Source organism: Mesorhizobium kowhaii (assembly GCF_003253745.1).
Taxonomy (GTDB): Bacteria; Pseudomonadota; Alphaproteobacteria; order Rhizobiales; family Rhizobiaceae; genus Mesorhizobium; species Mesorhizobium kowhaii.
This window is the reverse complement of record NZ_MZXV01000072.1, coordinates 1-56,887: the sequence shown is the minus strand read 5'-3', so window position 1 is coordinate 56,887 and position 56,887 is coordinate 1. Positions and strand designations below refer to the sequence as shown.

Genomic DNA, 56,887 nt, shown 5'->3' with positions numbered 1-56,887 from the left:
CGAACGCAGCGCAGAAGTCGGCAACGTCTCTTCGCACGCGGGCATGGACATCCGGATCATTGGGCTGGCGGCAGACCAGGTCGATGAAGGCGGAAATCTGCGCCATTTCCGCCTCGCGCATGCCCATTGACGTCACTGCTGGCGACCCCAGGCGAATTCCGCTTGTGACCGCCGGATGGCGCGGGTCGCCCGGCACCATGTTAAAATTCGCAATAATGCCGGCCTTTGCCAATCGCTCGGCATAGGCTTTGCCAGACAGTGGCCGATCGCGCAGATCAAGGATCAGCATGTGATTGTCAGTCCCACCGGTGACCAGATCATACCCTCTCTCCAGGAGCGCCTGAGCCAGCGCCTTGGCATTCTTGACGATCTGCTTACCGTAGGTCCGGAAGGACGGATTCGCGGCTTCCTGCAAAGTGACAGCTAGAGCGGCGATGATATTCATATGCGGTCCGCCCTGCAGGAGAGGGAACACCGCACGGTCTATACGTTTGGCCAGATTGTGTTTGCTTTTCGGATGATAGAGCTCCTGATAGCGATCTTCATTCCTTGACAAAATGAAGCCCCCGCGGGGACCGCGGATTGACTTGTGAGACGTGCTGCTGACGACGTCGCAATGGCCGACGGGGTTCGGGTGCGCTCCCGCGACAATGAGGCCGCTTATGTGCGCGATGTCGGCCACGAGATAGGAGTTCACCTCCGAAGCGATTTCCGCCATTGCCGCATAGTCAAAAACGCGGGGATAAGCAGTTCCGCCGACCCAAACAAGTTTCGGCCGTTCCCGCTTGGCCGTCTCGCGCAAGCGGTGATAGTCAATCTGCTGCGTCTTTTCGTGCAGCCCATAGGGGATGCGTTTGTAATCAGTGCCTGAGAAGTTGACGGTCCATCCATGTGTCAGATGACCCCCACCCGGGAGGGACAAGCCCATCACCTTGTCTCCCGGGCTCAAAAGCGCGCGATAGACAGCCTGATTGGCCGGCGAGCCGGAATAAGGCTGGACGTTGGCGTGTTCGCTGCCAAATAATGATTTCAAGCGCTCAATGGCGAGGTTCTCAAGTTCATCGACGATCTCGTTTCCCGCGTAGTAGCGCGCACCGGGGTACCCCTCGGCGTACTTGTTCGTAAAAATCGAGCCGGTCGCTTCCAGCACTGCCGAGGAGGCAAAGTTCTCAGAAGCGATTAGTTTGAGCGTCGTCCGCTCCTGCTGCTCCTGTCTTAGAAGCAGTTCGTGAACGCGGTAATCGACCGCGGCCAAGGTAGACCGTCCGGGGGTGTCGCGCAGCACGATCGCGCGGTCGGAGGAGTTGTCCATTGTAGTCTCGCGCTCCAACTGGATTGATCTGTTCACGAGCAAGCAGGCGGTCCCCTTCGACCGCGCGTCTTGTGTCGCTTCGAGCCGTTGTAGGTCTCGTTTATGATAGCCATCGCCGTGGGGCAGGAGATCGACCAACAATTGAACCAGACCGCCGTCCTTGCCTCCTGCTTTGAGATGGTACGAAGACCACGGAGTTGTTCGTTGCACCAAAGAAGGTCGGCTCTGACGAGCAGCCGGACGTGTCGCACAACCTGCTCGCGACGCAGACCCAGAATCTCCGCTAGCTGGCAGACAGTTAGGTCCGCATGGGCGCAAAGGCCCAGGATCCGAAGGCGATCAAGATGCGCTGCCGTGCGTAGGCGACTGACCAGTGTCATCATTGGTCAGCATCAAGCCATATGGAAAAATTGGGCGCTCGTCCTACTGACTTTGTCACTTGGCGTTCTCCGTCGATGCTACAGCTTTCGAAAAAATCTTGTTTTTGCCTCCAAATGCCCAGACAATCGCTGGTCGCGAGGGAACACGCCTGTTTTGCAAGCATGTACTTGTCTTGAGAAGACGGTGGCGGTGTTCGAACGACCAAGATGAGAGATGATATTCTTGCCATTGCCGCTAAACAGAGATTGAATGCTGTTCGGTGGTCGCGTCACCTCGGTTTTGACCCGCTAACCTCAGATGTTGCGATGAGAGTAACATTCACAGCGGTTTTGAGTTGCTAAGAGTCTATGAATTTCTTTGAAGGATCTGTTGCAACGCTGCACGCGAATGGCGAGGTGTTGATCAGGTGGCGAGCAGCGGTAAGACGGCGGCCAAATCGACAAGCGCTTAATATACCGGCCATCTGATCGCGGCGACCACCGGCTCGCATCGGACCGGCTTCGACAATTTTGGTCGGACGTGGATCTCGCTTGTTACAGCGCGCATGAACCTTCGCGATCCCTCCTGCGGACGAGAGTTCAACCTTCAGTGACGAGAGGTCGTCGACGCAAGGAACCCCGTCCGAAGGCCGTCCATGAGTGTCAGCGCTTGGAGTCTATACTGGCGGTATGACCAAACGGACCGCAAAGTGGCGCACATGAAGCGGTCGCTGTCACGCGGCCGCATTCTCCTTCAGCGTCTCGAAAACAAACAGCTTGCCTTCGCGCACGCTGTCTTCGAGTGAGCTCGCTTTCGCCATATGCGCCGCAATCGCACTGGCCAGCATGCATCCCGTCCCGCGGATCGACGTAGCCAGACGCGGTGTGTCGAAGCGGACTGGTTCGTGATCGGAGCGCAACAGAATATCGGTTGATCGAGGTCCCGATGCATGGCCGCCCTTGATCAGCAGGGCCTGCGCTCCGGTGTTCAGCAATTCCTGGCCTTGCCACTTCGCGCTGTCTTCATCCACTGCCAGTTCCGAGCCAACCAAGAGCGCCAACTCGACCAGGTTGGGCGTGACGAGACGGCAAAGCGGCATCAGATTGCGCTTCATGACGGCGATGGCACCTGCTTCCAGCAGCGCCCGGCCTGAGGTCGAGGCGAGCACGGGGTCGAGGATTGCCGGCACCTGCGGATTTTCGCGCAGCACGCCGGCAACGGCAACGATGATCTCGGCAGTTGCGAGCATGCCGATCTTGATGGCCGCCACCTCGTTGGCCTGCAGCGCGGCGCGCATCTGATCGGCCACCAGACTGGGTTGCGAATGATGGATTTCCATGACGGCTTCGTGCGTCTGCACCGTTAGCGCGGTGACAGCTAGGCAGGTTCGCACGCCTATGGAAGCGATCGTCTCGATATCGCGCGCAATTCCGGCACCCCCGCTGGAGTCCGAGCCACCGACGACAAGCACATAAGGGTCTCGCCTCAGCGCCATCGGTCTGTCTTTTTGATCCATTCTCTCGTGCGCGCTTGGGGATCGGCATTCAATGTGATGTCGGTGACCACCGCCGCGCTGTCCGCACCGGCCGCAAAGGCGCCGTCGAGCCTGTCCGGGTTGAGGCCACCAATGGCGACCAGAGGAACCGGTGCTACCCGACGCTTCCACTCGTTGATCCGTTCGACGCCTTGCGGGGCCCATTTCATCTTCTTCAGGATGGTCGGGTAGATGGGGCCGAGCGCGATGTAGTCGGGCTCGGCGGCCATCGCCGTTTCCAGTTCGATATGATCATGCGTGCTCAGTCCGAGCCTCACGCCGGCTACCCGAATCCGCGAACGATCGGCGGTCTGCAAATCCTCCTGGCCAAGGTGGACGAAGTCGCAGCCTTCCTCGATTGCCAGGCGCCAGTGGTCGTTGACGATGAGCTGGCAGCGGTGCTGGGCGCACAAGGCCTTTGCCTTGCGGATCTCCGCGCGCAACCCGGCCTCATCCATGGTCTTGATGCGAAGCTGAACCAGCTTGACGCCGAGTGGGACCAGCCGTTCGATCCAGGCAGCGCTGTCGACGATCAGGTAGAAGGGATCGAGCTTCATGAAAAGACGGCCCTGCCAATTGTCGGCGTCGATGGCACAGCGACGTCGCGCGGTTCGAGCATTCCCGAGCTGTAAGCTTCACGGCCGGCCTCGACAGCCTTGCCGAACGCACGCGCCATGCCGACCGGATCAGCCGCCCTGGCGACCGCCGTGTTCAGGAGCACGGCGTCAAAGCCGAGTTCCATAACGGTTGCCGCGTGCGACGGCCGTCCGAGCCCCGCATCCACAATCAGCGGGACATCCGGGAAGTGTCCGCGCATCGAACGCAGTGCCATGATGTTGACCGGCCCGAGGGCGGAACCGATCGGTGCGCACCACGGCATCAGGACCTTGCAGCCCGCCTCCAGCAGCCGCTCGGCGACAACAAGGTCGTCGGTGGTATAGGGAAATACCGCAAAACCGTCCTCGCACAGGATGCGGGCGGCTTCGACCAGGCCGAACACGTCCGGCTGTAGCGTATCGTGGTTGCCGATCACTTCGAGCTTGATCCAGTTGGTGCCGAAGACCTCGCGCGCCATTTTGGCGGTCGTGACCGCTTCCTTGACGGAGTGACAGCCAGCAGTGTTGGGCAGGATTCTGACGCCGAGCGAGCGGACCAACGACCAGAATTGTTCGCCGGCCCTACCGCCCGCCATTTCACGGCGCAAAGAGACGGTCACCACCGACGTGCCCGACGCCTTGACTGCATCGGCAAGGATGGCCGGCGAAGGATATTGAGCGGTACCGAGAAGCAGGCGGGAAGGGAGCGTCGTTCCAAGGAGATCGAACATGGTCTAACCGCCCTGCATGGGTGAGAGGATTTCGATCCGGTCGCCGTCGCTCAACTGGAATTCCGCGCGGTTGGCTTTGTCCACGAGATCGTTGTTGACGGCCGTTGCCAGCCAATCGCCCTCATAGTCGAGCGCGGCAAGCAGCTCCGCCAGCGTGGTGGCGGCAACCTCATGCGCTTCGCCGTTGACCATCAGTTTCATGAGCAAGTTCCTTAGTTCCTTCTTGATTGAAAACCAGGTCGGCAGCCTGGCGCGCCATGGCGGGGGCGAGGAGAAAACCGTGGCGATAGAGCCCATTGATCGCGACGGTGTCTCCGCTCGTTTCGACGCGCGGCAGGTTGTCGGGAAAGGCCGGGCGAACGCCGACACCGGTTTCAACGATCTCGGCCTCGCCAAAGGCCGGATGGAGGGCATAGGCGGCACCCAGCAGCTCCATCATGGAACGCGCCGTGACCGGACCGGCGGACTGGCTTTCAATCATCGTCGCGCCGATCATGAACTGCGTGTCGGCACGCGGTACCGCATAAAGCGGGAAGCGCGGATGCAGCAGCCTGACCGGGCGCGACAGCGAGATGTCAGGCGTGCGCAGGATCAGCATTTCGCCGCGAATGCCGCGCAGCCTGTCATCGACGGCGGCCATGGCCGTGCAGTCGATCCGGCGATCGAAACCGGCACCCTGCCGGGCGTGGGCGCCGAACCGGAACTCGACACCCATGGCCGCGAGCCTGTCATGAAGTGCTGCCATCGCCCGGCGCGGGTCGAGATGAGCCTCGTCGGGAAACAGCAACCCGCGCCGGAAGCGACCGGCGAGGTCGGGCTCCAGGATCGCAATTTCATCTTCATCGACACGCCGATGCCCTGACGTGCGGCTGGCGAACCGGTCAAGCTCACCAGTGTCACGCGGCATAGCCATGACCAGTGTTCCGGCCCGTGTCACCTGGCCCGGCAGTACCGCATCCCACCAGTCGGCGGCGTCGCGTCCGAGATCCAGCACCGGCTGCTCGGCGCTTTCACGCTCGCACCATGGCGCCAGCATGCCGCCGGCGAACCACGACGCATTGCCACCAAGGCCGTGCCGGATCTCGGCGACTGTGACCATCGCGCCGCGGGCGGCAAGTTCGAAGGCTGCGGTGAGGCCGGCGACGCCGGCCCCTTTGACCAGCACCCTCATGACGGTTCGGGCGCCTCTGCCGTCAGCGGCACGCCGCTCGCGTCAGCTGGCATGTAGAGATCGCCGCCCTCGCGGTATTTCGCCGCCATCGCCGCCATGCCCTCCTTCTGCGCCTCGGCGCGAATGTCGTGGGAGATACGCATGGAGCAGAATTTCGGCCCGCACATCGAGCAGAAATGTGCCAGCTTGTGCGCCTCCTTGGGCAAGGTCTGGTCGTGGAAGGACCGCGCGGTTTCCGGATCGAGCGACAGGTTGAACTGGTCCTCCCAGCGGAACTCGAAGCGCGCGCGGGAAAGGGCATCATCCCTGACTTTCGCTGCCGGATGCCCCTTCGCCAGGTCAGCCGCATGGGCGGCGATCTTGTAGGTGATCACGCCGATCTTGACGTCGTTGCGATCAGGAAGGCCGAGATGCTCCTTGGGCGTGACATAGCAGAGCATGGCCGTACCGAACCAGCCGATCATTGCCGCACCGATGCCTGAGGTGATGTGATCATAGCCCGGCGCAATGTCGGTCGTCAGCGGTCCAAGCGTATAGAACGGCGCCTCGCCGCACACGGCAAGCTGCTTGTCCATGTTCTCCTTGATCTTGTGCATCGGCACGTGGCCGGGCCCCTCGACCATCACCTGGCAATCCTTCGCCCAGGCGATCTGCGTCAGCTCGCCGAGCGTTTCCAGCTCGGCAAATTGCGCCGCATCGTTGGCATCGGCGATCGAGCCGGGACGAAGGCCGTCGCCGAGCGAGAAGGACACATCATAGGCGCGGCAGATGTCGCAGATCTCCGCGAAATGCTCGTAGAGGAAGCTTTCGCGATGATGGTGCAGGCACCATTTGGCCATGATCGAACCGCCGCGGGAGACGATACCGGTGACCCGGTTAACGGTCAGCGGGATGTAGTGCAGCCGCACGCCGGCGTGGATGGTGAAATAGTCGACGCCCTGTTCGGCCTGTTCGATCAGCGTGTCGCGGTACACCTCCCAGGTCAGGTCCTCGGCTATGCCGCCGACCTTCTCGAGCGCCTGGTAGAGCGGCACTGTGCCAATCGGCACCGGTGAATTGCGCACGATCCAGTCGCGGATGTTGTGGATGTTGCGGCCGGTCGACAGATCCATCACCGTATCGGCGCCCCAGCGGATCGCCCAGACCATTTTTTCGACTTCTTCCGCCATCGAGGAGGTGACCGCCGAGTTACCGATATTGGCATTGATCTTCACCAGGAAATTGCGACCGATGATCATCGGTTCGCTCTCCGGGTGGTTGATGTTGGCGGGAATGATTGCCCGCCCGCGCGCCACTTCGTCGCGCACGAATTCCGGCGTGACGAAGTCGGGGATCTCGGCGCCGAAGGCCTCGCCGTCGCGTTGCAGCTTGCCGCGCAGGGCCTCGCGGCCGAGGTTCTCGCGGATGGCGACGAACTCCATCTCAGGAGTAATGATGCCGGCGCGCGCATAGGCAAGCTGAGTCACCGCCTTGCCGGCCTTTGCCCTGAGCGGTCGGTTGCGAACGGGAAATTCCGGTGTCAGGCGCTCGCCAGCGGCGAATCCATTGTCTTCCGGCCGGACATGACGGCCGTCATAGGCTTCGACATCGCCGCGCGCCGTAATCCATTCATGGCGAAGCCGGGCGAGGCCTTTTTCGATGCTGGTTTCGACAGTCGAGTCGGTATAGGGGCCGGACGGATCGTAGACCGTCACAGGCGGTTCGCCCGCCGTCGGATGGACGGAGATTTCGCGGATCGGCACCCTGATCTGCGGGTGGATGGTTCCGGGCTTGTGGATCTTGCGTGAGGCGGGCAGCGGTCCCGTCGAGACGGCGGGGGTGAGGGCATTCATCTTGAGGCTCCTTTGCTCATGCATTGGAGACCCAGTTCTGTGGCGGAAGGATGAAAAGACGCTTTGGTCTACCTGCTCGGAAACAGGGCGTCGGGCGTAAACTCCCGCAAAGCGCTTGCACCGTCCCTACGCCAGTATGAACTGGATCAGGTTCAACGGATCACTGCGCCGCGAAAGCCAGCAGTATCTCAGCCCCTTGCCGGGACTCCCCTGGTGAATGCGTCGAATTGAATGGGCCGGCGCTACTTTGTCAAGCGACTTCGGCCCGAGGTGTTGATCGGCGGCACCGGGCAGAAAGCTCGCGCATGCGTCGGCGACAATCACGCCCCGGAAACCTGGGCAGGGATACCGGGATCGCCAAACCTTCGGGGCTTAAAGATCGATCCTTATGATGGTCTCGCCTTCAATCGGCACTAAACGTTCGCGCGTAGATCGCCTCGATCCGACCCGCCGTCGTCATTGGTCAGCGGCGAATTCCTTTTCGTGGGCGCGATTGACAGATGACCACCAGTGAAGGGAAACGGAAAGGCAGACTGGCCAGCCGCGGCATGTCGATAAAGACAGCCACCTGTTGCCGAATCGAGCTGCAGAAAGGCGGTTTCTTCGGGAGGATCCCGTTCGAAAGGATTGCGACCACCACGCTGCCACGGAACGGTCGTCGAGAACATCGCCAAGCTGCCCAAGGCTTTTGCTGTGACTTACTGGAGCGTGCCGTTAGCGACGAGGGTAATCCCTTTGGCCTTCGCTCCTGCCGATTTGCTGTGCTTACGGGGCAACCCGGTCGAGAAATGCATCGAATGCGGCAGCAACAGCGCGAATCACAAAGCGATGCTCCTGCCGCACGCGAATGAAACCCTTTTCGATGTCCACTATCCCGTCCTCGGCCAGCATCGCCAAGCCTTCAGCTGAATCGAGAAAACGGATCGGGTCAGATCCGTAGGCGGCACAGATTGCCGGCACATCCGCCTCGAGATCGCACATCAATCGCTCGATGATTGCGGCTCGCACGCGGTCTTCGTCGGTGAGACGGTAGCCCTTTGACGTCGCCAGACGGCCAGCTGCGATGTGCCGGGTGTAAGAATCCCGTGTAACTCGTTCTGGACGTACCCTTCGCCGACGCGGCCGATAGCCGACGCGCCGAAACCGATCAGGGTTTTGCAGGTGTCGGCCGAGTAACCCCGCGAGTTGCGCCGCAGGCGACCGGTTTTCTGCGCCAGTGTAAGCTCATCGTCCGGCAGGGCGAAATGGTCGAGCCCGATCTCTCGGTAGCCGGCGGCAACCAGCGTCTCGGCCACGGCCGCAGCCTGTTCTGCGCGGGCAGCGCTGTCCGGCAGTGCTGTCTCCTCGATTTGGCGCTGATTATTTATGAGCGACGGAACGTGCGAATAGCCGAACACCGCAAGCCGGTTGGGGCGCATGGCGACCGCCGCCGTCGCGGTCTGGACGCAGGACTGCACCGTCTGATGCGGGAGACCGAAGATCAGGTCGAAATTGATGCGGCTTACTCCATGCCGGCGCAGCCCTTCGACGGCAGTCGCCGTTTGCGTCTCACTCTGCACCCGGTTGACCGCTTTTTGAACAACGGGATCGAAGCTCTGCACGCCGAGGCTTGCGCGGTTCACGCCGGCTGCTCCCAAGGCTTCGGCCATCTCGGCCGTGAAGGTGCATGGATCAATCTCGACCGCAACCGCAGCCGTTTCCCTGAGCGCGAAGCGGTCGCGCAGGAAGTCCATCAGAGCGAGGAACTCAGCTGGCCCGATGAGGGTCGGCGTTCCGCCGCCGAAATGCACGTCGCTCACGGGCAGTGCCCGCGGCGCTTGCTCCGAGACCAAACGGATCTCGTCACGTAGCACCGCCAGATAATTCAGGATCGGCGCATCCCGGCGGGTGATGGTGGTAGGGAAGCCGCAATACCAGCACATCGACCGGCAGAACGGAACGTGGAGATAGAGCGACACCGGATCGTCGGCCGGCAGGCCCCTGAGCCATCCCTCATAAGCGTCGGCACCGACCGCCGCGGAGACCTCCGGCACAGTCGGATAGATAGTGTACCAAGGCAGGCGGGCCTCGCGATATTTTGTCAGGATTGAGGTCTGCAACAGTTACCTTCCCATTGTGACAACTACCATCCATACCGCCGCGCTCACCTGTGTCTCTGCGCTATGTCAGTCCGTTCTGCTTCGGGCGAAATTTGTATTTCGCCAACGCCACGCGGGCGATGTCGCGTTAACCGCCGGTCAGTCTTGGCTGGTGGCAATGGGGTGAACAGTTGGCCGGTTAGCTACAGCGCCATCGCTTTCCCGCCGATCATCGCCCACACCGTTTGATTCTACTGTCGCTTTCCCTTCAGCCTGCGCCTGGTCGAGGAGATGCTGCTGACGCGCGGCATTGCGTGCCTAGGAGACGATACGGCGTTGGGATCGGGCTTTGCTCGCCGACTGGCTCATAAGACGCTGTCGCGTAGCGATACCTGGCTTAGCCAATTTTTCAGGAGAAAAGTTGAAGGTTATCTCTCGGCGATCGGCCGCCACTCGTCGATTATCTTGTTAGCCCGGCAAGTCGAACGCGAAGAAATGTCCTTGGAAGGGTTGATCCCGACTGCGCGAATGGGCGCGTCCAGCAGCTTGCAGAGGAGGAGTGTGCCGACGCCGCCGTGCGCGATGAAAGCAATGTCGCCGTCGCTATGAGTCCCAAGAATGCGTAACACGGCCCGCACTACGCGCTCTTGAGCATCGACCGCACGCTCCCATCCACGGACATTTTCATGTGGATTGGCAAAGAAGCTGTCAGCAACCCGTTCGAACTCGGCAGGTGGAAGGAAGCCTGTCGCGGAGCGGTCATTCTGGCCAAGGTGCTCATCTACTGGACTGGCAAACCAAATCCTGCGGCAAGCAGGCCGGCCGCTTCAATGGCTTTAGCCTCGGAGCTTGACCATATCGACGTCAGGTCGGACAGCAACGCACTCCCTACGAAAGTCCTCATCCGAGCGACACCGGGTCAGAAAGCCGCCAGGCTGGCACCGGCAGGGCGGGATCGACGGAAACTTCTGGGTGAGTGACAAAGAAGGCCGTCGGCATGCCCGTTGTGCTCCGACAAAATCCTTCCGGATGCACCTAACAGAGCTAATCGAACACAGGAAGTGACAACACGCCGCCCTATATCATTGCACGGGCGCCTTTTTTACACAGCCGCATTGGCAAGCTGGCGCACGGGACCATGACCAGCTTTGCCAGAGCCCAGGCGTGGCCCCTGACGATGACGCTTACGGCCTGGGCATGCTCCAAGAGCCGGACGCCCGACCTTCGCTCGTGAATATGTCGGCGTCAGTGGGGCGTCTCGCCTGACGTACCGAGACGGTGCCGCCGGATGATGTCTCAATCTCGAGGTTTCATAGCAGACAAAAACCGTCGCCATCGAACGAAATTGTCGCGTATCGAACAAACGAACCATATCCGAAACGTTTCCGCTTCGTGCTCAGTCTGACCCTCGAATTAAGAAAAGAAGGAAGCGCGACTAAGGTGCGCCGGCCAACTGAATGTCAGCGCGCAGCGACGTCTTCAGGATGGCACGTCACTTGCTCAGTCAACTTTGGAACCGTTGTGACGGTCTGCCCCACAACAAGCGGAGATGACTATGGCGATTGGCTCAGAAATGCTGGATGCCCTCGGGCCACTGAAGACTTTGACTGAAGGGCTGGGTCGAGACGCAGCGTGCCAGAATGAGCGTTAAGGCCCCTGTTCTCGGCTCAGTTGCGACCTTGATCGCAGTTTCCGGTGCTGGCGCCGCCGACGCGGTGACGGTCGCTGAGTCGGAACCCGTTGAATCCGTCAAGATCTGCGACGCCTACGGCGCTGGCTACTTCTACATTCCTGGCACCGGGACCTGCCTGCGCATCGGCGGCTATGTCGGTTATGACATCGGCGCTGGCGATACGGGATCGTATGACCGCGCAAGAACCTCGAATGCGAGGATTGGGGTGGATCAAGGTACATGGCGAAGCAATACGCGCTTTGCGTTCGAAACCTGGACCCAGCAAGAGACCGAACTCGGCACGTTGAAGACCTATACCGAAACCAGCATGAACTTCGGAAATCGCAACACGTATTCGGTTCCGGACAGTCATCATAACTATTCCGTCAACAGAGGCGTCACGTTGACTTCCGCCTGGATTCATCTTGGTGGCTTCCGAGTTGGTAAGGATTGGTCAGCCTTCGATACATATATTGGGTACGCCGGAAAAGTACTCAATCAAAGTCTTGTTCGATATGGATATTTCGATACAAATGTGTTTCAGTACTACTTCGACGCGAGTAACGGCCTTTCGGCTATGGTTTCACTCGAAGAAGGCTCGGGCGTAGTCGGCACTATCGACAGCTATGTTCCGCACGTAGTGGGCGGCGTGAAATACACACAAGGCTGGGGCGCGATAACCGGCGTTGTCGGTTATGACAGCAACTATGAATCGGTGGCCGGCAAGGTCCGCGTCGATGTCAACGTCACCAACGAACTGTCGCTCTTCGGAATGTTCGGCTACGGCTCCAATGGCAAGCTCAACGATGATGCCACCAACGCAATCGACGCTCATGGTCGCGGCTTCTACAAAATCTGGGGCGGCAATTGGGCTTTCGGGGCCGGTGCTACTTACAAATTCAACGAGAAAACCTCGTTTAATCTTCAGATCTCGGGTGATCAGCTCAAGAACTATGGTGTGGCTGCAAACATCGCCTATACGGTCGTTCCAGGTTTCACGGTCACAGCCGAACTAGACTATGACGACTACGGCAACCTCGGCGTCGGCATGGTCGACCCTTCAAAGTTGAACTGGACTGACGCCGACAAGAAGAACGGCGTCGGCGGCATCCTCCGTTTCCAACACTCATTCTAACGGAATGAACAGCTGCATCTCCGATATGCCCGCTTCACGCGATTCATCCGCGGTCCGAGAGCAGACACGCTCGTGCACCGAAAACATGATCTTCAATCGTGAAGCGCGCTATCTCGGTCACAATCTGTTGGAAGCATTGGCAGTGGTTGCCTTACTGACCTCGACGACACTCGTGGTCGTACCGGCTGGCCACAAACGACTGACGCCTCTTGGGGCATCGAATGGGTCGAGGACGGCGCATGAGGCGCTTGCCAATCTCATGCTGGCTCTGGTCGCGCTTCATCAATGCGCGCGCGCACCTGTCGAGCGTCGTCCTGGCGCAACGCTCTAATCAATCCACGTCCACGCATTAGTCTTCCTTGCACCCAAAAGCCATGCGGGTTTACCCACGGAGACCCTAATTTCCGGCAAGCCAAAACGTTCGAAATTTAACTTCAGCTACTTTAGCGAAGACAAGGTTGCTCTTGAGAAAAACATCCGGCGGGGAGGGCAGCAAAGGGCTTGGGTATGAAGCGGACCAGCAAAGGTAGCTCCGGCCAAGAGCGCGACTGCGATGGCGCATCGGGCTGTGGGGCGGCGGCTGGGGTGTGGATAATGAGCCCTGGCCTATTGCCGATTGCGCCAGCCGGCGCGCGCCTTCGCAGCTATGGTGGCGGCTCATGTTGAATTGGCGTTGTTTGAGCAGTCACTCGGCGATCGCGAGGGCGTGCATCAACCGTTCGGTGATCGCGTGGCTGACGCCGCGGAAAAGACCGCAGGATCGGTTCTATTCGACGTACGAGTCGACGGCGATATCTGCATTCAGCGGATGGCTGCGATAGGATATGGCGAAACCGGCACAGCGATAATCGTGATGGAGAAGAGCGGACAGCTCAGATGCGCCTCGATTCACCTTGAGTGCGCGGCCGTCGGAATGGGACAAATATCTCCTCGGCGCGGTCCTATCCACTGCCCTGCTGATAGGCGGCGGTACGGCGAGCGGCCTGTATACCGATACGCTGATCGAGATAGTAGCAATTGTCTCGGCGGCGGCTGCCTTGTCTCGAACGACAACCCAAACAATCCCCGGATCAGTGTTCGCTCGAGAATAAGTGGCTTTAGCGCATTCGTCCTGTTCGTTGGGCTCTCCGTCTACACGATAGGGGCATGGACGACCATCGATGCAAGGGAGATAGATCCTGCGTTCGGACGCGCGGAGTTTGCCCGTACGACCATGGATGGAATAAAAGAGAATTGGGTTACCGGAGTCGGATTTGGAAATTTTCAGAAGGCCTACCAAATATACGAAAAAGAAGGGATGATATTCCGCGCATATGCAAACCATGCCCACAACGAGTATCTCGAAATTACTTTCGACGGTGGAGTGATCGCAGCCATCTTAGTGGATTTGTACCTATGCCTTATCTTGTTTGCGTTTGCTAGAATTCGCCAGTACTCCTTTCAGAAGGCGGCGTTTCTTTCTGTTGTGTTCTTGCTCGTGCATTCTCTTGTCGACTACCCGTTGCGAACCGCCGCGCTCGCGATGACCTTCGCCTATATGAACGCCATCATCTTTCATCGCGGGATCGGGGAGCGCATGAGCCAAAAGCCAGAGCAGGTAGAAGTCGACCACAATGGCGACAAGCTGTTTGTTCCCGTTGGTGCGTCTCCGTAAGGCCTGAGCCTGCGGCCGAAATTGTGGGTCGAAGCTGCCGGCGCGCTTCTCAGTGGTGGCGAGACCGCCGCACCCGCGCGGCAAGAACACGGTCGCCGCTTACACAAACCATTGACGCTGTGGTCTCGGTCAGTGGCTACCGTGTCAAACCGACCCAGTCGGGCAGACAAAGGAAAAAGATATCCGATCAGATGGGAAAAGACCGGCGCGAGGTGCCGGTCTTGCCCAATGAGCCAATGAGACGTTCGACGAGGTATTGACCGTCTGTCCCGGATTGCTTGAAGCAATCAAGCGGCCTTGCGTACCTTCAAAGCCTTTTCAAAGGCATCCTTGATCGGTTTTGACACGTCCTCGCTAGCTCTCAACATCAATGCCTGGACGCCCTTGGCCTGCTCGGCGGACTTCTCGATCTGTTTGCGCAGGAAGGCGGTCTGCAGTTCGAAGAATTCGGACGGCGTCTTCACGGCAACCAGCGCTTCGAGGTGCGTGAAGCCGGCTTCGGCATTGGCTTGCAGAGCCGCAATCGTCTTCAGAAGCATCTCGTTGCTGGTGGTTTTGGCCATTTCAAATGTCGACTCGAAAGCCTTTTGAGCCGTTTCGGCGTCCGAGCTCAATTTGGAAAATACTTCTTTCGACTGCTCAACGCTCTGATCCGCGACAGCGCGGACTTGCTCAGCAGCCTTGGATGGGTCGAAGGTAGGGAATTCGACGTTTTCGATCGTTTCAGTCTTGCCGGTGATCTTGGACATTGTTCCATCCTTTTCCAGGGGCGGCCGCAAAGCAAAGCCGCCTCCCTCATCTACGAGATCGCCGCAACGGATTTATGAAACTGACATGAATTTGCGCGAGCAGGCTGCGCCCGGTCCTGCGCGAATAGGGGTCAGCGATTGCCGTCATCGTCTCTTCCGATTTCTCCTCCGAAACTCCTTTGACATCGGCTAACGCCGATAGCGACCGTCGATCCAAAATTTCGCGAGCGCCGAACTTTTCCAGACCGGATTTGCGCCAAAGAAAAGGGCGGCATTGCTGCCGCCCTTTCGAGATTGTTGAGATGCGTGGGCCTTAGAAACCCATACCGCTCATACCACCCATGCCGCCGCCGCCCATGCCGCCAGGCATGCCGCCGCCAGCCGACTCCTTCTTCGGAGCCTCCGCGATCATGGCTTCGGTGGTGACCAGCAGGCCGGCGACCGAGGCAGCGTCCTGGAGAGCCGTGCGCACGACCTTGACCGGATCGACGATACCCATGGCGATCATGTCGCCATACTCGCCGGTCTGGGCGTTGTAGCCGAAGGTCGCGCCCTTGTTCTCGAGGATCTTGCCGGCAACGATCGATGCTTCGCACCGGCGTTCGACGCGATCTGACGAGCCGGAGCCTGCAGCGCGCGGCGCACGATGTTGATGCCAGCAGCCTGGTCGGCATTGACGCCGGTGGCCTTGATGTTGGCCGAAGCGCGCAGCAGGGCGACGCCGCCGCCGGGAACGATGCCTTCTTCAACGGCCGCACGGGTCGCGTTGAGGGCGTCATCGACGCGGTCCTTCTTTTCCTTGACTTCCACTTCGGTCGCGCCGCCGACGCGGATCACCGCAACGCCGCCCGCCAGCTTGGCGAGACGTTCCTGCAGCTTCTCCTTGTCGTAGTCCGAGGTGGTCTCTTCGATCTGCTGCTTGATCTGGGCGACGCGGCCCTGGATCTCGGCCTTCTTGCCGGCGCCGTCGACGATGGTGGTGTTCTCCTTGGAGATCGACACCTTCTTGGCGCGGCCGAGCATGTTGAGGCCGACGTTCTCGAGCTTGATGCCGAGGTCTTCCGAGATGACCTGGCCACCGGTGAGGATGGCGATGTCTTCCAGCATGGCCTTGCGGCGATCACCGAAGCCCGGCGCCTTGACGGCGGCGATCTTCAGGCCGCCACGCAGCTTGTTGACGACGAGCGTGGCCAGAGCCTCGCCTTCGACATCTTCCGAGATGATGACCAACGGCTTCGAGGTCTGCACGACAGCCTCGAGGATCGGCAGCATGGCCTGCAGGTTGGAGAGCTTCTTCTCGTGCAGGAGAATGTAGACGTCCTCGAGCTCGGCGACCATCTTGTCGGCGTTGGTGACGAAGTAGGGGCTGAGGTAGCCGCGGTCGAACTGCATGCCTTCGACGACTTCGAGTTCGGTCTCGGCGGTCTTGGCTTCTTCAACCGTGATGACACCTTCGTTGCCGACCTTCTGCATCGCTTCCGCGATCATCTGGCCGATAATCTAAACGGAGCTCTGGTGAGCGGTTTTCCGGGTCTGCCGAGCGGAAGGAGCAGGTGTGCCCCCTTTCGGTATTCTTCCGCCAGTGCATGGATCTGATGCGGGGAGGCGAGCTCTCCCGGGTATGTGTTTTCTGTCATCGCCGTTTACGCTAAGCCCACCCGATATGATCCTTTTTGGAAAGTCTCAGAAACAGATCGAACCTTCTGGATCATCGGCATTGCCAGACACTTCCATGGCGCAATAGGCAACCGACGTAGTAGGGTCCTTGCCGTGCTTGTCGATCGCGGCTTCTATCGCCTCGTCTTCAGTTAAGAGTTCCCAATTTTCAACAACGCCGTCGTGGCTTCGCACTTCCCGCCTCAGTCCGGCCGGTCGCCTGTTCTCGGCCAACTGTTTCATGCTTCTCCTAAATACGGTCTTTGAGGGCGTCGATGCCGACGAGAGCTTTCCGTCGGCGCGCAATGGCCTCAATTAGCAGGGCCTCTAATTTAGCGTTATGCGAATCGACCTGTGCTTTTGAGCGTTCGACATACTCGCGCAGGGTTTGCTCTTGGCGATCGATCTCGCGTTTCAACGTCTCCGCGTCGTTGCGCCCTTCCATGCCGATGACGATGCGGTTGCCTCTGACGAGACCATGGGGCAATACACTCGAATAGGGATTGGTCTTGAGCGAAAAGAGATTTGGATCGCCCGTGAATGCGAAGCTGCGGGTCGCGCGAACTCCGTCGATCGTGACTGCACCATCAAAAACGTCATGGACACGCACACGGGCCTCGCTCACGTCCTTTTGGGGATTTTCGAAGTCTACCCGCAGTGGTTCGACCCGAGCACCTGGCAGATGCTGCTGGGCGATCTCGGAATCGGTCTTCCCTAAGTCCGCTTTGGTGACGGTCTTGCGCACGTGCTCGTCAACCGCGCCAACCTGAGCCCGTAGGTAATTGTCCAAATCGTTGTTGCGGAAAAGTGCGTCACCGATAATCATGCTATCCCTCGTTATGTTTGATAAGGAAATTATTTCATACATACTTGCAGTTGGATGGTTGATTCAATCCTCCTAAGCGTATCCATCAAAATAAGATGGATACTGCCAGCACCTTATAGGTCAGCCATGTCGGCTTGGCGAAGCCTTCCAAACTGTCGGTTTCGGGCACCACTTCGAACGCGGGGTAGAAGGCGGATTCAAGCGGTCGTCGCAACACCAATTGTGTTCACTCACGACAGCAACTCGTCAAGCGCCTCTGCCGGTGTTTTCCAGCCCAGAGTTTTTCTCGGTCGGGCATTGAGGGCCGCGGCCACGGCGGCGATCTCGTCGGCGCTGTGGACGCTCAGGTCGGTGCCTTTCGGGAAGTACTGACGCAGCAGTCCATTGGTGTTCTCGTTGGTGCCACGCTGCCATGGGCTTTGCGGATCGCAGAAGTAGACTTGGACACCCCCGTCGATCTTGAGACGATCATGCTGAGCCATTTCGGCTCCCTGATCCCAGGTCAGCGAACGACGCAACTCTTCGGGCAAGGTGATGATGGTGCGCGTAATCGCGTCACGCACGGCTTCAGCTCCGTGTCCTGCGAGAGCAGGGCCATTCTTCATGCGCGGAGCTTCGCCATGCCCCGCAAGTCGGGGAATATGCAGCAACATCGTGAAGCGTGTCGTACGCTCAACCAGCGTGCCGATCGCCGAACTGCCAAGACCAAGGATGAGGTCTCCCTCCCAGTGACCCGGCACCGCGCGATCGACCGCTTCGGCGGGGCGTTGACTGATCATAATCTCCGGCGAGACAAAGCTCTTGCCTCGCCCGCGTACGCGCGCCCTGGGGACCCGCAACACGCGCCCCGTTCTCAAGCAGGCCGACAGTTCGCGGCGTAGCGCTCCCCGGCCCTGAACAAAAAGGGCCTGATAGATGGCTTCGTGGCTGATGCGCATCGTCTTGTCGTCCGGGAAGTCGATCGGCAAGCGTCGGGCAATCTGTTCCGGGCTCCAGGCCTTGGCCCATCGCCGATTCTTTCGCGGGCCATGCCGGCGGCCCTTCCACGAAACGGCGGGACCAGGAACGGGAGCGCCGCTCGGGGTCATGACGACGCCGGCCAGTCTCTGCTCCACATAAGTGCGCAAGGTCGTGTTGAGCGCAAGCTTGGTCGGTTTGGGCCGACGGGCCGATCGCTCCGCGTGCCATTGGGCTGTCGATGCACGATACTCCAGGCACCGCTGCGCGTCGCGGCATTGCGTCGTAGCTCGCGGGAGATGGTCGAGGCGGATCGGCCAAGTTGGCGTCCGATCTCGCGTCTCGAAAGGCCCTGAATGCGAGCGCGTCTCTACAGAGGCCGGAAGCTAGTAGCTTTCGCGTGAAGCCTGATTAGACCGCAAGGCCGAAGCCAGATAGAATCGTTCGGCAAGAGGTGCCATTGGCTGATACATGGTTGGTTGAGAACAGCAGCAGGCTGCATCCGAAGGGAAAGACGGTAGCTTTGTTCGCTCGCTCTCTGGCCCATCGGGCCATGGCCAGAGTCCCAAGGATTAAGCGAACTTCTTGCCGAGCACAAAGCTCTCTTGGGTCCAAGCATCTGGGTCCAGCACCTTGGCCTTTGCGCTGTCGACCTGAAGCTTCGAAATGCCGGCCTTGTCATTGGCATCGAAGATGGCACCCGACACCGAAACGTAGCCTCCGCACATTCGATCCCAATAGGCGTGAAGGTCGATCGTTTCGCCGGTCGCCGGCATCACGGTAACTTCGTTGCCGCCGCGGTCGCCATCTGTGTTGATTGCAGAAATTCGCTCCGTCGCGTGCAACGGCTGGTGAATGTCTCCAATGAGATGCAGCAGCCAAACCATGTCGTAGGAGCGAACGTCGTCTGTCGCGGCCGACGTCGCCGGCAGCGCCGCGATGAACAGCTTCATCTGCGAAACGGCATTGATCGGATCGGCATCGGAGAATTGCGTCCCGTCGGTCGAAAATCTGATGTCCTTGAAATGTCAGTAGCGGTGCATGTTTTTGTCTGCGTAGCCGATGTTCTGCGCCGTCGGCGTGTCGTCGTCCTTGGTGTAGCCGTGGGCAGAGTCTTTGATGTCATCCGCCCAAACGGCCGCATGAACGAAGGCGTATTGCGCCTTCTTGTCATCGGGCACGCCGGCGATCCAGCTCGGATAGTCGGGGTTCAGCTTGATCAGTGCATCGACCTTGGCTTTCGGCTGCGGCGTCAGTTTAGAGTAGGCCACGGCGGCGACCTGCATGTGCCCGCCGTCCCACCAGGCCAGCGCAGGCGCTGATGACAGGATCAACGAAAGAACGGAACCAAAGACGAGCGCACCACGCATGTATTCCTCCCCGAAGCCGACTTTTCTGATCTATCAACTGTAGACGACGCGGCATGACGGCAATGGTGCCTTCACGGAAGGTCGAACCTCTTCTGGATTCGACAACAAAACCCAAATAGCGCATGATCTTTCCTGGGTTGGGGAAATTCATTCATGGGCGTGCGCGAATTTTCGTGCGTGTTGTGCGCAGTGCTCTTCTCGGGCTGCGCAGCCGACTACTTGAACCATTACGACACGGTGACACTCGCGGCCGGCGACGCGGCCATGCAAATCTGCTCCTCCAAACAGTCGACCCGTTCAATCCGAACAGTCGGAACACGCATATCGAGGGCGACGGCGTGCGCGCTGCGGCAGTCGTCAATAGGTATCGAGGGGTGTCGGCAGCACCGACGCAATCGTCACGGCCGGGCGGCGGTGATTTGGATTGCGCAGGCGGCAAGGGAAACAATGCTGTCGTGGTTGGCCCGGTGAAGATCACCAACGGTGATCCCAACAAGCTGGACCGCGATCACGACGGCGTCGGATGCGAGTAGGGGCGGCGGACGTTGGACAGCTCTCGCTACGACAATCGATCTGCCCAATGGCGCAAACGGACTGGCGCCAAGCAGCGGCGAGTACGCAAATTGGCGGGCATTCCAAAGCGGCTGATTATCGCAACCGTGGCTGCGATGGCGGCCTACGCAACGCAGTTCGTCATGCAGCATGGCGACCGCATGCCTGAGCTCAATCTGGCGAACTGGACCGGCCCGAGCCCGGCGCCGATCGCCGGTGTTGCGTCGGTGATCGATGGCGACACGATCGAAATTCACGGACAGCGGATCCGCTTTAACGGAATCGACGCGCCAGAAAGCCGGCAGTATTGCGATGACGCCAAGGGCTTCGAATATGCCTGCGGGCGCCAAGCCGCCGAAGCACTGGATAAGTTCCTGGCGGCCTCGAGGCCAGTGCATTGCAGCTTCGTCACCTGGGACCGTTACGGCCGTTTTGTCGGCGAGTGCCGGCGCGCCGACGGCGCAGGAGTCGCAGCCTGGATGGTCGAGCACGGCCAAGCGCTCGATTGGTTTCGCTACAGCCACGGCGCGTATGCAGCGCAGCAAACCAAAGCCGAGAAGGCGAAGGTCGGCCTGTGGGTCGGAACGTTTCAGAAGCCATGGGATTGGCGTGCTGAGCATGCGGACAGTCAGCAGCCAGCCGTCAGTCAACCTCTCGGCATCATCAGCCGCCGGCAGGTAGCGCAAAGCTACTCATGTCAGCCGCGGCGGACTTGCTCGCAAATCGGCTCCTGCGACGAAGCCCAATGGTATCTCAGCAATTGCCCATGGGGCCGCAAGTTGGATCGTGATGGCGACGGCGTTGCATGCGAAACGCTCTGTTACACAACGACAAACGGCCGTGGAATTTTGGCCGACTGAATAATTTGAGTGGGAGGTTAAATGGAAATCGGCCCGCGTTCCGCAGCTTCGGTTTCTTGGAAGAGGGAGGTCCTAGTGGACGACAAATTTTACAATCGCGTTGGCGGTGATCGCATCTCATCGCGTCAAGTCGACGAACTCATCGGACTTGCGCGCGGCCTGGCCGCGGATGGAACCATCAACAAGGCCGAGGTCGAATTCCTTCAAAAATGGTTGGCGGCGAATGCGGAGATCAGCAATCAGCCACTCATCCGAACCTTGTATGGGCGCATCAACGATATCCTCGCAGACGGAGTGCTCGATTCGAATGAACACGCCGAACTCTTGGACACGCTAAACAGCTTTTCGAATCGTGATTTCGAACTTGGGGAAGTGCTAAAGCCGACAACGCTGCCACTCTGCAGGCCGGCCCCAACTTTGACCTTCGCCGGCCGGCTATACTGCTTCACAGGCACATTCAATTTCGGTCAGCGAAAACACTGCGAACAAGCCATTGCAGATCGCGGTGGCTTCACGGGAGGTCTGAGCCAGAAGACAGAGGTTTTGGTGATAGGGGCCTATGCCACCGAATCGTGGAAACATTCGTCATTTGGCGACAAGATCGTCAAGGCGACCGACTGGCGCGACCAAGGATTGCCAATCTCGATTGTCGCCGAGAGCCATTGGGGTAGCTTTCTCTGAGCGGCAGTTCACGGCATGAGCCTTAGACGAGGGTTCTCTCGGCTGTGGTGGCCCTTCTCGGTGCCGTGGATGGCCTTTTGGTCCTGGCACGATGATTTGCCTTGTCTACTGGGGTTTGATCTCGCCGGCAAAAGCCCTTGGTGCAGCACAGGGCTTTACCTGCCGGTTCGTCCTAACATTGAAACGGCCGAGCTGATCCTTGGAGTGCCAATGGCGATTGCCGGGGCCATGGCCCTGGTCATGGGGGTAGCTGCCGGTTTCAAGGCACCAAACTGACATATCCCCAATGTGGGTGGAGGCGACGGATCCGCGCTGCGAACGAAGACAACGCTCCTATACTCGTCGCGTAGAGCTTCGCCATCGTTTCGCATAGCGACCTGAATTGCCCGTCGCGTTGCACACGGGCCGAGCCACGAGCGGACTGCATCATCCTTGGCAATTAGGTTGCCTAGAGCGCCAAACATCGTCGCGCTTATAGCTTGTTGTTGGATGCGTTGGTGATCCTCGAGCAGCTTGTGCCTCGAAATGTACCCGGCGTTCACGCCTGGGATGGCGTGGTTCATGAGCAGACGCGCGTCGAACTCCGAGACGCCAGCAGCCGTCGCAAGCGTCCTGAATGTCTGCCGCAGGTCATTGCCCCACTTGCCAAGAACATCCCGATCGTCCTTCTGCTCGGCCAGATGTCCGCTTTCGCTGTCTGCAGGGAAGAGCCAACTATTGGCTTCAAAGGGAGAGACGTAGCGGCCAAAGCGGATTGCTCGCGTGTGGTCCGCGAATGGTTGGAAGTAAGCCAAACCGAGGAGAAACAGGTGTTCCGCAACACCTGTGCGGCCGTGGCGCTGGGTTACCCCGGTTACGAGGCGCGCGCTATGACCTGCAGTTGGAAGCGACTATCCCGGACGCCGAAGAAATGGTTCTTTCCGAGTGCCATCAGCGCAACCGCGGTCTTGCGAAGTGACGCGCCGGCCTAGCCGGCGCAGTTGCGCGGTCACCCGGCGATAGCCGTAGCGGCCTTTGTGGCTGTCGAAGATAGCCTTGATCGCCTCCTTCAGCGCCGCATGGCGGTCCGGGCGCGAGGCCGCCTTTTGCCTGTAATAGAACGTGCTGCGCGGCAGCTTCGCCAGTTCGAGTAGTCCCTCAAGCGGATGCAGCGGCCTTAACGCCTGGACGGCTTGCGCTTTTTGGGCGCGTGTTCCCGCGTTAAGTCCTCCAGTTTTTTAGGTAGGCGTTCTCCATCCGCAGTTGCTTCAGCTCGGCCAGCAGTTCTTCACGGCTTTTGGCCTCGTCACTGGCTGCAACAGGCACTGCGGGGGCCGGCGGCTTTGACATGGGTTGTCCTCTGGGGCGCGGGCCGAGCGCCTCTATCCCGCCCGCATGATAGCGCTTCTCCCAGCCCGTCAGGCAACCGGCATTGCGGATATTGAACAGCGCCGCCGTCTGGCGATGCGACAGACCGTCCTCCCACATCCGCTCCAGCACTGACAGCTTGAAAGCCGCGTCGTAACGACCATACTTGCCCAACAGCCCGGCATCGCCATGCACCTGGTACAAGGCCACCCACTTGCGAACAGTCGCCGCGTCAACTCCATGGTCCGACGCCGCACTCGCGTAGCTTTCATCTCCGCTCAGATACTTATCGACAACTGATCGCTTGAAACTCGCACTGTGTCTGGACAAAACCCCGAAGGTTGTTCCAACTTTCGTGGGCCAGTTCATTGTCGGGGCTTCTTTGTTCAGCGACGGTGCTCAACCTTCAGGAAGTCGGAACAGCTGACGAGCAACCTCCCTTCTCCAAAGCAAGCGAGTTCGAGCGGGCTCGGCGTGCTTGGCGTCTTCCTGACACCGGGTGCGAAAAACGAGGCACTTGCAAGCCTCGCGGCAGCTTTCCCGGCTAAGGCTGTCGCCGAGGCCTTGGTTGAGGATGTGGATCCGAACGGTCTCCTACCCGCCTCGCTGGCCTATTGGGAGCTACGAGGGCTCGCTGACGACGACGCCGCCATGCTCGGAGATCGTCGACTGGATGGTGGCACGCGAGCCGCTGCAGGTTGGCGCCGCCGACATCGACAAGTTCACCGCGCTTACCGGATGAATGCGCGGCCGGTCCTGGCGCCGAACCGCCGTTTCATCCTGACGACGAGCTGACAGACGTTAGGGGTTGGAGGACAAATCAGCGGTCTTATGTAATGCTTGGGAATCTGTTTTCGGCGAAATTCGTCTTTTAGGACCAATTTTCGTGTGGTAAGATCATTCTTCACGGTTTTGGCTGGCTTGAAACCAAAATTCGAGCGAAGGGTCCGATTTTCATGGCTGCAGCGCAGCAGCACCAATTTTCAGGACCTGTTATCGTTTTTCAGGAAATACGCCTTCCGGAGACCGCGATCCCGGCCGGATACAGCGCCCTGATAGGAGCCTACGGGCTCGCCGTTCCCTTGCCTCGCACGTTGTCCGCCATTGGCGAGCATCATCGAATTACTGAACGGGACGGCTGGAGGATCATGACGCCCCGCCATGCCCCACATCCAACCGTCGAAGGCCACCTTACCTTCGCGCTCAAGTACGAGGGGCTCGACCTTGCCGTCCTCAAGCGGCTGTTCCAGGTCACCGGTCCCGTACCGATCGAGGCGTTGGTCCGTGAACGCCCAACCGGCAGTTATGCCCGCCGCATCTGGTTTCTATATGAATGGCTGACGGGCGCGCGTCTCGATCTGCCCGACGCGGATGCCGGACGCTACGTTCCGGTTGTCGATCCCGAGTTGCAATGGTCCGGACCCGTGAAGACCGCTTCGCGCTACCGCATAAGGGACAATCTCCCAGGCACGCCTGAGTTCTGCCCTCTGGTGTTCCGCACCAAGGCTCTCGAAAAATTCATTGGCCTTGAACTGCCGAGGCGTGCGGAGGGAATCGTAGCGGACGTGCCGCGCGACCTCCTTGCTCGGACCGCCGCCTTTCTTTTGCTCAAAGACTCGCGATCAAGCTACGCGATCGAGGGCGAGCGCCCGCCGCAAGACCGAATCCAACGCTGGGGCCGCGCCATCGGCGAAGCCGGCCGCCAACCGATCGATCGCGATGAGCTGCTGCGTCTGCAAAGAATTGTACTCGGCGATGCCCGTTTCGTGAGACTTGGCTTCCGAAAGGAAGGAGCCTTCGTCGGCCAGCATGACCGAGATAACCGCATGCCCCTACCCGATCACATCAGCGCTCGGCCTGAGGACCTGCCGCGGCTCATCGATGGGATGGTGGCCTTCGATCAAGGCCCCGCGCAAAACCTTGATGCAGTTATCGCCGCCGCAATCCTCGCCTTCGGCTTTGTCTACATCCACCCGTTCGAGGACGGAAACGGCCGCATTCACCGCTACCTAATCCACCATGTCCTTGCCATGTACGGCTTCAATCCGCCGGGAGTGGTGTTTCCCGTCTCGGCCGCGATCCTGGACCGGATCGACGAGTACAGGCGCGTGCTCGAGAGTTATTCGCAGCGCCTTCTGCCATTGGTCGAATGGGAACCGACGCCGCAATTCAACGTCCGGGTGCTGAATGACACGGGGGATTTCTACCGATTCTTCGATGCAACCCCACACGCCGAATTCCTCTATGCCTGCGTCCAGCGGACGATCGAACGAGACCTTCCCGAGGAATCCGCTTTTCTGCAACGCTACGATCGATTCCGGCAACAGGTGGATGCCTTTATCGACATGCCCGAACGTCTGACCGATCTGCTCTTCCGTTTCCTTCACCAGAATGGTGGTCATCTGTCGAACCGCGCCCGCGAAAACGAATTCGCCGCACTGACCAATGACGAGGCAGGGCGGATCGAGGCGATCTACGCGCGAACCTTCGGTATGGATTGAAGGCGTGAGCATCATAACGATTGATCTTTAGTCCGACGGTTTGGCTATCCCTTTCCTCTCTTGGTTCGAGGCGTGATTTGTGGCCGACACATGCACGAGCTTTCCGTCCCAGTTTTTTCCGCCGGCCAAATGCGCTTCACAAAATATAGCACCGTCCCGTTCAACCTGAGGCATTCATCCGGGCGGCAAAGGGGTGGGATACGGCTGGCTTTCGCGGCGCAGTGATCCGTTGAACCTGATCCAGTTCATACTGCTGCTAGAGACGGCACAAACGCTTTGCGGGAGTTACGCCCGAGGTCCTGTTTGGGCAGGGTCGACCAAAGCGTCTTTTCATCCTTCCGGCACCGATCTGGGTCTCCAATGCATGAGCAAAAGAGCCTCAATGAGTGCCATCATCCCTGCCGTGTCCACGGGGCCGCTGCCGGCCTCGAGGAAAGTCCGCAGACCCGACTCGATCCGTCCAGTCCATCATGGGCGCCATGGCCACTCTATGATCTTGATTTTTCAGCATTTTTTCTTTAACATCAAATCGTTAGAACCTGCCGAGTGCACATACGACCCTTTTCGCCACGTTTCGATCTCTCAGTGCACACGGAGCGCACACGAAAAAATGGCCACCTACACAAAGCTCTCGTCCGGTTCCTGGCGTATCCAGGTCCGTCGCAAAGGTCGCTACGTCAGCGAGACCTTCCTGCGCCGGGACGACGCACGGCGCTGCCCTCTTGTAAACCCTAGCGACCAGACGGGAACAGAACTGGCGTTTCGACCTCGGTTTGCGTACCCCGCCTATTGATCAGATGGCCTCAGGCAGGGAATAGCGCGCTCCGATCTCAGCGCGGGCATAATCGATGATATTCGACAAGATTTCGGGAGCAACGGGCTCTTTCAGGCGGAAATGAAACACCTTTTCGTTGTCCTCGAACAGCTCGCGCTGAAGATTGCGCGCCTGGACGCCATCCATCGTCGAGTCGATGAAGGATCCATGCTGTACGCAAATCATAGCGTGAGACAGGATGCCCTGCGTAGCAAAGCGGACAACCTTGCTACGTGGTCGAGCCGTGAACATAATGTCTCCTGGCTCGACACTGTCTATTTGGATGCGCTTCATAGCCGCCCTGCCTGACCGTCATCGAACTGCATCCATCAGATTGCCATCGCCGTGAGCTTCTTGCCGGACCGTGTGATACGCAGCCCTAAATGTCCGGCGAGTGGTTCAAGCACGCCCAGAATCACTGACCGAAGCATCCAGGACGGAACGGTCTCGTACAAGCGATCATGCCGCCGCGCCCACCAAGCCCTACCGGCCCAAACCCTGCGTTCACAGCCGGAAGAAAAATCGCGTCGATTGAGCCCGCTTGCGGGTTGCCCCGGTCGGTCGCTCAATCGATAGCTTGGTAAGAGGTGGAGCTCCCATGTTCAATTCGAGCAGATGTTGGTCCAACTCCTTGTCCGCCGTTGTCAGCCGATGATTCAGCCGCAGATAGTCCATCCAGGTCGGCGTACGAAAGGTTTCTGTCCAAAGCAAGGGATCCTGAAGATCGCGCTGGAGGTTCCAGTGGCGAGCACCGACGCGGCTTTGCACGCGCCGTCGTTCCTGCATCCGGTCCAGGAAAGCTTCGACGTTCGCCTCCGGTATTGAGTACTCGATCTTGACAACGATCGGCCCGCTTCTCGGCTTCAGATCGAGAGCGAGCTGCGGCGTTTCGAAGCCAAAAGGATCCTGATCAGAGTCCTGCCATTGGCGGATAGGCATCAGGAGCCCGGTGGCCGCGACCATTATTAGCGCACCAGCGGAAGATTCCAGGGCTGTGGTGAGCGAATAGTTCTCAGCCACTGTGCCCCACAGCCAACTGCCGGCCGTGATACCGCCAGACGAAAGGGCATAGTGGATCGAGAGCGTGCGACCGACGACCCACCTTGGGCTTGCCAATTGGACGCTCACGTCAAGCCCCGTCCAGGTGACGACCCAGCCCGCGCCACCGAGCGCCAGCGCAATAGCCGCCACCACCACTGTGGAGGTAAGAGCAAGAGATAGACAACATGCCGCACAGGCAATGCATGCCAGTGTTGTCAGCCGCTCCTGGGACAAAGACCGCCTCAAGACATTGTTGCAAATGCCGACGCACAAGGCGCCGGTCCCAAAGCCGGCCATCAGGACACCATAAACGATTGGTCCTCCGCCTAGCTGATCGCGGGCAACGAGAGGCAGGAGCGCGAGTATGGAGATGCTGGTCAGGCCAAAAAGCGCTCCACGCGCGATTGCCGCCTTGATCTCCGCCGACAGGGCCGTGAAGCGCGCTCCGTCATGGATGGCAGTGGTCAATGGCTCGCGCGGGAGAGGTGAAGGGCGAACATCCCATTTGCGGCGCCCTATGGTCCCCAGCAGGGCTAGATAGGTCAGTGTCGCCACAGCGAAAGCTGTCAGCGGTCCAAAGGAGGCAACGACGATGCCACCGAGCGCCGGGCCCACGCTTCGAATGGCATTGTATCCAACCGAGATGAGCGTGACCGCGGCCGGGACTTCGCGTTTTCGCAAGATATCGCCCACCGACGCGTGCCAGGCGGGATCGGTGAACGCGGCTCCCGCTCCGGCCAAACAGCTGAAGGCGAGAACCATCCAAGGATTGAAAATCCCCAGCGCCGCAAGAACAGTCAGCATCGCCGAGGACAACGCTATCGCGCACCAGCCGGCGAACATGAGATTGCGGCGGCTGTAGTTGTCAGCCAGGGCCCCGGCGAAGATCGACAGGACAAATACGGGTAGTGTGGTCGAAGCCTGCACCAGGGCGACCATCACGTCCGAGGTCGAGATGGTCGCCATCAGCCAACTGATGGCGACGGTTTGAATCAGCCAGCCAAGGCTGGCGACCTGTGTGGCAAGCCAGATCGAACGAAAGGTCGCATTCTCGAGCGGCGCAAATGTCGCCGACGAAGCTGGACTCGCATCTTCGCGCGCCACCCTGCTCATTGGGTTGAGCCCTTCCTCGGTCTATCGGTCGGTTAGAGGTGCCCTCCCGGCGCACGTGCCCATGGAGGAAGGATCCCATGAGCGCATTTTGTCGGGGCAGCGCAAGATATTTCTTTACCGCTGGCACTCTGGCGCAAGCGATTACTTCATCTGGAATTGCCACCACCGCGCTTTCATGATTGCTGGCCTATGTGACGTCCTCGCCTGCTGCCCGAAATGAATTTCCCGGGCTACGCATACCTGCCTGGCAAACATCCACATCCGGTCCGCGACCCGTTGGGTTACAGTTACCAAAGCGATCCGGGGACTGTTGTTACGGTCGAGGAATCACTCAGCTCAAACGTGTTCCGATGGGGAATCGACCTTTTCAACCACGGCTATTACTGGGAAGCTCATGAGGCGTGGGAGCCTCTATGGCATGCTGCGAAACAAAGCGCCCAGCATCCCTGTTCTTCAAGGGATTGATCCTATTGGCGGCGGCCGGGGTGAAGATCCGCCAGGGAAAGAGGGTCGCTGCCGCGCGCCATGCCGCAAGAGCTGCAGCGCTCTTTCGTCAGGTGGCGCTTCTGCCGAGCCGGCTCTTTGAGGCCGCAATTGGAATGAAACCCGCCCCCCCCGCGGTCGAAGCCGAAGCGGCCACAACTCTCCCGGTTGTTTTGCGAGAGCCGATGCCGGGCCAACCGCCTCAGCCAGTCTTCGATTTCATCCTCGCACCCAAATCCGAGAGCGGCTGACAGGGCGGCTCTTCGTTAGCTGGATGAGCTGCCGATTGTCATGAACAGTCACAAGGGCAGTTTCAATCTGGAGCGGCCTATCTACCGCTAGGCCCGGATCTGGCGGAGCACCCAAGGCAGGCGCCGCTTCCATCGCTGACCTCGCGGCAAAGGAACATCTTTCTGCCACCGCTTTAACTTGCGGGTTCGTCTGCCTCCCGTCAGTGCGGTCGGTGCCTCAGGAACCAGCGCTTCCTCAACCGTCGGCGGCTTGGGAGACGATCCGTCGGGCATGATCACGTCCTTGACGTCGGATACCGCTTCGCTCGTGGTTGGCACGGGCTGAGAACGAAGATCTTCGGAAAAAGTCGGCTGCGGCGTCGCTTTGGCGATCGCACCTTCCGTCTTCGCTTCCGCGACTTCGTTCGCGATGGCAGCCAGGTCGATGCTGCCCCAGATCGACTGTGGCCGCTTCACCAGCCCACGCTTCTGTTTGATCTCGACGACAAAGGGTCGCTGCGGCTGCCTCATAGTGATCTCGCGGACTTAGGGGAGTTGCGAGTGTCCTCTAGGCGGAGCGCACGCTTTCGTCCACCCGCCGCCACGCATTCTCCAAAGGTTTTCGGAGGCGTTGCCGCCGTCCAAGCCACGACGAAAGCGGCTCCCCGCCGGCACCCGGGCCCGCGCTCGCGATCTCTTGTCCAGCTTTCAGGGTGATCGCCATACGATCATATCGCCTACGCAGCCGCCTTTGTTGGGCCCATCGGCGAATCCGTAAAATATTCAAAATGCAATGAAGATGACCGCCACCCTTGTCCATACTCCCATGTTCCTGAGCATATCGGTCCCGTCCAACGCATTTTTGGAATCGGTCACCTGCAACTGATTCATGCTGCTGATGGAAGCATGCTGGATGTCATGAGTGGGCGGACACAGATTGCCGATCGGCAAGCGCTCGGCAATCCCAAAGCCGCAGTTGGTGCCCATCGCATCGGCTTCCCTCCACCGGGTTGAGAAGCCGCAAGAAGGTGGCGCTGACCAGGCTTGCTCCGCAGCCCTCATTGTCGTTGATCCAGACGCGCGGGGTGGTACGGCACCCTTGCTCGATTGCCTGGATCACCGGTCGTCAGTGTAGAGTGGTAGCGTAGCCCCTGCGCTGGACCTCGAGCTCCGCCGGCGACATCGCCGACCGCAAGCGCAGCTCGACATCGACGGCCTCCGCTGAGTTCGCCTCACGCCCGTAGCCTTAGGCAAACATACTGCAAAGCCTAGAATCAGGCGTTCCCATTTACGGCGCTACCGGCCCGCCCATTCTGCAGCGAGCCTGTGGAGTTCCTTCACAACCTTCGGTAACGATAATCAAAGTGGATTTTTCGCTTAAGCGCTTTATTCAAGTTTTGGTCGTAGATTTCTTCCCAGACGGGGTGATCATCCTGCTTGGGGGAAGAGCATGCTGAAAGTCTACACTTGTATTGCGACGCAGCATGATCTGCGTCTGGTCGCGCTGGCCGCCTTCATCTGCGCCCTGGCCTCGTTCACGGCCGTGAACCTCCTCCACCATGTCGGGCGCAGTGAAAGCGAAATGCGACGGATCTGGCTAGCTGTCGCCGCGATCGCCACCGGCTTCGGCATCTGGGCGACGCATTTCATAGCCATGTTGGCCTTCCAGCCCGCCGTACCGAGCGGCTACAACATCGCCTTGACGATCATGTCGTTGCTGGCCGCGATCGCCTTGACCGGGACGGGTCTCACGATCGGCATCTCGCCACGCGTTCCACATGGACGCTGGATCGGGGGTGCGATCGTGGGAGGCGGCATCGCGGTGATGCACTACACCGGCATGGCCGCATTCGAGATCGCGGGCCGCGTCGTCTGGGACGTGCCGCTCGTCGCCGCCTCAATCATTCTTGGTGGGCTGTTCGGCGCGGCCGCATTGCCGGTTGCCCTTCACGCCAACACGGTCAAGTGGAAGGCGCTCGGCAGCCTCGTGCTGACGGTAGCGATTTGCAGCCACCATTTCACGGCGATGGCCGCGGCTGCAATCATGCCAGACCCGCGCATTGTCATTTCCGCAACGGCGTTGCCGGCGGACTGGATGGCGGCTGGCGTAGCCCTCGTTTCGATCCTCATCATCCTTTTGGCCATCATCGGCCTCGCCCTCGACGTGCGCGATCTCCGTCGCGCCGGCGAGGCAGCGCGTATGCAGGAGCTGGCCGACGCGGCCGTCGAGGGGCTGATCGTGTGCAACGAAACTGAGATCGTGGCAGCCAATCGCAGTTTCGCCGCGCTTGCCTGCCTCGACGGCTCTCAGCCGGCCGGCCGCCCGCTCGCGTCCTTCTTTCCCGCCGTTTCCCAAGGCGAGTTCACGGGCACTGCGCAAACGCCGCTGGAGGTGGGGCTATGCGCGACGGACGGCAGTACGGTCCCGGTTGAGCTGATCCGGCACAGCATGCTCTATGCCGGCAAGCAACACCAGGTTCTTGCCGTGCGCGATATCCGCGGGCGCAAGCGGGCGGAGGAGGAGATTCATTTCCTTGCCCACCACGATCCCTTGACCAAGCTTCCAAACCGCACGAGCTTCAACGAAAAGCTGGAGGCCGAGTTTGCGACGCATCGCAGCGCTGAGAGGTGCCTTGCCGTCCTCTTCCTCGATCTCGACCGCTTCAAGGAGATCAACGACCTCTTCGGCCATCTCGTCGGAGACGCTGTGCTGCAGTGTGTGGCCGACAAGATCAGGGGCGTCCTTAAGCCAGGGCAGATGGTTGCGCGCTTGGGCGGCGACGAGTTCGCTGTGATTGTTCCCGGTCTGCCGAGCGCGGGCTATGCGACGCGCACTGCTGAAGCCATCCTGGACGCATTCAACGACACAGGCGCCAACCTGCCTGCCGGCGTCACCATCGGCACCAGCATAGGCATCGCTGTATTCCCGAACGATGCACCCGATCGGGAGACGCTTCTGAGCCATGCCGACGCAGCGCTTTATGAGGCAAAGATGCAGGGGCGTGGCCTTTATTGCGTTTTTGAGCCGTCCATGGGCGAGCATCTGCGCGATCGCCGCCAGTTCGAGCACGACATCCGTCACGCGATCTCGCGCAAGGAACTCCGCCTCGTCTATCAACCGCAGGCGCAACTCCAGTCCAACGAGGTGTTCGGTTTCGAAGCGCTGCTGCGGTGGGATCATCCGGAACGCGGCGCAGTTCCGCCGGCGGTGTTCATCCCGGTCGCTGAAGAATGTGGCGCCATTCTGAAGATCGGTGAATGGGTGCTGCGGACCGCCTGCGCCGAAGCGGCAAGCTGGCAACAACCGCTAGCAATCAGCGTCAACGTTTCGGCCATGCAACTCCACGGCGGGAATTTGCCCGAGCTGGTCGGGGCAGTGCTGAAAGAAACCGGTCTCGATCCGTTCCGCCTCGAGCTGGAAATAACCGAAACTTGCCTGATCAAGGATATCGGGCGGGCGCTCGCTGCCCTGCGTCAGCTCAAAAGCCTTGGGGTTCAAATTGCCATGGATGATTTTGGCACCGGATACTCGTCGCTATCGAATTTGCGGGCATTCCCGTTTGACAAGATCAAAGTCGATCAGTCTCTTATCCGGGCGGTGGATACCAGCGATGAGGCGGCTGCGGTCATGCGTGCGGTCTTTGGCCTCGCTCGGGGCCTCAAGCTCCCGGTCCTGGCAGAGGGTGTCGAAACGGACGCGGAGCTGACCTTCTTGCGGCAAGAAGCCTGCGATGCGATCCAGGGTTACCTACTTGGCCGACCCTGCCCGATTTCCGACTTCGCCCAGCATACGAGCGGCAAAGGCAGGACGCCCGCTTCCCGACGGCAGAGCAACCACGAACTGCGCCTGGTCAAGAACAGCGCGGCGTAGTGCGCAAGCGCGTCGCACGTTTCGTGGTGACACTCGCGAGCGTTCGGAGATGGTGCGGTGTTCCACAGGTCAACAGCTCCTATGCTGAGGGCGGCGCATTTCGGCAGCTCGGTTCTGCCCGCCCAGCCGCGATCGACGGCTGCGCCTTCCCGCGTTACATCGAACGGGCGTAGCGCCTCGAGCAGCGGTTCGCCGTGCCGCTGATGCTTGTCCTGGAGAGTGCGGTTCGGGCGCATGCAAACGTCACACCGGTAAGACAGAACGCGGCGTCGGGATAACGGCGTTTCTCCCGAGCGACGAACTCGAAGATGACGAGGTCGAAACCATCGCCGAATTTCGATCCCTTCAAGAATGAGCCGGCTCATTGAACCAGCTTAGTCTAGCAGGTGTCGAAAAAGAAAGCGCGATCGCCAACAGACAATTGCGAAGACATGTAGGATCAGGTTATGTCGGCGATGTGCTAACGGAGCATCGCGGTTTTCGCTATCTTCGAATTTCCGAAGCCCTCCGTTTCCCAACTGGGCTGTACAATTTTTGCGGTTGAAATTTACTTTTTCCGAAGTGTTCGATGCTAGGGGACCAACACGCAGCTACTACTCTAGCGTGGGGGGAGTGAAAGAGTGATGCAGCGTCTGTATGCCGCAAGGTTTGGTGATCTTCTGGCGGGAGACCTGCGAGTTTTTGGCGGGCCCTCGACAATCGAACCACTTGCCGGCCGAATCAGGGCGGAGCAGGTCAGTATCGTGCTTCGCAACACGCCTCTCGGCATGGTTGCGAACATACTCAATGCGGCCACTCTTGTTATGGCGCTTTGGGGCTCCCCGGACCAAACGAAAGCCATCCTCTGGGCGAGTGTTATCATCGTCGCCGCCGGGTTCGTAGGCCTAAGAGCGAGATTATCGTTTCAGCCAGTCAAACCAAGGTCAGTGTCTCGCCGAGCAACGCAAAACCTGGTGCGGAACGCCTTCCTGTTCGGCACTTGGTGGGGAGCACTTCCCGTCCTGTTCTTCAGCGGGGCAACAAGTGCCGCCCAGGTCGTCATTACCTGCCTGAGCGCCGGGATGATCGCAGGCGGCGCCGCTTCTTTCTCCACGATTCCTATTGCGGCCATCGCGTATACGCTGCCGATCTTCGTCGGTTCGGCGGTTGCGATTGTGTGGATGGAAGGCGCCGTCAATCTGCCCGTTGCAATCCTGATAGTTAGCTACGCCATCACGCTGTTTCGTGCAGTGCTTGCTCACGCGGTCGAATTTACCCAACGCTTCATTCTGCAAGCGGAAAGCGAAAATGCCATTCGCAGGGATGTTCTAACGAGACTGCCAAACCGGTTCAGCTTCAACGAGCGGCTGGAGAACGCGTTGGTGGACGCAAAGCAGTTTGACCAGCACTGTGCGTTGCTTTTGTTCGATCTTAACAATTTTGCCGAGGTGAATGATCGTTTTGGCCGAGCCATGGCGGATGCCCTTTTGGTCGAAGTCGCTGCGAGACTTCGGAGATCGACGCGGGAGAGCGATGGCATTGCCAGATTGGAGGGCGGCGAATTTGCAATAATTGCCACGCGCGATATCAGGCCAGATCAGATCAGGTCCTTGGCCAAACAGATCATAGAGGCCATGCGCGCCCCTTTCTTGATCGAAGGACGTGAAATTTATTGGAGGGCCTCTATCGGTATCGCTTTGGCGCCCACTGACGGTTTGGATGCCAACCAACTCTTGCGGTGCGTCGACACCGCGCTATACAGGGCTAAGACGCTGGGGGCGCGGTCCATCCAGTTTTTCAGCGCAAGCGACGATGAAGCCGCTGCAAGGCGCCGTGCCCTTGAACGCGATCTGTCATCTGCGCTCGCCAACGACCAGCTTTGGCTCGCATTTCAACCCTTTCTCGACCTCGGGAACGATCGCATCCGAGGTTTTGAAGCGCTTCTGCGGTGGCAGCATCCGACCCTTGGCCCAATCCCTCCGTCGGAGTTCATACCCATCGCTGAAGAAACGGGTTTGATTCACTCCATCGGACACTGGGTCGTCAAAACGGCTTGTTTGGCAGCGGCGCGCTGGCCGCGCGACTTACGGGTCTCCGTCAACTTGTCGGTACTGCAGCTTAAGAACAAGACCTTGCTGGATGGAATTGTAGTGGCCTTGGCTGAAGCCGGCTTGGAGCCCCGAAGACTCGAGGTCGAGATCACAGAAACTGTGCTGATTTCGAATTTTGAAGAAACGATTTCATTCTTACAATCGTTAGTTTCTCTATCCGTCACAGTTGCACTTGACGATTTTGGCACCGGCTATTCATCACTGACCTATCTTCGTAAACTGCCTCTTTCGCGCCTCAAGATCGACCGATCTTTTGTCCAGGATATGCTCACCGATGCGGACTGCGCTGCGATTGTAAGATCGTTGGTTGAGTTGGCGCATGAGCTTCGAATCGAGGTAACAGCCGAAGGCGTAGAAACTCCCGAACAGCTCGACTATCTGCGCTGCGTCAGATGTGATGAAGCTCAAGGCTATTTAATCGGGAAACCTCTCCGGATAGGCGAAATTCCTGGCATTGCCGCGGAGCCGGTGGGTCAGGAGCTAAGTACTTGAATAGCAGGACCGGCACTTTTGCGGCGATGGTCCGGTTGTCTCGTATCTCGACGGTCACGTTGCCTTGCTCAGGTAGGCTGAAGGCCGCAAGTCCGTACAACCCTGGGAATAGCCCTGTGACGAAGCGGAGGGTGCGGAGCCGCTTCCTTGTGGCGGGTCAACGCCGGAAGATGTACCAAGCGTTTCGTGCGAAATGGTCGGAACGATGCAGATTTTTTTGCCACCTGATGAGCCGCTCTTGCAACAGTATGTATGGAATCGGCCTGCTGGCCTACCGGAGGGCATCACGCCGCTACCTTCCTCTTGAACCGTCATTGCCCTGACAACACATTGTGCGAGTGTCGGCGGGTGTCGATGAAGCGCCTGTTCACGCAGACCAGTCGTTCAGTAGGTCGGAGGAACCAATGAACCCTGAGGCTTTCAGCAGCCCAGTTTTCGTAAAGCGTGCAACCTACATCGTGCAGGAGATTGCCAGCCTTGCGGACGCCATCGATTTCCTCAACGAATGGCCAGAAGATCGCAGAGACGTGATCCACGAGGCAGCCCTCAGGACCTGCTATGATGCATACGATGGGCGAAAACCTGTAAGCGCAGCACGCAATGCCTTTTTCGGCTTTGCGAAACGGGCCGCCATATTAGAAGATGCAATTTCCGCCATGCAATGGCTCGCTGCCTGCAAGTCCGGCCGTGGAAAAGTGCAGGTTTAGGCGTCTGGCACGGGGCACGCCGAGGGGGCATTGTGTCGGGATTTCACGGATAGCAGAAAGCAGAAGCAGGTCTCGACATTAGCGGCGCAACCCCGCCATGAATCAGGTACCGCACATCGATCGCGAGGGGCGAGGTTCAGTGAGCAGCCGAACCGTTCGGCCGGGCCAAGGTGCGATCGAGGCTATTTGCTTCGCAGGAGCGGAGACATGACCGGATTGAGCAGATTTGAGAGGCCAGTCGTTGTTCGGCTTAGCCTTCACAGCTCAGATCGGATCGTGTTCGAGGTCAATGACGCGGCCGCTATTTTGCTGCGTGATCTTCAACGTCAGACCGCGAAACGGAAGGCCGCGATGGATGCCTGTCTGCAGGTATTGCGCGGTGAGGCTTATCCAGCGGCAGCTCGAAGAGCTTTCGTAGCAGCCGCGCTTGAAGCAAAGATTCTGCGCAGCGATTAGAAAGCTGGGATGCTCAGGACCTGCTGACGGCCATCGCCGGGACAGCCGGTGGGGTGGAACGATGATGTGAACGCTTGTCCAGGTCCGATACCCGACGCTTCCGAGGACGTGCCCACCTCGAGGCGACCGCTTGCTTGACTGTGGCACAACAGCGGCGTCGGTGCGAAGCTGACCTCAAGGTGACGAATGCGACAGTTTCAGCGGGTCCGGAGCCGCCGCCCATCGAGGTGCGACCTGCTTTACATGTTCAAAGACCCGCCGAGCTCGAGACTGAGCAGCCGGCCAACCACGGTCGAGCCGGTGAAGCTGATCTTGAGGACCTTGAGGTTTGTGCAGAGTTCGCGTCCGACGGCATCGCCCTCAGACGCGTAGACTAGGTTGACGACGCCTTCGGGAAAGCCAGCCTGATGCGCAAGGGCGAACATCGCGCCAGCCACGAGCGGCGTCTGTTCAGCGGGCTTGAGGATGATCGTGCAGCCCGCCGCCAAGGCCGGCGAGATCTTGCGCGCCACCATGGAAGCCGTGAAATTCCATGGTGTGATCGTGCCGACGACGCCGATCGGCTGCTTGATCACCAGCAAGCGACGGTCCGTCGATGGTGCGGAGATGGTCTCGCCATAGATGCGGTTGGCCTCTTCGGCGTACCATTGCAGGTAGGCCACGGCATGCGACACTTCCGACCTGGCTTCCGCAAGCGGCTTGCCCATCTCCGCGGTCAATATCGCGGCAAGGTCATCGGCGTGGTCGATGATCAACTGATGCCATCGCCACCGAACATCGCTGCGCTCACGGGCAGTCAGCGCGGCCATGCAGGCGCTCGACATAGGCCTTGTCGATCGCAACGCGCGTCTCCTCCACGCCCATATCGGGAAGCTCTGCCAGCACTTCGTCCGTCGATGGGTTGAGGACTTCAAATGTCCGCTCACTGACTGCTTTGCCAAGCGCCCGCACGCGGTCAAGGCTGCCAAACAGGTCAGGAGATTTGAGGTGGCGGATCAAAGGTGGGAGCAGCGGCAATGTCGATTCCCCAAAAGGCTCTTTGCCTCCGGCCGGGTGGACATCTACTGCGCACGTATGGCTTTTGCATAGGACCACCTCTCACGAAAAGTCGCGCATGCTTGGGCCGAGTGGCTCTGCCGCGGGACAGGCCGACGGCCAGCTTCCGTCCATACCGGCGAGGCCCGAACCGTCCGCCAGCGGCGTCGTCCATAGCCCCCATTTGCCCCAAACGATCAACTTCCCGTCGCCCTGCCTGGTAGCTATTGCGCTTCCAGCCCCGTCCGTCTTGGGTATCGCATCGGGGGCCGTAACGCGTGTCGTTGTGAGCCTTTACGGGCGGACGCTGGACGGTCCATGAGGAGTTACAGCCGCCGGTCAAATTGAGCCTTGCAGATTTCTCGTTTTTGCGGCGTCTTACTCCAAAGTCGGTTATGAATCGGGACCGGCCTGACGGCCTGCCCAAATTGCAATTGTTACAAAGGAAAACGCACATGGCGACTGGAACGGTAAAATGGTTCAACAGCACCAAGGGATTTGGATTTATCCAGCCCGACAATGGCGGTCAGGATGTTTTTGTCCACATTTCCGCCGTTGAACGGGCGGGCCTCTCGACTCTCGCTGACGGCCAGAAGATCAACTATGAAATCGAACAGGACCGCCGCACTGGCAAGTCCTCAGCTGGCAGCCTCAGCAAAGCCGGCTGAATTTTTTTCCCTGACTCCTACCAGCAGCGGAGGGATGCGGTCCGCCCGGATATGCTGGTCGAGCGATATAAGGGGGAGAACAGGGCTCACCGGACGGCTTGAGGAGCAGGCTGCTGTGAGCCCGCGCGAAGTCCTTGGGAGCCAGGCTGCTTGAAAGGGAAGGCGGGTAGACCCCGCCTTTTCTTATTCCGGACAGATGCAGATTATGCCAATGGCAGCTGCGCCCCAGAACAAACCTCGATTGCTGAAATCAAGCTGCGACCTTCTTGCGGGTCCGCTTCGCTGGTGCCGGCTGTTCCGGTTCTGCCGGTTTGCGGCCGAGCCCCATCGTCTTGGCCAATGCCGAGCGCGTAGCGGCGTAATTCGGCGCGACCATCGGATAATCCGCCGGCAGGCCCCATTTGGCGCGATAGTCGTCTGGCGTCAGCCCATAGTGGGTCGACAGATGGCGCTTCAGCGATTTGAACTTTTTCCCGTCCTCAAGGCAGATGAGGTGGTCAGGGGTCACCGATTTCCTGATCGATACAGCGGGCTTCAGAACCTCCGGTTCTTCGGCCGAAACATTGACACCGGCCGTGCCTTTGAGTGCCGCGTGCACCTGGCCGATCAGGGCAGGGAGTTCGCCCACCGGGACCGGATTGTTCGAGACATAGGCAGAGACGACATCGGCGGTGAGCTCGATGAGGACGTCGATGTTGTTGTCGGCTTCTTCTGTCATGAAACTCTCCGGTCGGCTTGAAACGTAGTCGGCGAAGTGTCGCTACATAGTGCCGGTTGCCGCTGAAAGCAATAAAGCCCCGGCAGGACTGTTGCGATGCTCGTCCTGCACTGCGGTCAATAGCGACGCTTCCCGCCGTCTTGTGCATTCTGATCCGACCGCGGTTGGCCCATCCCTGCTTGATGTAGCATGAGGGAGCGATCCTGACCTGAAACGCTGCCAAGCCTGTTCTCGATCTTTTTCTACGCTGAAGTTCGGAAGCGATCATTCGGAGAATTCCGGTCCGGCACGCTCGATAGTGGCTCCCTCTGCGAGCAGAGCTGGCCCGCCTGTGAAGCAGCAGAATCGAACTCGCCGGTAGGACAGGCGTTCTCCTGTTCCTCTGCAACGATCTGGTCGAGACCGGAAACGATTGCCCCGAGAATCCGGGCGCCAAGGCTCGTGCTGGAGGTGTCCGATGCCCAGCATCAGCAAAAGCCGGCGGCTGGCGCGTTCGGCTTCGTCCTCGACGAGCCATCGCCCCGAAAAGTAGCGCCGCGACCTTGATGGAAAGGGGCAGGGAAGACGCCCACGGCGCTTGTGCTGTGGCGGCATCCGCACGGACCGCGTCAGTGTTCACAATCGAAAAACCCGCCACTCTTGGGGGCAAGAGCGGCGGGCTTTTTGCAGAGCTACTCGAACTGAATACGCGTTCTCACTGACATTAGCTGTGGATAATTAAGACAGCATTAACGTGCAAGATCGGGTCATCTAAATCGATCCGAATGCAAGATGCGGCCGGCTCGGGATAGCCCGGGCCAGAGCCGCTGTCGCCGTCAAATCCATAAGGCGCCAGCCGTCAGAAAATCTTTGCTTGACGTAACGTAAGGTCCGGTGTTTTTCGCCGTGCATGGAGCGACTTCCAGTCTCGGTCCAGGGCGACGAAAATGAGGGGCGGCAATGGTGGCTGGCGAACCAAACGACGTGCGCGTCAAGCGTTGCGGTGGGGGATGGGCCGTTCATATTGTTGAGAACGGCAAACTGACAGTTCATCGGTTCAAGACGCAGTCGCCCGCCGAACATTTTGCCGATGACCAACGAGCCAGGCTCGGCCTTGCTAGCAGGCCACCAATTGACGAACACTGATGTCACATGTGCGGCGGGTGTCACGCCCCGGAGACCATGGCAGGAATGGCCAAAGCCTCATCAGTCTCGTCAAGGATCGAGAAGGTGTAGCGGCCATCTGCGTCAAGATCGACGGAGTAGCTTAGGCGGTCGAGTATGTTGTTATCCTGGTCGAACGTAACGATCCGGGGCTTCAGAGAGGTAATATGCGCTTCGTCCAGGTAGATGGAGTTGCAGACAATGATCTGGTCGTCGGGCTGGCAAGTGCGGGCCGCTGCTCCATTGAGAATACAGCATCGTGAACCGCGCTCGCCCAGGATGACATAGGTCGAAATCCGCGCCCCGGAATTCTTGTTCCATATCTCCACGAATTCCATGGGCAGGATCCCCGCTTCTTCGCAGTGGTCAGGGTCAAGCGTTATCGAACCGTGGTAGTTGAGGTTCGCTTCGGTGACGTAGATGCCGTGCAGCTTGCCGGCGACTAGTTTTCGCATGGGTCTGTTGTCCTATCCATAATGAATCCTGCCGTCCTCGGAGCGGCCGGTCGCTCGGCTAAATTCCGACGACGAGTGCACCGCCGCTGAGACCCGCGCCCGCTGCCGCAAGGAGAATTTTCTCGCCCGGTCGAAACGGCTCCGTCTGATGGGACAGCGAAAGCGAGAGCGGGATCGTCGCGGCGGAAGAGTTGCCGTAGTCGGCGATCGTCTTGACGATTGCTTGATCTGCTATGCCGAGGTTCCTCCCAACCGCATCGAAAATGCGGGCATTCGCCTGATGCGGCACGAATCTGCCGACATCCTGTGGTCGCACTCCGGCAGCGGCAAGCGCGCTTGTCGAGCAATCGGTCATCATCTCGACAGCCTTGGCGAACACTTCCCGGCCGTCGGTCATCGTCATTCGGGTTTGCTCTAGGTCCAGACCACTTTGGAACGGGATGTTGCTTCCTCCCGCCGGGATCTGGATCAGCCCGTAGCGCGAGCCGTCGGAATCCACCGAAGCGCCGAGAATGCCCTGATAGGGAGCCTCGCAAGGACCAATCACCAGGGCGCCGGCGGCATCGGCGAAAAGGACTGAGCTCGCGCGCTCAGCCGGATTGATGCGGCGGCTGAGGATGTTGGCCGCGATGACAAGGCTCGCTTTGCCGTGCAGGCGGGTGAACCCGTCGGCGAACATCAGCGCATAGATGAAGCCGGCGCAGGCGCCGGTCAGATCGACCGCGCCTGCGCGACCAAGGCCGAGCTCGTGCGCGACCAGGGGTGCACTGGGTGGCAGAAGGTGGTCGGGCGTCGAGGTGGCAAGCAACAGCAGCCCGATGTCGCTGCGGTCAATACCGGCATTCGCCAGCGCCATGTCGCCAGCCTGCGTGGCAAGACCAGACAGCGTATCTTCGTCAGTTGCCCAGAAGCGGGTGCGGATTCCGGTACGCCTTTCGATCCAGCCCGGCTCGAGGCCGAGATTGCTCTCGATCTCGGCATTCGCCACCTTGCGCGACGGCGCATGATGGCCAAACCCGAGAATGCGAGACGACTTGCTCATGGCCTGGACCCGAAGCGTTCGCCGGCCTCCTCGATCGCGTCGTAGAGCCCGTCCAGTTCCTCGCCGGTGATGCAATAGGGTGGCAGAAGATAGAGGACATTGCCAAGCGGGCGCACGAGCAGACCGCGCTCGAGGAAAAAAGCGCGCAGTTTCGGCCCGATCTCGGCGAGGTAACCTGCGGAACCGGTTCGGAGGTCGAGCGCTGCGATCGTTCCCGTGGTTCGGCAGTCGGCAAAATATGGATTGTCCCGAAAGCGTTGCAGCCCGGCGGCCTGCATCACGCTCAAGGCGGTGATCCGCTCGGCCACCGGCTCGTCCTGCCAGATCTCGACATTGGCAAGTGCCGCCGCGCAGGCAATCGGGTTGGCGGTGTAGGAACTCGAATGAAAAAAGGTCTTCTTCCGGTCTTCGGAATAATGAGCCTGGAAGATGGCATCGGTGGCGAGCGTGGCCGCCAGTGGGACCGTGCCACCGGTCAAGCCCTTCGAGGTGCACAGAATATCCGGAGAGATGGACGCCTGCTCGCAGGCGAACATGGTTCCGGTTCGTCCCCAGCCGGTCATCACCTCGTCGGCGATCAGCAGCGTGCCGGAGGCCTCGGCGATCTTCTTCAGTTCGGTGAGAACCCAGGCCGGATACATCAGCATGCCGCCGGCGCCAAGCACGAGCGGTTCGACGATCAGCGCGGCGGCGCGCCGGTCGCGGGCAACTGCCTCGAACCGATCCAGCGTCTCTTGTTCGCGTCCGGCGGCCGGGAAGGGGATGGTGTCGACCTCGAACAGCAGGGGCTCGTAAGCGGCATTGAACACGCCGCGGGCACCGACGCTCATCGTGCCGATGGTGTCGCCATGATAGCTGTGCTCCATGACGACGATGCGCGAGCGCGGTGCGCCGATGTTGCCGAAATACCCGAGCGCCATCTTCAGCGCGACCTCGACGGAGGTCGAGCCGCTGTCGGAATAGAACACCCAGTCGAGTCCGGCGGGAGCGAGGCTGACAAGTGCCTTGGCCAGACGTTCGGCTGGTTCATGCGTGAAGCCGGCGAAGATGATCTGGTCAAGGCTCGACGCGGTCGTCTCGATAGCCTTCATGATGCGAGGGTGGCGGTGGCCATGGGTGACGACCCACCAGGAGGAGATGGCATCCAGGATACGCGTGCCGTCGGCCCTGTGGAGATAGGCGCCTTCCGTCAGGACGATTTCTGGAATCGCCGGCTCAAGCGCGTGCTGCGTGAACGGATGCCACACACTGGACTGCGACATCATTCGCCTCCCGCAATCGAGGCGAAGGCGAAGCCGGCGATCATTGCCGCTCTCAACGTTTTGTCGGTCAGCGGATCGATATGCGGCAGCCTGCCGAGCTGTGGCACGCCGCCCATTTCCACGATTGTCCGTTGCGTGTCGGCCATCTCATCGCCGATGAAAGCGATTCCTGCCAGCGGGATGGAGCGGGCGCGCAGGGCCTCGATCGACAGCAGCGTGTGGTTGATGGTGCCGAGCGTGGTGCGGGCGCACAAAATGACCGGCAGCCGCCACTCAGCGAAGATGTCGATGAACCTTGTGCGCCGGTTAAGCGGCACCATCAGCCCACCCGGGCCCTCGATGACGAGCGGCGTCGGCAGGACGGGAAAAGTAAGATCGGCAGCCTTGATCGCGACGCCGTCGATCTCGGCCGAATGATGCGGCGACAGCGGGCTCTTCAAGCGGTAGGCTTCCGGCAGCACGCGCCCCGGCGGCAAGCCGGCAAGCCGCGCGACCACCTCGCTGTCGGTCTCGCCGTCGAGGCCCGATTGCACCGGCTTCCAGTAGAAACCGTCGATCAGGCCGGCGAGCCCAGCCGCAAACACGGTCTTGCCAATTCCGGTGTCGGTTCCGGTGATGACGATGCGCATGATCATGCCGAGGCCAACACCTCGACGAGCGCCTCGACCATCGCAGAAATGTCGTCTTCGTCGACGTTGAGCGTCACCGAGATGCGCAGGCGCGATGTGCCCTCGGGCACGGTCGGCGGACGAATGCCGCGTATGTCGAAGCCGCGCGCCTGCAATGCCGCCGCCACCGCCATGGTGCGCCTGTTGTCGCAGATGACAAAGGGCTGGATCTGCGAGCCGCTGGGCGTCACGCCGCAGCGCTCTGCCAATTGGCGGCCCGCGAAGGCGACCTGTTCATGCAACTGGACACGGCGCATCGGCTCGTCGGACAGCATGGCGAGCGCTTCGCGTGCCGCGACCGCCATCAGCGGCGATGGCGCGGTGGCGTAGATGAATGGCCGGCAGCGGTTGACGAGATAGTCGCACAGCGTTCTAGGCCCGGTGACGAGCGCGCCGGACGCGCCGAGCGCCTTGCCGCATGTGTGGAGCGCGACGATGTTGTCGCGGCCCTCGAACGCGGCGGCCAGCCCCCGGCCGTCCGGTCCCCAGACACCAGTGGCATGCGCCTCGTCGACGACTAGGAATGCCTCGTGCCGGTCGGCAAGCGCGATCAGGCTTTCCAGCGGCGCACGGTCGCCATCCATGCTGTAGAGGCTTTCGGTTCCGATCCAGATGCGCCCCACGCCGCCTTCGGCACGCCAGCGCGTGATCGCATCCTCGACAGCGTTGGCGTCGTTGTGCGAGGCCAGCACGAACTTGGCGCGTCCGGCTTGCGCGCCCTCGTGCATGCTGGCATGAGCGAGCTCGTCGAGGACCAGCAGGTCGCCCTTTTGCGGCAGCGCGGTGAGCAGAGCAAAGTTGGCGATATAGCCGCTGCCGAAGAACAGCGCGCGGTCGGCGCCGAAGAACGTCGCTGCGTCCGCCTCCAGTTGCTCATGCTCCGGCGCATTGCCGCGCAACAGCCGCGACCCGGTGGCGCCGACCGGCGTGCCCCGTGCAATCGCCGCCGCAACCGCGTCGCCAAGTCTTTTAGAGGGGGCAAGCCCGAGATAGTCGTTCGACGAGAAGTCGAGCCCGGCGCGCGGCGACAGCGTCCGCAACCGTTCCCTGCGCGCCAGCCCCTGCAAGGTCGCCTCGTACCGGGCCAGCGGTGCCCCGTTCATTGGGTGTCGAGCTCCATCGGCTCGATGCCAAGGCGGCGGAACAGGAGGGTATTTTTGTCTTCGCCGGGATTGTCCGCCGTCAGCAGCGTGTCGCCGACGAAGATCGAATTGGCCCCGGCAAAAAAGCACAGCGCCTGCATTTCGTCGGTCATGGCGGTGCGGCCAGCGGAAAGGCGGACATGCGATTTCGGCATCATGATGCGCGCCAGCGCGATCACACGCACGAATTCGATCGGTTCGATCGGCCTGGCGTCGGCAAGCGGGGTGCCGGCGATCGGGATCAGCATGTTGATCGGGACGCTTTGCGGATGTTCCGGCAGATTGGCCAGCGTCACCAACATGTCGATCCGGTCCACCGGTTGTTCGCCCATGCCGACAATGCCGCCGCTGCAGACCTTGATGCCGGCTTGGCGAACATGCTCAAGCGTGTCGAGCCGGTCGGCAAACGTGCGCGTGCTGATGATCTCGCTGTAGTAGCGTTCCGACGTATCGATGTTGTGGTTGTAATAGTCGAGACCAGCCTGTTTCAGCTGAGCGGCCTGCTCAAGATCGAGCATGCCCAGCGTCATGCAGGTCTCCATGCCCAGCGCCTTGACGCCTTCGACCATCGCCACCACCGCATCCATGTCGCGCGTCTTGGGATTTCGCCAGGCCGCACCCATGCAATAGCGGGTGGCGCCGGCATCGCGCGCCTTGGTCGCCTCCGCGATGACGCGGTCGACCTCCATCAGCTTCGACGCCTTCAGGCCGGTCTCGTGATGCGCCGACTGGCTGCAATAGCCGCAATCCTCCGGGCAGCCGCCTGTCTTGATGCTGAGGAGCCGGCTGATCTGGACCTTGTTGGGATCGAAATTCTGGCGGTGAACGGTTTGCGCAAGGAAAAGCAGATTGTTGAAAGGTGCATCGTGAAGTGCGCGAGCCTTCTCCAGGGTCCACATCGCGCCATCATCGCATTGCGCCCGCGGCATCGTCTTAGTCGCATTGGTGTCGTGCATGTCCGTCCCGCTCGCAGTTCTTGGCTTGCCGCATTTTCGTCGTCCGAATTCAGGCCGGTTGATATGTATCGATCCTGACCGTTTGCTTGTGGGTTATCAGGGCGCTCGATAATCCAGTCCGATATCGAGAATTGGCGCGCTATGGGTCAGCCAGCCGATGGAGATAAGATCGATACCAGTGGCCGCGATGGCTGGCGCTGTTAAGGCGGCAATCCGGCCCGATGCTTCGGTGATCGCCCGGCCTGCAACCATGGCCACTGCTTTGCGCAATTCGTCGACCGACATGTTGTCGAGCAGGACTGCGTCAGGGGTAAGCGCAAGGGTTTCTTCCAACTGGGCCAGCGTATCGACCTCGACCTCGATCTTGACGAGGTGGCCAACGCTCACTCGCGCCCGCTCGATTGCCGTGCGAATTCCGCCGGCGATGGCGATGTGGTTGTCCTTGATCAGGATGGCGTCGTCGAGGCCGAAGCGGTGATTGGCGCCACCACCGGCGCGCACGGCGTATTTTTCGACAGCCCGCAAGCCGGGTGTCGTCTTGCGGGTGCAGACGATCTTGGCTTTGTGCCCGCGGATCGCATTGACGATCGATGCCGTCGCTGTCGCGATGCCGCTCAAGTGACAGAGAAAATTCAGCGCCGTCCGTTCCGCTGTGAGTATGGCCCGGGCCGGACCGCTCACTGTTGCAATGATCTCTCCTTGTGAGACTTCGCTGCCGTCTGCTCGCTCCACGGTCATCTCGACATTCTGGTCGATCAGGCTGAAAGCGAGCATCGCCAGATCGAGTCCGGCGACGATGCCTTGCTGCCGTGCCGCAAGCACGGTCGTTGCGTGGCTTTCGCTTGGTACGATGGCATCCGAGCTTACATCACCGGCCCTGCCGAGGTCTTCGAGAAGGGCTGCCCGTACCAGAGGCTCGAGCATGATTGCGGGAAGTGGCGCGAGCTTCATCAGGTGACTCCTTCCAGCACTGGCAATTGTGCGAGTTCCCGCGCTTCTGCGAAGGCGGCTTCGAGGGTGATTTCGGAGCGCCGGGCGACAGTGGCGTGATGCGGAAAGTCGGTCCGGAAATGAGCACCGCGGCTTTCCCGGCGGCGCAAGGCGGCAATTGTGATCATCAGCCCGACCGCCGCCGGATCCGATGACGCGTCCTTGCTTTGGGCGAGCGGCAGCAAGGCGTGTGCGGCTGCCTTCAAGCCTTCACCATCCCGCACGATGCCGAGAGCGCGCGACAGGAAAGGACGCACGGGTAGCGGATCGGGCGATGGATAATTATCTGCAAACGCGGGCTTGGTCCTGCGAGCAGGGGTTCCGGCCACGCTTTCAGCGACCCAGCGCGCGCAAACGACGGCCTCGGTCAAGGAATTGCTGGCGAGCCTGTTGGCGCCATGCAGTCCAGTCGAGGCGACCTCGCCGCAGGCCCAGAGCCCCTTGACGGAGGTACGGCCGGAGCCGTCAACGGCGACCCCACCCATGTGGTAGTGCTGGGCCGGACGAATGGGAATGAGATCGCGCACGGGATTGAGGCCAATTCCACGACAGGCTGATGCTATCGTCGGGAAGTGTCGCGCGAATGCCGGGCCAGGCCGTTGCCGCGCGTCGAGAAAAACACGGTGCCCGCTCGCAAGATGGTTCCACACGGCGCGCGCCAAGACATCGCGGGGCGCAAGTTCCGCCCCTGGCACACCCTGTAGAAAGGGCTGGCCGGTTTCATCGATCAGGGCAGCACCTTCGCCGCGAACAGCCTCGCTGATCAGCGTCATGGGACGCTCCGGTCCGTCAAGCGCGGTCGGATGGAACTGGATGAACTCCAGATCGGAAAAGACAGCGCCCGCGCGAGCCGCAAGCGCCAGGCCCTGTCCGCAACTGCCCGAAGGATTGGTGGTGTCGAGAAACAATCCACCGATCCCACCGGTGGCGAGGACCACCCGCCGCGAGCCGAAAAAGACCTGTCCTATCGAACAGCTCGCCCAGACGCCTCGGATCGCATTCTCTCGCACCGCCAGCCGGCGCGCTTCCACGCCCTCCACGACAACAATCGACGGAGTGGAACGCACGGCCGCGATCAGGGCACGCATGATCTCACGCCCGGTACCGTCACCATGCGCGTGAACGATGCGCCGTCGGCTGTGCGCGGCCTCCAATCCAAGGCGCAGCGACCCTTTGAACGTACGGTCGAAGGGGACTCCAAAGCCGGCAAGCCCCTCGATCGCACTGGGCGCGTCCTGGAGGATGCGGCCTGCCATATCCTTGTCGCAGAGCTCGTCCCCGGCCGCAATCGTGTCGGCAAGATGCAGCGCCGGATCATCGTCCTCACCGAGGCTCGCGGCCAGACCGCCCTGAGCCCAGGTGCTCGATGTGTCAGCTCCGAGTAGCGTCCTGGACAGAAGAAGCACCGGCTCAGGGGCCAGATGAAGCGCAGTCATCAGCCCGGCGATGCCGCCGCCGATGATAATGGGCCGTCCGAAGAAGCTGCGGATATCGGTGCTCAAATTGCCAGCATCCGTTCGACCGCAAGCCGTGCGCGCCCCGCGATCCCGGGCTCGATGGTGACTGCATGGTGGTTCTGCTCGAGCGCTGTACGGATATTAGCGAGCGTTATCCGCTTCATGTGCGGGCACAAATTGCAGGGACGGATGAACTCGATGTCGGGATGTGCGAGCGCGACATTGTCGCTCATCGAGCACTCCGTCATCAGCACGACGCGGGGCGGCTTTTGCCGTTCGACATAGTCGCACATGGCGGCGGTCGAGCCGGAAAAATCGGCCTCAGTCACCACCTCAGGCGGGCATTCGGGATGCGCCAGCACCGTCACGCCCGGATGGTCCTCGCGCAACTGGCGGATATCGGCTGGCGTGAAGCGCTCATGCACCTCGCAGTGGCCCTTCCAGGCGATGATCTCAACGTCGCTCTGGGCGGCGATGTTCTTCGCCAGGTACTCGTCCGGCAGCATGATCACCCGAGGAACACCCAGGGATTCCACGACCGCTTTCGCATTGCCAGAGGTACAGCAGATATCGGACTCGGCCTTCACCTCGACCGATGTGTTGACATAGGTGACGACCGGCACGCCTGGATAGCGCTGCCGCAACTGGCGCACGTCCTCGGCGGTAATGGAGTCCGCCAGGGAACAGCCTGCGCGCCGGTCAGGAATGAGTACTGTCTTTTGCGGATTGAGCAGCTTTGCCGTCTCGGCCATGAAATGCACGCCGGCGAGCACGATGACATCGGCGTCGGCTGACATTGCCTTGCGCGCAAGCGCCAGGCTGTCGCCGACGATGTCGGCGACACAGTGGAAGATCTCCGGCGTCTGGTAGTTGTGCGCCAGGATAACGGCGTTGCGCTCCCGCTTCAGCGCCAGAATTGCCTCGATGTCGTCTAGAAAGGTGAGCCATTCGATCGGGGGGACGACGCGCCGAACGCGGTCGTACAGGGTCGCACCCGAAGGCAGGATGGCGCTCATCGAGCCTCCAGTTATAGTCCAAAAGAATATAAGGACCTATATATCCTTTGTGACTATAAGGGATGTCAAGCCCTCGTAAGCGGCAATTTTGTCCCGGCCACCGGCCTCTCATCGAGAATGTCGTGGCGGAAGCGGTAGAGCTGCGCTGGCCGGCCCCCTGTTTCGGTGGTCGTCTCCCCGGTTTTCTCAACCAGCTCCTGCTGCTCTATGAGCCGTCGAAAGTTCGGCTTGTTGATGAGCCTGCCGGAGAGTGCCTCCACGGTTCGCTGCAGCCGCAAGAGTGTAAAGAGCGGCGGCATCAGTTCGAACACGACGGGCCGGTATTTGATCTTGGAGCGCAACCGCCCAATAGCCGTTGCCAGGATGCGGCGATGATCGGCGATCATGGATTTACTGGGCACCAGCGGACGCGGGGGCGCGTCCCGTCCGATTCCGGCCTCTTGGACCAGGCCTGCTTCGTAGACCAACTCATAGCGTTGAAGCGTAAGTTCCTCGTTCCAACGGCTCTCGTCGAAGCCGAAGGCAATCGCCGCCCGCAGCCGGCGTTCGCGTCGCGTGGCGGCGTCGCTGGCGCCATCCGCCCATTCAATCAGGCGCGGTCGCAAAACATCCAGCACCACCGCCGGCGTGCCGGAGCGGTGATCCTCCCACGGAAAATATTCATACCAACTTTGCCAGCCGCACTTGGGCGAGCCCCCTGCCTGTTCCTTGCGGGTCAGTGCGAGATAGCTGATGGAGATGACGCGCTGCTGGCGCTCGGCCCCGATGCGGTCCCGATCGGCGAATGTGTATAGTTGCTCGATGTACCCCAGCGGGTGCCCGGTCTGCTGCTCGACCCATCCCCTCAACCCGGATTGCGGCGATCGGTGCTCAAGCGCAAATGGTCCGGAGGGCAGCGTGTCCGCCTGCCCGATGGTAAGGACACAGGGTTCACCGTCGTTTACAGCGACGACAACGGCGATCAGGTCCACTTTGACGTCCTCAGCCTTGACGGCGGCTCTGTCTTTCCTGGTTCCTGTTGCCTGATGGTCCATGTTCGCGAAAGTGATTAGCCCAGTCTCGGGGCGCCTGAATCGATTTAGTGTAAGCGTGGCTGCCTGTACGTCAACACGCGCACAGCTGCATGGCCGTTTTTTAGCTCTTCGCACGTGCACAAAACTGTGCCAAACGCGACACCCACCGCGGGTAACGCAGGGGAAGGAGGCATCAGGTGTGCGCAGCTGGTGATACAAAGGCGATTACACCCCCAGCGCCAATGAATACATTCGGCGGCTATCGTGTGCAGGGGCGGGGAGACGATGCGGAGCGGATCAGGCGCGACGCCGGCCCGGTCATGGAGGCCGGCGCTTTTTCGGTGGTGCTGGAAACAGTGCCCGAGCAACTTGCGCAGGCCATCACTGCGCAGATCGCCATCCCAACAATCGGCATTGGCGCCTGGCTAGCCTGCGACGGCCCGATGGTCGACGACGGCATGGGCATGTTCACCCGCTTTCGGCCGAAATTCGTCAAGCGCCATACCGAACCAGGCTCAGAGGGCGAGGCGGCGATCGCCGCTTACGCAGCCGATGTGCGGGACCGGCGCTTTCCGGCGGCCGAACATGTCTACGCCACCGCCTCGAGGGCCGGAGACCTCGCATGAGCGTGCCGATCATTCGAACCGTTACCGAGCTTCGCACCGTTGTTGCAGGATGGCGCCGCTCGGGCGCAACTGTCGCGGTGGTACCGACCATGGGGGCCTTGCATGAAGGACATCTGAGCCTCGTGCGTGCAGCGCTTCAGAAGGCGGATCGGGTCGTCGTAACGCTGTTCGTCAACCCCAAGCAGTTCAACAGTGCCGCCGACCTTGCCGCCTATCCCCGGACGGAAAACCAAGATGCGGCAAAGCTCGGGCCGTTGGGCGCACACCTGCTTTATGTGCCGGATGGCGAGGAGATGTACCCTGCGGGCTTCGCTACGACTGTTTCGGTGGCCGCAATCGGCGAGGGCCTGTGCGGCGCATTTCGGCCGGGCCATTTCGATGGCGTGGCGACCGTCGTTGCCAAGCTCTTCTTGCAAACCGCCGCTGATTTCGCCTTTTTCGGCGAAAAGGATTTCCAGCAGCTTCAGCTTGTCAGGCGCATGGTCCGAGACCTGGATATTCCAATCACCATAACCCCCTGTCCGACTGTCCGCGAAGCCGATGGTCTCGCTCTGTCGTCGCGCAATGCCCGGCTCTCGCCTGCGGAGCGCGCCGTTGCCCCAAGGCTCGCATCGATCCTGCTCGAGGCGGCCGATCGGTTTACGCGTGGCTCTTGCGTCCTGCCAACCCTTGCCGAAGCGCGCGCAGCAATCTTGTCGGCAGGCTATCGCGAGGTCGAATACCTGGAGCTTCGCGGCGAAGCCGATCTGCAACCGATGACAAACGTTGACCGACCGGCGCGCTTGCTTGTCGCGGCGTGGCTCGGCGACACACGGCTCATCGACAACATCAGAACATCACCGGTTGGTTCAACAAATTAACGAGGTTGTCGGCGTAGCGGCACGCTCCGCAAGCAGAGGTAGGAAAGCAATGGCGGCGATGAAGGCGACAACATCCCACGAGCGCGACCGCTTAAACCCGGGTCCTGCCTGGCATCCAGCGACAGTCACGGAGGTTACGCAAAACGCACATGCATCGCGTGTTTGAGAACTTCGTCGAGCAACTCTCCGCAAGCGTCGACGCCGCCGATCTCAGTGAGACAATGGCGTCCGCCGCCGCCGGCTTCGACTTTCCGCTCTTCGCCTATTTTACTTACCCGTCGGTCCCCGGCGACGCGCCGCGCCTGATCTCAAACTATCCGTCATCCTGGACATCACGTTATCTGCAACAGCGGTACCACAGTCTTGATCCGGTCATCCTGCGTGGGCTGCAAGGCTGGGATACTTTTGATTGGGGCCTGGATCGTGCTCGGAAAAGTCTGCCGGCGTCACAGCAACAAATTCTGGAGAGTGCAGCTCAGTTCGGCATCCGTAGCGGACTGACGATGTCGATGCACGATCATCGTGGCCGGTTTGCTGCGCTGACCTTTGCTTCCGATGAGTCCCATCCGCCGCTTTTGCGGTCCCTGACACGTTATGAAAAAGCATTGCAGCTGGTGGCGGTCAACTTTCACGTCCATGTCCGGCGCAGGCTCGGCGGCGATCGTGTGGTGGATGGTGTAACGCTCACTCCGCGAGAGTTCGAATGCCTGAAATGGACGGCGCGCGGCAAGTCGGCCTGGGACGTCAGCCAGATCCTCGGCGTCTCGAAGCGCACGGTGACCTTCCATCTGGAAAACGCCAAGGCAAAGCTTGGCGTGCGAACTGTCAACCAGGCCGTCGCACGGCTGGCTGCGTCCGGTCAGGCGAGATCGTGATCCTTCCGCCAAGACAGCTGTATCCGCCAAGATAGCTGTAAACGTCTACAGGCTGAATCACCGTCAGCTTTAGCCTTCGATGGCGGGAACACATCCCGCACGGAGGCGACCATGCTGCAGCTGATAACACCCGACCTTTACGGCGAGTTCGCAAGCGAGCTCAAAGAGATGCACGGGCTGCGATATCGGGTGTTCAAGGAAAGGCTCGATTGGGAAGTTCAGACCGAGGACGAAATAGAAACCGACGCATTTGACGGCTTCAAGCCTGTCTATCTGCTGCTCAAGGGATCCGATTGGCGAATTCGCGGTTGCGTGCGTCTTTTGCCCAGCACCGGACCCACAATGTTGCGCGACACTTTCCCGGTGCTGCTGGGTGGTGACGTTGTCCCCTCGACCGCCGAGATATGGGAAAGCAGTCGTTTCGCGCTCGATCTCCCGCCGTCAACGCCCAAGGCAGCGGGCGGGCTGGCCCAGGCAACCTACGAGCTTTTCGCCGGCATGATCGAGTTCGGCTTGGCCAACGATCTCACCCGGATAGTAACGGTGACCGATACGCGCATGGAACGGATCCTTCGCCTCGCAACGTGGCCATTGTCGCGCATCGGACAGCCGATGCCCGTCGGCAAAACGGAGGCGGTGGCCGGGCTTCTCGAGATTTCCCACGCGACCCTTTTGCGCATCCGCGGCAGGGGACGTTTGCGCGGACCGGTACTGTGGAAACCGGTTCTAGCCCCGTCGGCATAGCGCTATTGTGGACACCTGAGCCGTGACGGATGCTGGTCTTCCCAAGGATGCGACGGTCGGTCGTGTAGACTGGCCGGACTGGCGTCGTCACGAAGCTTACCACTACGTCAGACGGTTGCCGCGCACTGCCTGGGCCTGGGAATTTCTTCGGCGCAATCCGCAATTCCAGCGCGACCACGCCAGGATTGCACCGCCCGCCTGCATTGTCAGAAAACGCGCCGATACGAGGATAATCGAGCTGACGACAGGATCATCTTTCCTCAGGCAATGGAGCCTCCTTTTTCGCGGACGCGCCACAATCGGACGCCCTGTCGGCAACGGTCTTTTGGGATCCGCGCGACTGCGCCCATGTTCTACGAGCGGCCGCGGAGCCGGGTGGGCTCGACCACGATTTTGAACCGCTTGATCTGTTTTCCCTCTCGTGCGGCAAGGACATCCTGGCGACACCTGACGGCGTGCAGCACGTGCTGCTGAGGGCGGACTGTCGGAGTCTGCAGATCGTCGTTTCCGGTGCCTCCGTTCTGCGCCCGTTGCGGCTATATGTCGACGCAATCGTGCCGCCGCGGCGCCTCAAGTTCCATGTCGCTGCCCTTCAGTTCCTAAATGACATCAATGATTGCGGCCGCCTGGCAGCTGCTTGCCTTCCGCCGGAACCTCGCGGAGGGCGTCTGCGTATCGTGCTCCAGGCCTTGGATGGTTCGCTTGCCGGCGCATCTCATCAGGAAGTCGCCATTGCCCTGTTCGGGAGACGGCGTGTCGAAGAAGATTGGTCTCATCCAGGCAACCATCTTCGCGACCAGGTGCGTCGCGCCATCCAACGTGGCCGCTACCTGATGGGCGGCGGCTACAGACAGTTCCTGGTGTAATTGGGGTGACAGCTTGTCATTGGCGTATTCGAAAACGCGATTTGACGGCGTTTGGTATTGGGAAGGTGTTGGTCGAGAAGCGCTGGTGGACGAGGGTCAGCGCGGTTTCGAAGCGCGGATCGGTCAGGTCCTTGTAATAGGCGCCGACCTGATAGGCCAGGAACATGCCCTTGTAGACGATGGTGCGCGCCGACAGCGACACGCAGTAGGAGCCGATGTCCTTGTTGTCGTTCTCGGCGTAGATGCGGCCCGATATGACCTTGCGCAGCAGATAGAGCTTGGCCTCGTATTCCTCGTCGTCGGGAATGTCTGGCCGTGCGACCGATGAAGACCTGCCGATGGAACGGCTCGGACGCGACGATGTCGGGCGCCTTCGACAGCAACGAATTGTTGACGGGCACGTCACGGAACCCGATGAGCGGAAGCCCCTCGGACTGCGCCGATTCGGCGATGATGTCCTCGATATGGGCGCGCAAGGCGGCGTCCTGCGGCATGAACCAGTGTCCGACGCCGTATTGACCCGCCGGTGGCAGTTCGATGCCCTGGGTTGCCATCTCCTCGCGGAAGAAACGGTCTGGAAGCTGCACCAGCACGCCAGCGCCATCGCCGACCAGCGGATCGGCGCCAACGGCGCGGCGATGCGTCAGGTTCTGCAGCATGGCCAGGCCGTCCTCGACGATCTGGTGCGACTTCACGCCTTTCATCTGCGCAATGAAGCCGACGCCGCAGGCATCATGTTCGTTACGCGGATTGTAGAGGCCGTGCTCCGCAGCGCGTTTGACGGCGACGGCTTTCGTCTGCGCGGGATCGGTCTGCTCCGTCGTCACAGGTGAAACATGCATCATCGTCCTTCCTCCGTTCTTGCCTCCGGCTTGGCTCCGCGTCGGCATCACTGCCGCCCATCGAGATTGTTGAGGTGCGTGGACCTTAAAAACCCATACCGCCCATGCCACCCATGCCGCCGCCGCCCATGCCGCCAGGCATGCCGCCGCCAGCCGACTCCTTCTTCGGAGCCTCGGCGATCATGGCTTCGGTGGTAACCAGCAGGCCGGCGACCGAAGCCGCGTCCTGGAGAGCCGTGCGCACAACCTTGACCGGGTCGACGATGCCCATGGCGATCATGTCGCCATATTCGCCGGTCTGAGCGTTGTAGCCGAAGGTCGCGTCCTTGTTATCGAGGATCTTGCCGGCAACGATCGAGGCTTCCGCACCGGCGTTGGCCGCGATCTGGCGGGCCGGAGCCTGCAGAGCGCGACGGACGATGGCGATGCCAGCGACCTGGTCGGAATTGGCGCCGACGGCCTTGATGGCCAGCGAAGCGCGCAGCAGAGCCACGCCGCCGCCTGCAACGATGCCTTCTTCAACGGCCGCACGGGTCGCGTTGAGGGCGTCATCGACGCGGTCCTTCTTTTCCTTGACTTCGATCTCGGTCGCACCGCCGACGCGGATCACGGCAACGCCGCCGGCGAGCTTGGCCAGACGTTCCTGCAGCTTCTCCTTGTCGTAGTCCGAGGTGGTCTCTTCGATCTGCTGCTTGATCTGGGCGACGCGGCCCTGGATCTCGGCCTTCTTGCCGGCGCCGTCGACGATGGTGGTGTTCTCCTTGGAGATCGACACCTTCTTGGCGCGGCCGAGCATGTTGAGGCCGACGTTCTCGAGCTTGATGCCGAGGTCTTCCGAGATGACCTGGCCACCGGTGAGGATGGCGATGTCTTCCAGCATGGCCTTGCGGCGATCACCGAAGCCCGGCGCCTTGACGGCGGCGATCTTCAGGCCGCCACGCAGCTTGTTGACGACCAGCGTGGCCAGAGCCTCGCCTTCGACGTCTTCCGAGATGATGAGCAGCGGCTTCGAAGTCTGCACGACGGCTTCGAGAACCGGCAGCATGGCCTGAAGGTTGGAAAGCTTCTTCTCGTGCAGGAGGATGTAGACGTCCTCGAGCTCGGCAACCATCTTGTCGGCGTTGGTGACGAAGTAGGGGCTGAGGTAGCCGCGGTCGAACTGCATGCCTTCGACGACTTCGAGTTCGGTCTCGGCGGTCTTGGCTTCCTCGACCGTGATGACGCCTTCGTTGCCGACCTTCTGCATCGCTTCCGCGATCATCGAGCCGACCGAGGAGTCGCCATTGCCGGCGATGGTACCGACCTGGGCAACCTCTGCCGAGGTCTTGATCTTCTTGGCGTTCTTGATCAGCGTCGCGACGACTTCGGTCACGGCGAGGTCGATGCCGCGCTTCAGGTCCATCGGGTTCATGCCGGCGGCAACCGACTTGTGGCCTTCCTGGACGATCGACTGCGCCAGAACGGTCGCGGTCGTGGTGCCGTCGCCGGCGATGTCGTTGGTCTTCGAAGCGACTTCGCGGACCATCTGCGCGCCCATGTTTTCGAACTTGTCCTCAAGCTCGATTTCCTTGGCGACGGTGACGCCGTCCTTGGTGATGCGCGGCGCGCCGAACGACTTGTCGATGACGACGTTGCGGC

General features: G+C 60.5%; 47 protein-coding genes, 10 pseudogenes and 1 riboswitch (1 of these 58 cut by a window edge). Of the genes and pseudogenes, 22 read left to right on the top strand and 35 right to left on the bottom strand.

What is annotated here, in order from left to right; genetic code table 11:
- From B5V02_RS32670 to B5V02_RS32615, 9 genes and pseudogenes are all read right to left on the bottom strand, one after another.
- Positions 1 to 1,312 carry the 5' portion of a serine hydroxymethyltransferase gene (locus B5V02_RS32670; RefSeq protein WP_111548145.1) on the bottom strand. Its footprint begins 53 nt before the window's first position, so the window shows 1,312 of its 1,365 coding nt (coding positions 1-1,312); its start codon is at positions 1,310 to 1,312; its stop codon lies off the left edge, out of view.
- Positions 1,313 to 2,405: 1,093 nt separating this feature from the next.
- Complete coding sequence (locus B5V02_RS32660) at positions 2,406 to 3,167, bottom strand: hydroxymethylpyrimidine/phosphomethylpyrimidine kinase (RefSeq protein ID WP_111548114.1); 762 nt, start codon at positions 3,165 to 3,167, stop codon at positions 2,406 to 2,408.
- Positions 3,158 to 3,763 (bottom strand): thiamine phosphate synthase, encoded by a 606-nt coding sequence (locus tag B5V02_RS32655; protein ID WP_111548113.1) that lies wholly within the window; start codon positions 3,761 to 3,763, stop codon positions 3,158 to 3,160. The genes B5V02_RS32660 and B5V02_RS32655 overlap by 10 nt, the downstream gene beginning before the upstream one ends.
- Positions 3,760 to 4,533 (bottom strand): thiazole synthase, encoded by a 774-nt coding sequence (locus B5V02_RS32650; protein ID WP_111548112.1) that lies wholly within the window; start codon positions 4,531 to 4,533, stop codon positions 3,760 to 3,762. The genes B5V02_RS32655 and B5V02_RS32650 overlap by 4 nt, the downstream gene beginning before the upstream one ends.
- A 3-nt stretch (positions 4,534 to 4,536) precedes the next feature.
- Positions 4,537 to 4,734, bottom strand: a complete 198-nt coding sequence (thiS, locus tag B5V02_RS32645) for a sulfur carrier protein ThiS (protein WP_111548111.1) — start codon at positions 4,732 to 4,734, stop codon at positions 4,537 to 4,539.
- Positions 4,703 to 5,704, bottom strand: coding sequence for a glycine oxidase ThiO (gene thiO, locus B5V02_RS32640; RefSeq protein ID WP_111548110.1), 1,002 nt, complete (start codon positions 5,702 to 5,704; stop codon positions 4,703 to 4,705). Before thiO ends, thiS begins: the two co-directional genes overlap by 32 nt.
- Entirely contained in the window at positions 5,701 to 7,536 is a 1,836-nt protein-coding gene (thiC, locus tag B5V02_RS32635; protein WP_111548144.1) for a phosphomethylpyrimidine synthase ThiC, read from the bottom strand. Before thiC ends, thiO begins: the two co-directional genes overlap by 4 nt.
- A gap of 105 nt (positions 7,537 to 7,641) precedes the next feature.
- Positions 7,642 to 7,758: riboswitch (TPP riboswitch) on the bottom strand.
- Positions 7,759 to 8,234: 476 nt separating this feature from the next.
- A pseudogene (gene hemN / locus B5V02_RS32625) lies at positions 8,235 to 9,635 on the bottom strand (oxygen-independent coproporphyrinogen III oxidase).
- Positions 9,636 to 10,042: 407 nt separating this feature from the next.
- Positions 10,043 to 10,613, bottom strand: a pseudogene (locus tag B5V02_RS32615) (histidine phosphatase family protein).
- 641 nt (positions 10,614 to 11,254) lie between these two features.
- Between B5V02_RS32615 and B5V02_RS32610 the strand changes: the two are divergent.
- The 3 genes and pseudogenes from B5V02_RS32610 to B5V02_RS32600 all read left to right on the top strand — a co-directional run bounded on the left by B5V02_RS32610 (position 11,255) and on the right by B5V02_RS32600 (position 14,075).
- The gene (locus B5V02_RS32610; RefSeq protein WP_111548108.1) at positions 11,255 to 12,421 is read left to right on the top strand and encodes a porin; all 1,167 of its coding nucleotides are present in this window, start codon (positions 11,255 to 11,257) and stop codon (positions 12,419 to 12,421) included.
- Between the two features lie 646 nt (positions 12,422 to 13,067).
- Positions 13,068 to 13,325 (top strand): annotated as a pseudogene (locus B5V02_RS42835) (hypothetical protein); the annotation flags it as partial.
- A gap of 9 nt (positions 13,326 to 13,334) precedes the next feature.
- Entirely contained in the window at positions 13,335 to 14,075 is a 741-nt protein-coding gene (locus B5V02_RS32600) for an O-antigen ligase family protein (protein ID WP_425374442.1), read from the top strand.
- A 287-nt stretch (positions 14,076 to 14,362) separates the two neighbouring features.
- Here the strand turns inward: B5V02_RS32600 and B5V02_RS32595 are convergent, their stop codons facing one another.
- The 6 genes and pseudogenes from B5V02_RS32595 to B5V02_RS42030 form a co-directional block, all read right to left on the bottom strand.
- Positions 14,363 to 14,824, bottom strand: a complete 462-nt coding sequence (locus B5V02_RS32595) for a phasin (RefSeq protein ID WP_111548107.1) — start codon at positions 14,822 to 14,824, stop codon at positions 14,363 to 14,365.
- Between the two features lie 313 nt (positions 14,825 to 15,137).
- Positions 15,138 to 16,321 (bottom strand): annotated as a pseudogene (gene groL / locus B5V02_RS32590) (chaperonin GroEL); the annotation flags it as partial.
- 186 nt (positions 16,322 to 16,507) lie between these two features.
- Positions 16,508 to 16,723 carry a hypothetical protein gene (locus B5V02_RS32585; protein WP_245446337.1) on the bottom strand — a complete coding sequence of 72 codons (216 nt, stop codon included), beginning with the start codon at positions 16,721 to 16,723 and terminating at the stop codon, positions 16,508 to 16,510.
- A 7-nt stretch (positions 16,724 to 16,730) separates the two neighbouring features.
- Positions 16,731 to 17,306 carry a hypothetical protein gene (locus B5V02_RS32580; protein ID WP_111548106.1) on the bottom strand — a complete coding sequence of 192 codons (576 nt, stop codon included), beginning with the start codon at positions 17,304 to 17,306 and terminating at the stop codon, positions 16,731 to 16,733.
- 230 nt (positions 17,307 to 17,536) lie between these two features.
- Positions 17,537 to 18,624, bottom strand: a pseudogene (locus B5V02_RS32575) (IS30 family transposase); the annotation flags it as partial.
- 211 nt (positions 18,625 to 18,835) lie between these two features.
- Positions 18,836 to 19,633 (bottom strand): annotated as a pseudogene (locus tag B5V02_RS42030) (S1/P1 nuclease).
- Between the two features lie 122 nt (positions 19,634 to 19,755).
- Between B5V02_RS42030 and B5V02_RS32560 the strand changes: the two are divergent.
- The 5 genes from B5V02_RS32560 (at position 19,756) to B5V02_RS42830 (ending at position 22,697) form a co-directional block, all read left to right on the top strand.
- Positions 19,756 to 20,166, top strand: coding sequence for an excalibur calcium-binding domain-containing protein (locus B5V02_RS32560; protein ID WP_245446336.1), 411 nt, complete (start codon positions 19,756 to 19,758; stop codon positions 20,164 to 20,166).
- Positions 20,167 to 20,178: 12 nt separating this feature from the next.
- Positions 20,179 to 21,045, top strand: coding sequence for a thermonuclease family protein (locus B5V02_RS32555; protein WP_208647172.1), 867 nt, complete (start codon positions 20,179 to 20,181; stop codon positions 21,043 to 21,045).
- A 75-nt stretch (positions 21,046 to 21,120) separates the two neighbouring features.
- The gene (locus B5V02_RS32550) at positions 21,121 to 21,726 is read left to right on the top strand and encodes a BRCT domain-containing protein (RefSeq protein ID WP_245446335.1); all 606 of its coding nucleotides are present in this window, start codon (positions 21,121 to 21,123) and stop codon (positions 21,724 to 21,726) included.
- A gap of 69 nt (positions 21,727 to 21,795) precedes the next feature.
- A complete protein-coding gene (locus tag B5V02_RS40915) occupies positions 21,796 to 22,002 on the top strand; it encodes a hypothetical protein (protein ID WP_167458764.1) in 207 nt (68 codons plus the stop codon).
- A gap of 221 nt (positions 22,003 to 22,223) precedes the next feature.
- The gene (locus B5V02_RS42830; protein ID WP_167458763.1) at positions 22,224 to 22,697 is read left to right on the top strand and encodes a hypothetical protein; all 474 of its coding nucleotides are present in this window, start codon (positions 22,224 to 22,226) and stop codon (positions 22,695 to 22,697) included.
- Here the strand turns inward: B5V02_RS42830 and B5V02_RS42825 are convergent.
- Positions 22,617 to 22,841, bottom strand: a complete 225-nt coding sequence (locus B5V02_RS42825) for an IS3 family transposase (protein ID WP_425374441.1) — start codon at positions 22,839 to 22,841, stop codon at positions 22,617 to 22,619. The genes B5V02_RS42830 and B5V02_RS42825 overlap by 81 nt on opposite strands.
- Before the next feature lie 85 nt (positions 22,842 to 22,926).
- Positions 22,927 to 23,442, bottom strand: coding sequence for a helix-turn-helix domain-containing protein (locus B5V02_RS32535; RefSeq protein ID WP_111548102.1), 516 nt, complete (start codon positions 23,440 to 23,442; stop codon positions 22,927 to 22,929).
- A gap of 90 nt (positions 23,443 to 23,532) precedes the next feature.
- Here B5V02_RS32535 and B5V02_RS32530 point away from each other — a divergent pair.
- Together B5V02_RS32530 and B5V02_RS32525 are read left to right on the top strand one after the other, a co-directional pair.
- Positions 23,533 to 23,868: pseudogene (locus B5V02_RS32530) on the top strand (carbonic anhydrase family protein); the annotation flags it as partial.
- Positions 23,869 to 24,029: 161 nt separating this feature from the next.
- Positions 24,030 to 25,574 (top strand): Fic family protein, encoded by a 1,545-nt coding sequence (locus B5V02_RS32525; protein WP_111548101.1) that lies wholly within the window; start codon positions 24,030 to 24,032, stop codon positions 25,572 to 25,574.
- A gap of 793 nt (positions 25,575 to 26,367) precedes the next feature.
- On the opposite strand, the gene B5V02_RS32515 is transcribed toward B5V02_RS32525, so the two are convergent.
- The gene (locus tag B5V02_RS32515; RefSeq protein ID WP_111548100.1) at positions 26,368 to 26,682 is read right to left on the bottom strand and encodes a C40 family peptidase; all 315 of its coding nucleotides are present in this window, start codon (positions 26,680 to 26,682) and stop codon (positions 26,368 to 26,370) included.
- A gap of 210 nt (positions 26,683 to 26,892) precedes the next feature.
- Entirely contained in the window at positions 26,893 to 28,542 is a 1,650-nt protein-coding gene (locus B5V02_RS32510) for an MFS transporter (RefSeq protein ID WP_111548099.1), read from the bottom strand.
- Between the two features lie 216 nt (positions 28,543 to 28,758).
- On the opposite strand from B5V02_RS32510, the gene B5V02_RS42550 reads away from it, so the two are divergent.
- Positions 28,759 to 29,007: a DUF309 domain-containing protein gene (locus tag B5V02_RS42550; protein ID WP_342633889.1), complete on the top strand. Its 249-nt coding sequence runs from the start codon at positions 28,759 to 28,761 to the stop codon at positions 29,005 to 29,007.
- Positions 29,008 to 29,363: 356 nt separating this feature from the next.
- Here the strand turns inward: B5V02_RS42550 and B5V02_RS32500 are convergent, their stop codons facing one another.
- Positions 29,364 to 29,786 (bottom strand): hypothetical protein, encoded by a 423-nt coding sequence (locus B5V02_RS32500; RefSeq protein WP_111548098.1) that lies wholly within the window; start codon positions 29,784 to 29,786, stop codon positions 29,364 to 29,366.
- A gap of 252 nt (positions 29,787 to 30,038) precedes the next feature.
- Positions 30,039 to 30,242 carry a hypothetical protein gene (locus B5V02_RS32495; RefSeq protein ID WP_111548097.1) on the bottom strand — a complete coding sequence of 68 codons (204 nt, stop codon included), beginning with the start codon at positions 30,240 to 30,242 and terminating at the stop codon, positions 30,039 to 30,041.
- Between the two features lie 463 nt (positions 30,243 to 30,705).
- Between B5V02_RS32495 and B5V02_RS32490 the strand changes: the two genes are divergently transcribed.
- The 4 genes from B5V02_RS32490 to B5V02_RS32475 all read left to right on the top strand — a co-directional run bounded on the left by B5V02_RS32490 (position 30,706) and on the right by B5V02_RS32475 (position 36,871).
- Entirely contained in the window at positions 30,706 to 33,126 is a 2,421-nt protein-coding gene (locus B5V02_RS32490) for a bifunctional diguanylate cyclase/phosphodiesterase (RefSeq protein ID WP_111548096.1), read from the top strand.
- A gap of 623 nt (positions 33,127 to 33,749) precedes the next feature.
- Positions 33,750 to 35,708: a putative bifunctional diguanylate cyclase/phosphodiesterase gene (locus B5V02_RS32485; protein ID WP_111548095.1), complete on the top strand. Its 1,959-nt coding sequence runs from the start codon at positions 33,750 to 33,752 to the stop codon at positions 35,706 to 35,708.
- 404 nt (positions 35,709 to 36,112) lie between these two features.
- Positions 36,113 to 36,415: a DUF982 domain-containing protein gene (locus B5V02_RS32480; protein WP_111548141.1), complete on the top strand. Its 303-nt coding sequence runs from the start codon at positions 36,113 to 36,115 to the stop codon at positions 36,413 to 36,415.
- A 207-nt stretch (positions 36,416 to 36,622) separates the two neighbouring features.
- On the top strand, positions 36,623 to 36,871 hold the full coding sequence (locus B5V02_RS32475; protein ID WP_111548094.1) for a DUF982 domain-containing protein: 249 nt from the start codon (positions 36,623 to 36,625) through the stop codon (positions 36,869 to 36,871).
- Positions 36,872 to 37,122: 251 nt separating this feature from the next.
- On the opposite strand, the pseudogene B5V02_RS32470 reads toward B5V02_RS32475, so the two are convergent.
- Positions 37,123 to 37,888, bottom strand: a pseudogene (locus B5V02_RS32470) (aldehyde dehydrogenase family protein); the annotation flags it as partial.
- A 473-nt stretch (positions 37,889 to 38,361) separates the two neighbouring features.
- Between B5V02_RS32470 and B5V02_RS32465 the strand changes: the two are divergent.
- Positions 38,362 to 38,574 carry a cold-shock protein gene (locus B5V02_RS32465; RefSeq protein ID WP_023749661.1) on the top strand — a complete coding sequence of 71 codons (213 nt, stop codon included), beginning with the start codon at positions 38,362 to 38,364 and terminating at the stop codon, positions 38,572 to 38,574.
- A gap of 250 nt (positions 38,575 to 38,824) precedes the next feature.
- On the opposite strand, the gene B5V02_RS32460 is transcribed toward B5V02_RS32465, so the two are convergent.
- The 11 genes from B5V02_RS32460 to B5V02_RS32405 all read right to left on the bottom strand — a co-directional run bounded on the left by B5V02_RS32460 (position 38,825) and on the right by B5V02_RS32405 (position 50,457).
- Positions 38,825 to 39,292 (bottom strand): Ros/MucR family transcriptional regulator, encoded by a 468-nt coding sequence (locus B5V02_RS32460; RefSeq protein WP_111548093.1) that lies wholly within the window; start codon positions 39,290 to 39,292, stop codon positions 38,825 to 38,827.
- 1,145 nt (positions 39,293 to 40,437) lie between these two features.
- Complete coding sequence (gene panD / locus B5V02_RS32450) at positions 40,438 to 40,890, bottom strand: aspartate 1-decarboxylase (protein WP_111548091.1); 453 nt, start codon at positions 40,888 to 40,890, stop codon at positions 40,438 to 40,440.
- Between the two features lie 58 nt (positions 40,891 to 40,948).
- The gene (locus tag B5V02_RS32445; RefSeq protein ID WP_111548090.1) at positions 40,949 to 41,932 is read right to left on the bottom strand and encodes a beta-ketoacyl-ACP synthase III; all 984 of its coding nucleotides are present in this window, start codon (positions 41,930 to 41,932) and stop codon (positions 40,949 to 40,951) included.
- On the bottom strand, positions 41,929 to 43,194 hold the full coding sequence (locus B5V02_RS32440) for an adenosylmethionine--8-amino-7-oxononanoate transaminase (protein WP_111548140.1): 1,266 nt from the start codon (positions 43,192 to 43,194) through the stop codon (positions 41,929 to 41,931). The genes B5V02_RS32445 and B5V02_RS32440 overlap by 4 nt, the downstream gene beginning before the upstream one ends.
- Positions 43,194 to 43,829, bottom strand: coding sequence for a dethiobiotin synthase (gene bioD / locus B5V02_RS32435; RefSeq protein ID WP_111548089.1), 636 nt, complete (start codon positions 43,827 to 43,829; stop codon positions 43,194 to 43,196). Before bioD ends, B5V02_RS32440 begins: the two co-directional genes overlap by 1 nt.
- On the bottom strand, positions 43,826 to 44,965 hold the full coding sequence (locus B5V02_RS32430) for an 8-amino-7-oxononanoate synthase (protein ID WP_111548088.1): 1,140 nt from the start codon (positions 44,963 to 44,965) through the stop codon (positions 43,826 to 43,828). Before B5V02_RS32430 ends, bioD begins: the two co-directional genes overlap by 4 nt.
- A complete protein-coding gene (gene bioB, locus B5V02_RS32425) occupies positions 44,962 to 45,933 on the bottom strand; it encodes a biotin synthase BioB (protein ID WP_425374440.1) in 972 nt (323 codons plus the stop codon). Before bioB ends, B5V02_RS32430 begins: the two co-directional genes overlap by 4 nt.
- A gap of 123 nt (positions 45,934 to 46,056) precedes the next feature.
- On the bottom strand, positions 46,057 to 46,911 hold the full coding sequence (gene nadC / locus B5V02_RS32420; protein WP_111548086.1) for a carboxylating nicotinate-nucleotide diphosphorylase: 855 nt from the start codon (positions 46,909 to 46,911) through the stop codon (positions 46,057 to 46,059).
- Positions 46,911 to 48,452: an L-aspartate oxidase gene (locus tag B5V02_RS32415; protein ID WP_111548085.1), complete on the bottom strand. Its 1,542-nt coding sequence runs from the start codon at positions 48,450 to 48,452 to the stop codon at positions 46,911 to 46,913. Before B5V02_RS32415 ends, nadC begins: the two co-directional genes overlap by 1 nt.
- Positions 48,449 to 49,423, bottom strand: coding sequence for a quinolinate synthase NadA (nadA, locus tag B5V02_RS32410; RefSeq protein WP_111548084.1), 975 nt, complete (start codon positions 49,421 to 49,423; stop codon positions 48,449 to 48,451). The genes B5V02_RS32415 and nadA overlap by 4 nt, the downstream gene beginning before the upstream one ends.
- Positions 49,424 to 49,488: 65 nt before the next feature.
- Positions 49,489 to 50,457: an NUDIX hydrolase gene (locus tag B5V02_RS32405; RefSeq protein ID WP_111548083.1), complete on the bottom strand. Its 969-nt coding sequence runs from the start codon at positions 50,455 to 50,457 to the stop codon at positions 49,489 to 49,491.
- A 212-nt stretch (positions 50,458 to 50,669) separates the two neighbouring features.
- Between B5V02_RS32405 and B5V02_RS32400 the strand changes: the two are divergent.
- The 6 genes and pseudogenes from B5V02_RS32400 to B5V02_RS32380 all read left to right on the top strand — a co-directional run.
- A pseudogene (locus B5V02_RS32400) lies at positions 50,670 to 51,062 on the top strand (3-methyl-2-oxobutanoate hydroxymethyltransferase); the annotation flags it as partial.
- Complete coding sequence (gene panC / locus B5V02_RS32395; RefSeq protein ID WP_111548081.1) at positions 51,059 to 51,922, top strand: pantoate--beta-alanine ligase; 864 nt, start codon at positions 51,059 to 51,061, stop codon at positions 51,920 to 51,922. The pseudogene B5V02_RS32400 and the gene panC, both read left to right, overlap by 4 nt.
- A gap of 149 nt (positions 51,923 to 52,071) precedes the next feature.
- Positions 52,072 to 52,797, top strand: a complete 726-nt coding sequence (locus B5V02_RS32390) for a LuxR family transcriptional regulator (protein ID WP_111548080.1) — start codon at positions 52,072 to 52,074, stop codon at positions 52,795 to 52,797.
- A gap of 111 nt (positions 52,798 to 52,908) precedes the next feature.
- Positions 52,909 to 53,541 carry an acyl-homoserine-lactone synthase gene (locus tag B5V02_RS32385; protein ID WP_111548079.1) on the top strand — a complete coding sequence of 211 codons (633 nt, stop codon included), beginning with the start codon at positions 52,909 to 52,911 and terminating at the stop codon, positions 53,539 to 53,541.
- Between the two features lie 22 nt (positions 53,542 to 53,563).
- Entirely contained in the window at positions 53,564 to 53,938 is a 375-nt protein-coding gene (locus B5V02_RS42820) for a transcriptional regulator domain-containing protein (RefSeq protein WP_425374439.1), read from the top strand.
- Positions 53,939 to 53,996: 58 nt separating this feature from the next.
- A complete protein-coding gene (locus B5V02_RS32380; protein ID WP_111548078.1) occupies positions 53,997 to 54,407 on the top strand; it encodes a DUF2285 domain-containing protein in 411 nt (136 codons plus the stop codon).
- A 58-nt stretch (positions 54,408 to 54,465) separates the two neighbouring features.
- Here B5V02_RS32380 and B5V02_RS32375 read toward each other — a convergent pair.
- A pseudogene (locus B5V02_RS32375) lies at positions 54,466 to 55,252 on the bottom strand (glutamate synthase subunit alpha); the annotation flags it as partial.
- An 82-nt stretch (positions 55,253 to 55,334) separates the two neighbouring features.
- Positions 55,335 to 56,887: chaperonin GroEL (gene groL, locus B5V02_RS32370; RefSeq protein WP_111548077.1), on the bottom strand; the 1,553-nt coding region annotated here is incomplete at its 5' end.

Bases quoted from the DNA above. Each gene is read 5' to 3' on its own strand.
- B5V02_RS32600 (WP_425374442.1), top strand. From the start codon at position 13,335: ATGGGACAAATATCTCCTCGGCGCGGTCCTATCCACTGCCCTGCTGAT.
- thiC (WP_111548144.1), bottom strand. From the start codon at position 7,536: ATGAATGCCCTCACCCCCGCCGTCTCGACGGGACCGCTGCCCGCCTCA.
- B5V02_RS32535 (WP_111548102.1), bottom strand. From the start codon at position 23,442: ATGAACTGGCCCACGAAAGTTGGAACAACCTTCGGGGTTTTGTCCAGA.
- B5V02_RS32390 (WP_111548080.1), top strand. From the start codon at position 52,072: ATGCATCGCGTGTTTGAGAACTTCGTCGAGCAACTCTCCGCAAGCGTC.
- B5V02_RS32500 (WP_111548098.1), bottom strand. From the start codon at position 29,786: ATGAGGCAGCCGCAGCGACCCTTTGTCGTCGAGATCAAACAGAAGCGT.
- B5V02_RS32475 (WP_111548094.1), top strand. From the start codon at position 36,623: ATGACCGGATTGAGCAGATTTGAGAGGCCAGTCGTTGTTCGGCTTAGC.
- panD (WP_111548091.1), bottom strand. From the start codon at position 40,890: ATGCGAAAACTAGTCGCCGGCAAGCTGCACGGCATCTACGTCACCGAA.
- nadC (WP_111548086.1), bottom strand. From the start codon at position 46,911: ATGAAGCTCGCGCCACTTCCCGCAATCATGCTCGAGCCTCTGGTACGG.
- B5V02_RS32445 (WP_111548090.1), bottom strand. From the start codon at position 41,932: ATGAGCAAGTCGTCTCGCATTCTCGGGTTTGGCCATCATGCGCCGTCG.
- nadA (WP_111548084.1), bottom strand. From the start codon at position 49,423: ATGAGCGCCATCCTGCCTTCGGGTGCGACCCTGTACGACCGCGTTCGG.
- B5V02_RS32460 (WP_111548093.1), bottom strand. From the start codon at position 39,292: ATGACAGAAGAAGCCGACAACAACATCGACGTCCTCATCGAGCTCACC.
- B5V02_RS32385 (WP_111548079.1), top strand. From the start codon at position 52,909: ATGCTGCAGCTGATAACACCCGACCTTTACGGCGAGTTCGCAAGCGAG.
- B5V02_RS32655 (WP_111548113.1), bottom strand. From the start codon at position 3,763: ATGAAGCTCGATCCCTTCTACCTGATCGTCGACAGCGCTGCCTGGATC.
- B5V02_RS32525 (WP_111548101.1), top strand. From the start codon at position 24,030: ATGGCTGCAGCGCAGCAGCACCAATTTTCAGGACCTGTTATCGTTTTT.
- panC (WP_111548081.1), top strand. From the start codon at position 51,059: ATGAGCGTGCCGATCATTCGAACCGTTACCGAGCTTCGCACCGTTGTT.
- B5V02_RS32610 (WP_111548108.1), top strand. From the start codon at position 11,255: ATGAGCGTTAAGGCCCCTGTTCTCGGCTCAGTTGCGACCTTGATCGCA.
- B5V02_RS32465 (WP_023749661.1), top strand. From the start codon at position 38,362: ATGGCGACTGGAACGGTAAAATGGTTCAACAGCACCAAGGGATTTGGA.
- B5V02_RS32480 (WP_111548141.1), top strand. From the start codon at position 36,113: ATGAACCCTGAGGCTTTCAGCAGCCCAGTTTTCGTAAAGCGTGCAACC.
- B5V02_RS32405 (WP_111548083.1), bottom strand. From the start codon at position 50,457: ATGGACCATCAGGCAACAGGAACCAGGAAAGACAGAGCCGCCGTCAAG.
- B5V02_RS32585 (WP_245446337.1), bottom strand. From the start codon at position 16,723: ATGAAACAGTTGGCCGAGAACAGGCGACCGGCCGGACTGAGGCGGGAA.
- bioB (WP_425374440.1), bottom strand. From the start codon at position 45,933: ATGCCGCGGGCGCAATGCGATGATGGCGCGATGTGGACCCTGGAGAAG.
- B5V02_RS32495 (WP_111548097.1), bottom strand. From the start codon at position 30,242: ATGGGCACCAACTGCGGCTTTGGGATTGCCGAGCGCTTGCCGATCGGC.
- B5V02_RS32440 (WP_111548140.1), bottom strand. From the start codon at position 43,194: ATGTCGCAGTCCAGTGTGTGGCATCCGTTCACGCAGCACGCGCTTGAG.
- B5V02_RS32490 (WP_111548096.1), top strand. From the start codon at position 30,706: ATGCTGAAAGTCTACACTTGTATTGCGACGCAGCATGATCTGCGTCTG.
- B5V02_RS32650 (WP_111548112.1), bottom strand. From the start codon at position 4,533: ATGTTCGATCTCCTTGGAACGACGCTCCCTTCCCGCCTGCTTCTCGGT.
- bioD (WP_111548089.1), bottom strand. From the start codon at position 43,829: ATGATCATGCGCATCGTCATCACCGGAACCGACACCGGAATTGGCAAG.
- B5V02_RS32660 (WP_111548114.1), bottom strand. From the start codon at position 3,167: ATGGCGCTGAGGCGAGACCCTTATGTGCTTGTCGTCGGTGGCTCGGAC.
- B5V02_RS32510 (WP_111548099.1), bottom strand. From the start codon at position 28,542: ATGAGCAGGGTGGCGCGCGAAGATGCGAGTCCAGCTTCGTCGGCGACA.
- B5V02_RS32560 (WP_245446336.1), top strand. From the start codon at position 19,756: ATGATCTTTCCTGGGTTGGGGAAATTCATTCATGGGCGTGCGCGAATT.
- B5V02_RS32485 (WP_111548095.1), top strand. From the start codon at position 33,750: ATGCAGCGTCTGTATGCCGCAAGGTTTGGTGATCTTCTGGCGGGAGAC.
- B5V02_RS32580 (WP_111548106.1), bottom strand. From the start codon at position 17,306: ATGATTATCGGTGACGCACTTTTCCGCAACAACGATTTGGACAATTAC.
- B5V02_RS40915 (WP_167458764.1), top strand. From the start codon at position 21,796: ATGGCCTTTTGGTCCTGGCACGATGATTTGCCTTGTCTACTGGGGTTT.
- B5V02_RS32515 (WP_111548100.1), bottom strand. From the start codon at position 26,682: ATGAAGCGCATCCAAATAGACAGTGTCGAGCCAGGAGACATTATGTTC.
- thiO (WP_111548110.1), bottom strand. From the start codon at position 5,704: ATGAGGGTGCTGGTCAAAGGGGCCGGCGTCGCCGGCCTCACCGCAGCC.
- B5V02_RS32430 (WP_111548088.1), bottom strand. From the start codon at position 44,965: ATGAACGGGGCACCGCTGGCCCGGTACGAGGCGACCTTGCAGGGGCTG.
- thiS (WP_111548111.1), bottom strand. From the start codon at position 4,734: ATGAAACTGATGGTCAACGGCGAAGCGCATGAGGTTGCCGCCACCACG.
- B5V02_RS42550 (WP_342633889.1), top strand. From the start codon at position 28,759: ATGAATTTCCCGGGCTACGCATACCTGCCTGGCAAACATCCACATCCG.
- B5V02_RS32595 (WP_111548107.1), bottom strand. From the start codon at position 14,824: ATGTCCAAGATCACCGGCAAGACTGAAACGATCGAAAACGTCGAATTC.